58 protein-coding genes and 1 other RNA gene (2 of these 59 running past the window's edge) are annotated in these 57,671 nt (G+C 39.9%); 28 read left to right on the top strand and 31 right to left on the bottom strand.

Annotated features, from left to right (window positions below; all coding sequences use genetic code 11):
- Window positions 1–46: the 5' end (the start) of an aldose epimerase family protein gene (locus J1G40_RS06705; RefSeq protein ID WP_265241837.1), read on the bottom strand. 863 nt of this gene lie to the left of the window's left edge; the window shows 46 of its 909 coding nt (coding positions 1–46); its start codon is at window positions 44–46; its stop codon lies beyond the left edge, outside the window.
- A gap of 108 nt (window positions 47–154) precedes the next feature.
- Between J1G40_RS06705 and J1G40_RS06700 the strand changes: the two genes are divergently transcribed.
- The 3 genes from J1G40_RS06700 to J1G40_RS06690 are packed head-to-tail and all read left to right on the top strand — an operon-like array spanning window position 155 to window position 2,745.
- The gene (locus J1G40_RS06700; protein ID WP_265241836.1) at window positions 155–697 is read left to right on the top strand and encodes an RNA polymerase sigma factor; all 543 of its coding nucleotides are present in this window, start codon (window positions 155–157) and stop codon (window positions 695–697) included.
- Window positions 681–1,265 (top strand): hypothetical protein, encoded by a 585-nt coding sequence (locus J1G40_RS06695; protein ID WP_265241835.1) that lies wholly within the window; start codon window positions 681–683, stop codon window positions 1,263–1,265. Before J1G40_RS06700 ends, J1G40_RS06695 begins: the two co-directional genes overlap by 17 nt.
- Complete coding sequence (locus J1G40_RS06690; protein WP_265241834.1) at window positions 1,237–2,745, top strand: trichohyalin-plectin-homology domain domain-containing protein; 1,509 nt, start codon at window positions 1,237–1,239, stop codon at window positions 2,743–2,745. The genes J1G40_RS06695 and J1G40_RS06690 overlap by 29 nt, the downstream gene beginning before the upstream one ends.
- Here the strand turns inward: J1G40_RS06690 and J1G40_RS06685 are convergent, their stop codons facing one another.
- The 6 genes from J1G40_RS06685 to J1G40_RS06660 form a co-directional block, all read right to left on the bottom strand.
- A complete protein-coding gene (locus J1G40_RS06685) occupies window positions 2,746–3,480 on the bottom strand; it encodes a CBM9 family sugar-binding protein (protein WP_265241833.1) in 735 nt (244 codons plus the stop codon).
- Window positions 3,481–3,509: 29 nt separating this feature from the next.
- Window positions 3,510–4,697, bottom strand: a complete 1,188-nt coding sequence (locus J1G40_RS06680; protein WP_265241832.1) for a Gfo/Idh/MocA family protein — start codon at window positions 4,695–4,697, stop codon at window positions 3,510–3,512.
- Window positions 4,698–4,709: 12 nt separating this feature from the next.
- Complete coding sequence (locus J1G40_RS06675; protein WP_265241831.1) at window positions 4,710–6,038, bottom strand: Gfo/Idh/MocA family protein; 1,329 nt, start codon at window positions 6,036–6,038, stop codon at window positions 4,710–4,712.
- Window positions 6,039–6,263: 225 nt separating this feature from the next.
- On the bottom strand, window positions 6,264–6,932 hold the full coding sequence (msrA, locus tag J1G40_RS06670; RefSeq protein WP_265241830.1) for a peptide-methionine (S)-S-oxide reductase MsrA: 669 nt from the start codon (window positions 6,930–6,932) through the stop codon (window positions 6,264–6,266).
- Window positions 6,933–7,013: 81 nt separating this feature from the next.
- Window positions 7,014–7,703: a malectin gene (locus J1G40_RS06665; protein WP_265241829.1), complete on the bottom strand. Its 690-nt coding sequence runs from the start codon at window positions 7,701–7,703 to the stop codon at window positions 7,014–7,016.
- A gap of 186 nt (window positions 7,704–7,889) precedes the next feature.
- Entirely contained in the window at window positions 7,890–8,540 is a 651-nt protein-coding gene (locus J1G40_RS06660; RefSeq protein ID WP_265241828.1) for a malectin, read from the bottom strand.
- 316 nt (window positions 8,541–8,856) lie between these two features.
- Between J1G40_RS06660 and J1G40_RS06655 the strand changes: the two genes are divergently transcribed.
- Both J1G40_RS06655 and J1G40_RS06650 read left to right on the top strand, forming a co-directional pair.
- Window positions 8,857–9,537 (top strand): peptidoglycan DD-metalloendopeptidase family protein, encoded by a 681-nt coding sequence (locus tag J1G40_RS06655; protein WP_265241827.1) that lies wholly within the window; start codon window positions 8,857–8,859, stop codon window positions 9,535–9,537.
- Between the two features lie 188 nt (window positions 9,538–9,725).
- The gene (locus J1G40_RS06650; RefSeq protein WP_265241826.1) at window positions 9,726–9,959 is read left to right on the top strand and encodes a hypothetical protein; all 234 of its coding nucleotides are present in this window, start codon (window positions 9,726–9,728) and stop codon (window positions 9,957–9,959) included.
- A gap of 81 nt (window positions 9,960–10,040) precedes the next feature.
- Here J1G40_RS06650 and J1G40_RS06645 read toward each other — a convergent pair whose 3' ends face one another.
- On the bottom strand, window positions 10,041–10,757 hold the full coding sequence (locus tag J1G40_RS06645) for an arylesterase (protein WP_265241825.1): 717 nt from the start codon (window positions 10,755–10,757) through the stop codon (window positions 10,041–10,043).
- A 47-nt stretch (window positions 10,758–10,804) separates the two neighbouring features.
- Between J1G40_RS06645 and J1G40_RS06640 the strand changes: the two genes are divergently transcribed.
- Window positions 10,805–11,491 carry an ABC transporter ATP-binding protein gene (locus tag J1G40_RS06640; RefSeq protein WP_265241824.1) on the top strand — a complete coding sequence of 229 codons (687 nt, stop codon included), beginning with the start codon at window positions 10,805–10,807 and terminating at the stop codon, window positions 11,489–11,491.
- Complete coding sequence (locus J1G40_RS06635) at window positions 11,491–14,040, top strand: ABC transporter permease (RefSeq protein ID WP_265241823.1); 2,550 nt, start codon at window positions 11,491–11,493, stop codon at window positions 14,038–14,040. Before J1G40_RS06640 ends, J1G40_RS06635 begins: the two co-directional genes overlap by 1 nt.
- A 14-nt stretch (window positions 14,041–14,054) precedes the next feature.
- Here J1G40_RS06635 and J1G40_RS06630 read toward each other — a convergent pair whose 3' ends face one another.
- Complete coding sequence (locus J1G40_RS06630; protein ID WP_265241822.1) at window positions 14,055–15,425, bottom strand: M24 family metallopeptidase; 1,371 nt, start codon at window positions 15,423–15,425, stop codon at window positions 14,055–14,057.
- A gap of 240 nt (window positions 15,426–15,665) precedes the next feature.
- On the opposite strand from J1G40_RS06630, the gene J1G40_RS06625 reads away from it, so the two are divergent.
- The 9 genes from J1G40_RS06625 (at window position 15,666) to J1G40_RS06585 (ending at window position 23,080) form a co-directional block, all read left to right on the top strand.
- A complete protein-coding gene (locus tag J1G40_RS06625; protein ID WP_265241821.1) occupies window positions 15,666–16,751 on the top strand; it encodes a CotH kinase family protein in 1,086 nt (361 codons plus the stop codon).
- A gap of 83 nt (window positions 16,752–16,834) precedes the next feature.
- Window positions 16,835–17,389, top strand: a complete 555-nt coding sequence (locus J1G40_RS06620; protein ID WP_265241820.1) for a TetR/AcrR family transcriptional regulator — start codon at window positions 16,835–16,837, stop codon at window positions 17,387–17,389.
- 83 nt (window positions 17,390–17,472) lie between these two features.
- On the top strand, window positions 17,473–17,889 hold the full coding sequence (locus J1G40_RS06615) for a nuclear transport factor 2 family protein (protein ID WP_265241819.1): 417 nt from the start codon (window positions 17,473–17,475) through the stop codon (window positions 17,887–17,889).
- Window positions 17,890–17,995: 106 nt separating this feature from the next.
- Window positions 17,996–18,985, top strand: a complete 990-nt coding sequence (locus J1G40_RS06610; RefSeq protein ID WP_265241818.1) for an alpha/beta fold hydrolase — start codon at window positions 17,996–17,998, stop codon at window positions 18,983–18,985.
- Window positions 18,986–19,148: 163 nt separating this feature from the next.
- Window positions 19,149–19,571 (top strand): hypothetical protein, encoded by a 423-nt coding sequence (locus J1G40_RS06605; RefSeq protein ID WP_265241817.1) that lies wholly within the window; start codon window positions 19,149–19,151, stop codon window positions 19,569–19,571.
- A gap of 220 nt (window positions 19,572–19,791) precedes the next feature.
- Complete coding sequence (locus tag J1G40_RS06600) at window positions 19,792–20,412, top strand: pyridoxamine 5'-phosphate oxidase family protein (protein WP_265241816.1); 621 nt, start codon at window positions 19,792–19,794, stop codon at window positions 20,410–20,412.
- Window positions 20,413–20,471: 59 nt separating this feature from the next.
- Window positions 20,472–21,530 carry a serine hydrolase domain-containing protein gene (locus J1G40_RS06595; protein ID WP_265241815.1) on the top strand — a complete coding sequence of 353 codons (1,059 nt, stop codon included), beginning with the start codon at window positions 20,472–20,474 and terminating at the stop codon, window positions 21,528–21,530.
- 26 nt (window positions 21,531–21,556) lie between these two features.
- On the top strand, window positions 21,557–22,546 hold the full coding sequence (gene gap / locus J1G40_RS06590; protein WP_265241814.1) for a type I glyceraldehyde-3-phosphate dehydrogenase: 990 nt from the start codon (window positions 21,557–21,559) through the stop codon (window positions 22,544–22,546).
- Window positions 22,547–22,822: 276 nt separating this feature from the next.
- A complete protein-coding gene (locus tag J1G40_RS06585) occupies window positions 22,823–23,080 on the top strand; it encodes a hypothetical protein (RefSeq protein WP_265241813.1) in 258 nt (85 codons plus the stop codon).
- 289 nt (window positions 23,081–23,369) lie between these two features.
- Here the strand turns inward: J1G40_RS06585 and J1G40_RS06580 are convergent, their stop codons facing one another.
- The 10 genes from J1G40_RS06580 to J1G40_RS06535 all read right to left on the bottom strand — a co-directional run bounded on the left by J1G40_RS06580 (window position 23,370) and on the right by J1G40_RS06535 (window position 37,491).
- Window positions 23,370–24,932 (bottom strand): amidohydrolase family protein, encoded by a 1,563-nt coding sequence (locus J1G40_RS06580; RefSeq protein WP_265241812.1) that lies wholly within the window; start codon window positions 24,930–24,932, stop codon window positions 23,370–23,372.
- Window positions 24,933–24,976: 44 nt separating this feature from the next.
- On the bottom strand, window positions 24,977–27,493 hold the full coding sequence (locus J1G40_RS06575) for a M14 metallopeptidase family protein (protein WP_265241811.1): 2,517 nt from the start codon (window positions 27,491–27,493) through the stop codon (window positions 24,977–24,979).
- Window positions 27,494–27,594: 101 nt separating this feature from the next.
- Window positions 27,595–28,812 (bottom strand): sensor histidine kinase, encoded by a 1,218-nt coding sequence (locus tag J1G40_RS06570; protein WP_265241810.1) that lies wholly within the window; start codon window positions 28,810–28,812, stop codon window positions 27,595–27,597.
- A 317-nt stretch (window positions 28,813–29,129) separates the two neighbouring features.
- The gene (gene secA, locus J1G40_RS06565) at window positions 29,130–32,492 is read right to left on the bottom strand and encodes a preprotein translocase subunit SecA (protein ID WP_265241809.1); all 3,363 of its coding nucleotides are present in this window, start codon (window positions 32,490–32,492) and stop codon (window positions 29,130–29,132) included.
- A gap of 246 nt (window positions 32,493–32,738) precedes the next feature.
- Window positions 32,739–32,963, bottom strand: coding sequence for a DUF2795 domain-containing protein (locus J1G40_RS06560; RefSeq protein ID WP_013551418.1), 225 nt, complete (start codon window positions 32,961–32,963; stop codon window positions 32,739–32,741).
- A 135-nt stretch (window positions 32,964–33,098) separates the two neighbouring features.
- Entirely contained in the window at window positions 33,099–33,674 is a 576-nt protein-coding gene (locus J1G40_RS06555; RefSeq protein WP_265241808.1) for a cob(I)yrinic acid a,c-diamide adenosyltransferase, read from the bottom strand.
- A gap of 63 nt (window positions 33,675–33,737) precedes the next feature.
- The gene (locus J1G40_RS06550; RefSeq protein WP_265241807.1) at window positions 33,738–33,884 is read right to left on the bottom strand and encodes a hypothetical protein; all 147 of its coding nucleotides are present in this window, start codon (window positions 33,882–33,884) and stop codon (window positions 33,738–33,740) included.
- Between the two features lie 32 nt (window positions 33,885–33,916).
- Window positions 33,917–34,405: a hypothetical protein gene (locus tag J1G40_RS06545; protein WP_265241806.1), complete on the bottom strand. Its 489-nt coding sequence runs from the start codon at window positions 34,403–34,405 to the stop codon at window positions 33,917–33,919.
- A 15-nt stretch (window positions 34,406–34,420) separates the two neighbouring features.
- Window positions 34,421–36,304 carry an ABC-F family ATP-binding cassette domain-containing protein gene (locus J1G40_RS06540; protein WP_265241805.1) on the bottom strand — a complete coding sequence of 628 codons (1,884 nt, stop codon included), beginning with the start codon at window positions 36,302–36,304 and terminating at the stop codon, window positions 34,421–34,423.
- Window positions 36,301–37,491 (bottom strand): DUF4105 domain-containing protein, encoded by a 1,191-nt coding sequence (locus tag J1G40_RS06535; protein ID WP_265241804.1) that lies wholly within the window; start codon window positions 37,489–37,491, stop codon window positions 36,301–36,303. Before J1G40_RS06535 ends, J1G40_RS06540 begins: the two co-directional genes overlap by 4 nt.
- A 110-nt stretch (window positions 37,492–37,601) precedes the next feature.
- Here J1G40_RS06535 and J1G40_RS06530 point away from each other — a divergent pair, with 110 nt between their 5' ends.
- On the top strand, window positions 37,602–38,363 hold the full coding sequence (locus J1G40_RS06530) for a CDP-alcohol phosphatidyltransferase family protein (protein ID WP_265241803.1): 762 nt from the start codon (window positions 37,602–37,604) through the stop codon (window positions 38,361–38,363).
- Between the two features lie 49 nt (window positions 38,364–38,412).
- Here the strand turns inward: J1G40_RS06530 and lptB are convergent, their stop codons facing one another.
- The 3 genes from lptB to J1G40_RS06515 form a co-directional block, all read right to left on the bottom strand.
- Window positions 38,413–39,153, bottom strand: a complete 741-nt coding sequence (gene lptB, locus J1G40_RS06525) for an LPS export ABC transporter ATP-binding protein (RefSeq protein WP_265241802.1) — start codon at window positions 39,151–39,153, stop codon at window positions 38,413–38,415.
- 63 nt (window positions 39,154–39,216) lie between these two features.
- Window positions 39,217–40,056 (bottom strand): twin-arginine translocase subunit TatC, encoded by an 840-nt coding sequence (gene tatC, locus J1G40_RS06520; RefSeq protein ID WP_265241801.1) that lies wholly within the window; start codon window positions 40,054–40,056, stop codon window positions 39,217–39,219.
- A complete protein-coding gene (locus J1G40_RS06515; RefSeq protein WP_265241800.1) occupies window positions 40,056–41,021 on the bottom strand; it encodes a KpsF/GutQ family sugar-phosphate isomerase in 966 nt (321 codons plus the stop codon). The genes tatC and J1G40_RS06515 overlap by 1 nt, the downstream gene beginning before the upstream one ends.
- A gap of 234 nt (window positions 41,022–41,255) precedes the next feature.
- Between J1G40_RS06515 and recQ the strand changes: the two genes are divergently transcribed.
- A complete protein-coding gene (gene recQ, locus J1G40_RS06510; RefSeq protein ID WP_265241799.1) occupies window positions 41,256–43,457 on the top strand; it encodes a DNA helicase RecQ in 2,202 nt (733 codons plus the stop codon).
- Here recQ and J1G40_RS06505 read toward each other — a convergent pair.
- Genes J1G40_RS06505 through J1G40_RS06490 form a run of 4 tightly spaced genes read right to left on the bottom strand, consistent with a single transcriptional unit; the run spans window position 43,454 to window position 44,741 of the window.
- On the bottom strand, window positions 43,454–43,900 hold the full coding sequence (locus J1G40_RS06505; protein WP_265241798.1) for a DUF2752 domain-containing protein: 447 nt from the start codon (window positions 43,898–43,900) through the stop codon (window positions 43,454–43,456). The genes recQ and J1G40_RS06505 overlap by 4 nt on opposite strands.
- Window positions 43,851–44,138, bottom strand: a complete 288-nt coding sequence (locus J1G40_RS06500; protein WP_265241797.1) for a CD225/dispanin family protein — start codon at window positions 44,136–44,138, stop codon at window positions 43,851–43,853. The genes J1G40_RS06505 and J1G40_RS06500 overlap by 50 nt, the downstream gene beginning before the upstream one ends.
- 28 nt (window positions 44,139–44,166) lie before the next feature.
- Window positions 44,167–44,499, bottom strand: coding sequence for a CCC motif membrane protein (locus tag J1G40_RS06495; RefSeq protein WP_265241796.1), 333 nt, complete (start codon window positions 44,497–44,499; stop codon window positions 44,167–44,169).
- 14 nt (window positions 44,500–44,513) lie between these two features.
- Entirely contained in the window at window positions 44,514–44,741 is a 228-nt protein-coding gene (locus tag J1G40_RS06490) for a DUF2752 domain-containing protein (RefSeq protein WP_265241964.1), read from the bottom strand.
- Window positions 44,742–44,862: 121 nt separating this feature from the next.
- Here J1G40_RS06490 and J1G40_RS06485 point away from each other — a divergent pair, with 121 nt between their 5' ends.
- On the top strand, window positions 44,863–45,027 hold the full coding sequence (locus J1G40_RS06485; RefSeq protein ID WP_265241795.1) for a hypothetical protein: 165 nt from the start codon (window positions 44,863–44,865) through the stop codon (window positions 45,025–45,027).
- A 96-nt stretch (window positions 45,028–45,123) separates the two neighbouring features.
- Window positions 45,124–45,660, top strand: a complete 537-nt coding sequence (locus J1G40_RS06480) for a Smr/MutS family protein (protein WP_265241963.1) — start codon at window positions 45,124–45,126, stop codon at window positions 45,658–45,660.
- A 4-nt stretch (window positions 45,661–45,664) separates the two neighbouring features.
- Here the strand turns inward: J1G40_RS06480 and J1G40_RS06475 are convergent, their stop codons facing one another.
- On the bottom strand, window positions 45,665–46,171 hold the full coding sequence (locus tag J1G40_RS06475; RefSeq protein WP_265241794.1) for a hypothetical protein: 507 nt from the start codon (window positions 46,169–46,171) through the stop codon (window positions 45,665–45,667).
- 111 nt (window positions 46,172–46,282) lie between these two features.
- Here J1G40_RS06475 and J1G40_RS06470 point away from each other — a divergent pair, with 111 nt between their 5' ends.
- Complete coding sequence (locus J1G40_RS06470) at window positions 46,283–47,431, top strand: cysteine desulfurase family protein (RefSeq protein WP_265241793.1); 1,149 nt, start codon at window positions 46,283–46,285, stop codon at window positions 47,429–47,431.
- Here J1G40_RS06470 and J1G40_RS06465 read toward each other — a convergent pair.
- The 3 genes from J1G40_RS06465 to J1G40_RS06455 form a co-directional block, all read right to left on the bottom strand.
- Complete coding sequence (locus J1G40_RS06465) at window positions 47,424–48,080, bottom strand: hypothetical protein (RefSeq protein WP_265241792.1); 657 nt, start codon at window positions 48,078–48,080, stop codon at window positions 47,424–47,426. The two genes, J1G40_RS06470 and J1G40_RS06465, sit on opposite strands and share 8 nt — an antisense overlap.
- Window positions 48,081–48,090: 10 nt before the next feature.
- On the bottom strand, window positions 48,091–50,559 hold the full coding sequence (locus J1G40_RS06460; RefSeq protein WP_265241791.1) for a TonB-dependent receptor: 2,469 nt from the start codon (window positions 50,557–50,559) through the stop codon (window positions 48,091–48,093).
- Window positions 50,560–50,721: 162 nt separating this feature from the next.
- The gene (locus tag J1G40_RS06455; protein WP_265241790.1) at window positions 50,722–52,413 is read right to left on the bottom strand and encodes a M23 family metallopeptidase; all 1,692 of its coding nucleotides are present in this window, start codon (window positions 52,411–52,413) and stop codon (window positions 50,722–50,724) included.
- A 237-nt stretch (window positions 52,414–52,650) separates the two neighbouring features.
- Between J1G40_RS06455 and J1G40_RS06450 the strand changes: the two genes are divergently transcribed.
- The 5 genes from J1G40_RS06450 (at window position 52,651) to J1G40_RS06430 (ending at window position 56,528) form a co-directional block, all read left to right on the top strand.
- Window positions 52,651–52,941 (top strand): hypothetical protein, encoded by a 291-nt coding sequence (locus J1G40_RS06450; RefSeq protein ID WP_265241789.1) that lies wholly within the window; start codon window positions 52,651–52,653, stop codon window positions 52,939–52,941.
- A 14-nt stretch (window positions 52,942–52,955) separates the two neighbouring features.
- On the top strand, window positions 52,956–53,252 hold the full coding sequence (locus J1G40_RS06445; protein ID WP_265241788.1) for a cell division protein ZapA: 297 nt from the start codon (window positions 52,956–52,958) through the stop codon (window positions 53,250–53,252).
- A gap of 55 nt (window positions 53,253–53,307) precedes the next feature.
- A non-coding RNA gene (ssrS, locus tag J1G40_RS06440) (6S RNA) lies at window positions 53,308–53,415 on the top strand.
- Window positions 53,416–53,560: 145 nt separating this feature from the next.
- The gene (rny, locus tag J1G40_RS06435; protein ID WP_265241787.1) at window positions 53,561–55,129 is read left to right on the top strand and encodes a ribonuclease Y; all 1,569 of its coding nucleotides are present in this window, start codon (window positions 53,561–53,563) and stop codon (window positions 55,127–55,129) included.
- 166 nt (window positions 55,130–55,295) lie between these two features.
- The gene (locus J1G40_RS06430) at window positions 55,296–56,528 is read left to right on the top strand and encodes a DEAD/DEAH box helicase (protein WP_265241786.1); all 1,233 of its coding nucleotides are present in this window, start codon (window positions 55,296–55,298) and stop codon (window positions 56,526–56,528) included.
- 196 nt (window positions 56,529–56,724) lie between these two features.
- On the opposite strand, the gene J1G40_RS06425 is transcribed toward J1G40_RS06430, so the two are convergent.
- Window positions 56,725–56,907 (bottom strand): hypothetical protein, encoded by a 183-nt coding sequence (locus tag J1G40_RS06425; protein ID WP_265241785.1) that lies wholly within the window; start codon window positions 56,905–56,907, stop codon window positions 56,725–56,727.
- 159 nt (window positions 56,908–57,066) lie between these two features.
- On the opposite strand from J1G40_RS06425, the gene J1G40_RS06420 reads away from it, so the two are divergent.
- On the top strand, window positions 57,067–57,363 hold the full coding sequence (locus J1G40_RS06420) for a zinc ribbon domain-containing protein (protein WP_265241784.1): 297 nt from the start codon (window positions 57,067–57,069) through the stop codon (window positions 57,361–57,363).
- Window positions 57,360–57,671, top strand: partial view of a hypothetical protein gene (locus J1G40_RS06415; RefSeq protein WP_265241783.1) — the 5' end (the start) only. 405 nt of this gene lie beyond the right edge of the window; the window shows 312 of its 717 coding nt (coding positions 1–312); the start codon lies at window positions 57,360–57,362; its stop codon lies beyond the right edge, outside the window. The genes J1G40_RS06420 and J1G40_RS06415 overlap by 4 nt, the downstream gene beginning before the upstream one ends.

Raw genomic sequence — 57,671 nt, 5'->3', positions numbered from 1 at the left:
GGACTGTCAGTGAGATACAATCATTTTTAATTGTAACTTGTTTCAAGGGGATACATTTAAAATTCTCTTAAAATTACAATTTTTTGCAACACGGAAATTCTTCTATCGTCTTTATAGATAACAACAACAGAAACCCAACTTGGAAACTGGCCAGATGTTTCAGATTGATCTAATTGAACGCTGCAAAGCGAATGATCGCAGAGCGCAATTAAAACTGTATAAGCAATACTGCGATGGTATGTATTGTGTAGCAATGCGATTCTTGAAAAACGAGGATGATGCTGAAGATGTATTGCAGGAATCATTTATCAAAGCGTTTCAAAAGATTGAACAGTTCAAGGGAGAAGTTACATTTGGCGCCTGGTTGAAAAGAATAGTTATTAATAAAAGTCTGGATCATATAAAATCTAAAAAGGAAAAGTATCTGGAACTTCAGGAAAGCACCCTTCATATTGTTGAAGATGACGATTGGCAGGTGGAGGAGAGCATATCTGTAGAAGTGGTTAAAAAGGCAATGGAGGAATTACCCGATAAGTATCGCTTTGTTGTTCAGTTATTTCTGGTTGAAGGATATGATCACAGTGAGATATCTGAAATATTGAAGTTAGAGCAGACTACTTGTAGAACAAGATTACTCCGTGGGAAAGCACAATTGAAAGAATTACTTAAAAGTAAAAGTTATGGCACAGGATCTTAGAGAGTTATTTAAAAAGGACAAGGAGAAGCAGTACATGATGAAAGAGGGCCATGAGAAACGGTTCGAGGAGTTGCTAAACAGCTCATTTCCGAAGAAGCGACGTTTTTCTTCAACTTTTCTGAGGATTGCAGCCTCCGTGGTAATCGTAGTGAGTATAGGGTTTTTTACCTATCGCCAGCTTGGCAACGGAGAAGAAATTAAAACTACCGTGGTTGATAAAGACAATGGGCCAGAGCAGCAAGAGGGGATTTCTCTTGGAGATCTTTCACCAGATTTAAAAGTGGTAGAGAATTATTATGTGGCAAACATCAATCTTGAACTTTCACAATTAGAAATTTCAGATGCTAATAAAGACCTGGTAGACCAATTTATGGAGCGTCTTGCAGAATTAAATGCAGAGTATAAAAGACTTAATAAAGAATTGAACGAAATAGGACCTAATGATCAGACGATCAATGCATTGATCAAAAATTTACAGTTGAGATTACAAATGTTGCAGAAATTAAAAAACAGATTAAACGAATTAAAATCATCAAAAAATGAACAAGTTACAGCAAATAGTGTTTAAAGTAAGCGGTGCCCTTTTTTGCCTTATGGCGATAACGGCATACGGGCAGAAGGAATCTAAAACGTTTAAAGAATCCTTTAAAGTAGATAAAGATGCGGTTATCGATATCAATACAAGTTATGCGGATATAGAATTCGAAACTTGGGATAAGAATGAAGTGGTCATAGAGGCTGAAATTGAGTTAGAAGGTGCCAGCAAAGAAGAAGCCGAAGATTATTTTAAGAATGGTGGGATTAAAATTCTTGGAAACAGTAAAACCATTGAGATTAGTACTCAGGCGGAAAGCATATTTTCTTTCGCAAACGGGTTTAACAATATTCAGGTAAACGATTTTATTATTGAAATCCCGGAATTTCCGGAGTTAGAAACCTTGTTCCTGGACCTCGAAATTCCTGACCTGCCAGATTTCCCGGAAATTATGGATATGCCACCAATGCCCCCCTTTGAAGTACAGAATTTTGATTACGAAAAGTATCAAAAAGAAGGGGAGAAGTATATGAAGAAATGGAAAAAAGAGTTTGACGAAAATTTTGACGACGAATACAAAGAGCGCATGGCCGAATGGGCAGACAGAATTGCCGAGAGAACAGAAGCCTGGAAAGAGCGTCAGCAAGAAAGACAAGAACTGCAGAAGGAACGTTTAAAAGAGCGGCAATTGCAGCTTGATGAGCGGAAAGAACAGCTGAAAGAAAGGCAATTGGTAAGGGAAGAAGTTCAAAAGGAGCGGGCTGAGGCAATGAGGCAGCGAGAAAAGGCCATTCGCTTAGCGAGAAAAGCAGTAGATTCTACCCGATTTCTTTTCATCGATAAAGATAGTCTTGATAGTCGTTCCAGTTTTTTCTTTAACTATTCTCAGGGAGGGAAGAAGAAGTATAAGGTGAAGAAAACAATAAAGATAAAAATGCCAAAATCTGCCAAATTAAAAATGAATGTGCGGCATGGAGAAGTTAAACTGGCCGAAAATACAACTAATTTGAAAGCAACCTTGTCTTACGCAAGGTTGCAGGCCACCAATATTGATGGAGAAAGGACCAATATTGTAGCTTCTTATTCTCCTGTGAGTGTACAGACCTGGGGAAATGGAAGTCTTAACACCAATTATTCAGATAAAATTGCCCTGAAAGATGTTAAATTCCTCAATCTGAGTGCTAACTCTTCTGAAGTTACCATTGAGCGTCTTATTAATAGTGCCAGTATAAAAAATAATCTTGGAGCTTTACGCATTAATGGCTTGGCCAAAAATTTTAAAGATCTGGACATATCAATGCAGCATGGGGAATTAAATTGTGATTTACCCACTACACCATATAAAATTTACGTAAATGGTACTTCATCTAAATTGAGTAGCCCTACCTATTTGGTTTGGGATAAATCTACCGAACGTGGCAAAACCACTCAAAAAAGTTATCATTTGAACAAAAATGCCGAGGGGTCAATTACAATTAATTCTGTTTACAGCGATGTTGTTTTGGAAAAATAATTACTCCTTTAATATTAAAGTCCCAAAAATATCTGCATTGATCCATCCCTGATTTTTATCCTCCCCGGGAACAAATACAGACCCAATAAAGTTCTCTCTTTCCTTGCTGCCGTCATTATCACAATAAGCCAGGGCAAAACCAATTTTTTTATCTTCCGACAGTTTTACCGGTACATTACTAGCGTTGTCCAAAAAAGTATCAGGATATAATTTTAAAGCTATTTCCCAGATGCTCTTGTTCCCTTCAGTCACCCGAACAGAAGTTGCATGATCATTGAAAAGCCTTGGTTCTCTATCGGGCGCCAGATCCACTACATTGCCATCCAGTGCTATATGATAAGCAAAAGCATTGTGGCTGTACTGATGCAACCCTCCGGAGTTATCCTCATCCAGAAAAACTTCAACACAATCATCATCCCACCAGAATTTAAAAGGATCCTTATGACCGTCATAGAGCATATCATCGGTAACTTCTACCAGAAGATATAATGCTTCTTTGTCCCAACATAATTTGTACCTGCCATTAAAATCCTCGAAAGTATAGGAGTTACCTATCCAATTCTGGTCTAGTGGGTGCCAGGTGGCCTTATTCCAGGAATTTTCAGTGATTTTGCCATCAAGTGTAGGAGGATGGTCTGTTTTAAGTACCTCAATGATATGATGGTCTTCTTTTTTAATCGATTTATGGCACGAAAATAAGGCCATAACAAAGCATAATGCTATTGCACGTTTCATAGTTCATAGTTTTGGGGTTCCTATGTATTTTAAATATTTAAATCCTCATTCCAACGCACCACCTTATCCTGGTGCATGGCATCCAATCCCATCTGTACACAAGCCGCGGCTTTAGACCCGCTTGTGATATTAGATTCCGGGATGGTATTGTTCAAAATATTGTTTTTAAAATCTTCTAAAGCCTGGGTACTTGGATCGGTATGGGCCAACTTGAGCGGAATACCTTTTCCTTCTTCCCATTTTACGGTTGCGCCTGCCACACCGTCAACATTGCCCATCTCTTTTTTATATTTTCCTTCGGGATAAAACCACGCCTCAGCAAAGCTCAGTACGATGGTGCCTTTATCTCCCATGATTTTTGTTTGATAACCATCCATGGCGTTGCTAGTCAGACTGGTGTAATTGGCTTTGATTCCGGAAGGATAGGTGTAGATCAGATGAACATTGTCGTAAGTTTCTCTACCATCTTTCCAATAGTCTATGCCTCCACTACCTACGACTTTTTCCGGGACCTCATTTAAAATCCAGTTCACCACATCTATTTGATGTGAGCATAACTCCGCTACTAAACCTCCGGAGTACTCACGGTACATTCTCCAGTTAATGGCTCTTTCCAAATCCGGACTTGGAACCGGACGTCTCCAGTTTCCATTTCGGTTCCAACTGCAATCGAACGAAGTTATCCTGCCAATTTTCCCTTCCCTGATAAGTGCTACAGCATGTCTGTACAATCTGGAACTGTGATATTGGTGGCCGGTTTGAAATATCTTGTCAGAATTTCTAACCTTATCTACCAGGTTTTGTATTCCGGAATACCCCATGGCCATGGTTTTCTCGCAGTAAACATGTTTTTCTGCGTCTATAGCATCAGATGCAATGGCAGAGTGGGTACTGAAAGGAGTGGCAATTAAGACTGCATCAATATCCTTATCCTCTAATAATTTTCTATAATCCTCATATTTTTTTGCCTTCCCTGAGGTTTTGGTAATGGCATCTCTTAGTCTGAATGGAATAAGATCACAGCAAGCTGCTACATTCAGCCCCTCAATATCATTGATCTTTGGTATAAGACCACCACCGCGATTTCCCGTACCAATAATTCCGATATTAATAGTGTCATTTAAAGTTGTGCTGCCAGGCATACCTAATAAGGAAGCCGAACTTCCCAATGCAGCCGATGCCAAACCGCCTTTAATTATAAAGTCTCTCCTATCCATCTTTAATCTAAACTATAGTTTTGGTTCCCATCCATCTGCATATTCTCTTTTCCAGTGGGCCATAATTTTATCGTTGTTCAATATTTTTCCTGTCAAGGGGTCTACCATTAATGTTTCTCCTGCATCCTGGGCCATATTTCCCAGGTGGCATATCATGGTACTGATAGCGGCATCTGCAATAGGTGCATGTTGTGTAACATCTTCCCTTATTGCAGCAAAAAAGTTCCCAACATGATCAATATCAAGACTACCTTCCCCTCTGGTATTGGTAGTGGCACTTTGAGCCGCTTCTTTCACTTCCTTAATCAGCGATCCGTCAAGGGCGTAGAGTTTATATGCATTTCTACTTAAAGTGATAGCTCCTTTGCTTCCGTAAATTGTGGCGCCTCTACCAGGACGTTCCGGTTTCATAATACCCCGGCTATGGCCAGTCCAGGTAATAAATTTATTGTCCTTAAAACTATAAGTTACCTGTTGGTTGTCTACAAATTCCCAATCGTCATTAAAGGTATGTTTGCCTCCAAATGAGCTTACAGACTCTGGAAGATCAACCCCCAGTGCCCATCTGCAAATATCAATTTCATGTGTCCCGTTGTTGTGAACCTCCCCGGTTCCCCAATTCCGAAACCAGTGCCAATTATATGGATGAATATTATCTCTGTAATCTTCCCTTGGTGCAGGTCCCTGCCAAAGTTCCCAATCCAGGGTAGAGGGAACATCAATTACATTCCCTTTTCCAATAGAGCCTCTGTTGTTAGAATAGTAGGCTTCTCCCTTATAAACATCTCCAATGATACCCTCTCTGATCTCCTTTATTGCGAGGATGGAGGACTTAGCCGATCGCTGTTGATTCCCCATTTGAACTTTCTTGCCGTATTTCTTTTGAGCAGCTACCAGCAAATCGTTTTCATGCGGGTTATGACTGCAAGGCTTTTCAACATATACATGTTTCCCGGCCTGCAGGGCCATGATTGCCATAGGGGCATGCCAATGCTCTGGAGTAGCAATAAATACGGCATCCACATCTTTGTCCTCCAGAATTTTTCTAAAATCCTTTTCTACTTTAGGAATATAGCCAATGTTGTCCTCACACCAGGTATTGTGCTCCTCTATTATGTTGTCGTCAACATCACAGTTATACAGAATTCTGGCATTTTTATCATTGTGTATGGCTTTTACATGGGCTTTTGCCCTGCTTCTTACCCCAATTACTGCAGTATTAATTTTATCATTAGCACCTAAAACCTGGGCGTAACTCTTACTTGGAAGTACAAGACCACCCAGACTAATTGCCGCGCCACCTATTGCTGTTTTTTTTATAAATACTCGTCTATTATTCATGGTATGGATGGGTTATTTGTTCAGGCACATTAGTTTAGGAAACTTTTGTCTTGCTAATATTATGATATTCTTCCTAAGTACGACCTATTAAATATTACTAATTTTTTACCAAAAACGAGGTAATTATTATACCTATGGCTGTGTTTCTAAAGATAAAAGGTAAAACCGAGATATAAAAAAAGCGACCTTAAAAAGTCGCTTCTGTTTTATAGTTCAAAAACCCTTTTAATGAGATGCCTCTTTCAGGAATTCCTGGAAGTTACTCTTAAATCTGTTTAACCTCGGAATAGATACATTTCTGATGTATGAATTGTTAGGGTTTTTTCGTTCATAATCCTGATGGTAGTCCTCTGCTTTATAAAATGTCTTGAACTCAGTAACCTCCGTAACAATGGGTCTGTCATAGACCTTGCTATCTTCAAGGGCCGATTTATAACTTTCAATAATTTTCTTCTCTTCTTCATTTTGGTAAAAGGCGATAGATCGGTATTGTGCACCTCTATCTGGCCCCTGGCGGTTAAAACTGGTCGGGTCATGTGACCCATAAAACACTTGTACCAATTGAAAAAATGAGATTACTTTTGGATCGTAATAGACTTCAACTGCCTCGGCATGGGTTGTTTTTCCATAAGCTACCTGCTCATAGGTTGGGTTTTCTTCAGTTCCTCCTGAGTAGCCTGATATTACCTCTTTTACGCCTTTAACGCTTTCATAAATAGCCTCTACGCACCAAAAACAGCCGCTGGCAAAATATGCTCTCTCATATTGCTGTAAATCCTGTGTAGCAGGTTTAACGGCTTCGGCCACCACAACTGGCTTGGTTTTATCTGTTTTTGTTCCCGATTGGCAGGCACCTGATAGTACTAGTGCCATAATTATAAAAGTCAATTTCATATTTAGCAATTTTTTCATTTTAGTTGTAAATAGGAGCATTTCCTTACTAATCTTACTTCTAAGATACGAAGTGGGTGTATACTACCCCCCTGAATTTATAATTTGCCCATCGCCAAGTACTTCTATGGCAGCAAGCGCCGGGCGACCTACACTGGCACTTGTACTGATGATGAGTTCCTCATCTTCGATGGTTACTTCAAATTCTTTAATTAGAGCAGTTAGGGCGCCGGCCTCAATAAAGATGTCTAAATCATCGAGCAAAACTGCCCCTTCAACTTCAACATCAAAAACTCTGGCATTCCCCGTTCCTATTCCTCCTGTAGGTGCACCATAGAAAATTTCTGCGAAATGAAGCTTAACTATATAAGTGCCATTGGTAATTGGAATGGAATAGGTAAAGCCACCCAATTCATCAATGGCTGTACGTTGTTTAATATATATACCGTCCATTTCAGTGTTTAGGACTTCCGTTACGGCCGCATTTTCAAAATCCATGGTATCCCCGCCAAAAAAATTATCTTCTGTAAAAACAGTATCTCCATAGCCTATTTCATCGCCGCCACAGTTTAATCTTAAAATAGGGTTTTCACTGATACCCGTGGTTTCCTCTGTTTCTTCGGTTTCAGCTTCTTCGGTATTCTCCATTGGTTCTTCATCCATAGGCATACCGCCTATGGGTTCAAGGTTAGTATCTGAACAACTGCTGATACCGATCAATAAAATTATGCTTACTATACGCACATATACTGTGCAGATGAATGGGGTTTTCATAGGGTGTTCTTTTAATCTTTGGGGATTAAGCCTCTAAGGCTTTTCAAATATACTAAAAAAGCAAATCTTCCACTTTAGGGCAAGTAGTCTGGTAGTAGGTATTTAGTAATATAAATGATAAAAAAACCCCATCTGCGGACTGCGCGGACGGGGATATTTTTGCTATGGTGTTGACTAAGCAGAATGCTAGTCGTTCACGATTTCACCATCTCCAAATATTTCAAGTGCAGATAACTTGGGTCTATCCTCACTTGCTTCGAAGGAAATTGTGATTTCACCGTCTGTTACTTCAATGTCGTACATTCTAACTGTGGCTGTCATTGCGCCAACCTCCTTATAAATGTCCAAATTGTTTATCTGGTTCTCTCCTTCTACATCTACATCAAAAATTCGCTTGCCTTCTTCTCCGGGAGCATTTTGCTCGCTAGGGGCACCCCAGAATATTTCCGCAAAATAAAATTTAATCGTATAAGTACCATTGGTAACCGGGATGGCATATCCAAAAGATCCCTTATTTGCTATAGAGATTCTTTCGGAAACATATAAATCATCTCTTTCGGTTTCCGCAATTTCGGTAACCATATCATTTACAAATGGTTCTCCGTCGCCTGTAAAATACTTATCGGCTTCAAAAACATCCGCATCAAAGGTAAGTTCCCCACCGCCACTGTTTATTTTTAAGATAGAAGGGCCTACAGGGACTTCCGATTCCGGAACAGGGTCTGGTTCTGGCTCTGGTTCTGGTTCTGGTTCAGGTTCTGGTTGTGGTTGCTCGGTTCCCTCTCCGTCAACAGGTTCTGTATCATCACTAGAACAGCTTAAGACTAAAACTGACATTAGTAAAATTAGGGGTAGTGTTAAAAAATTTGTCCTTTTCATAATGTGTATGATATTAGTTAGTGTAAGGATTTACTCCAATTTTTATGGTGAATTTATCCAAATAGCAGTCTTCAACCAATAATATTTCTAAATATTCGATGAAATGATTTGGGTTTTGAAGGTTAAAATGCCATTATGGTTATGTATTTCAGAGTAGATCAAAACATATTCTATCCTTTTCTTGTAACGAAATTATATGAAATCCAATGAAAATGAGAGGTATAAGGAATTTGTTTTTAACAAAATCGTCAAAGAATTCCTGTAGTTTTATCACATGACCAAGGTTGAAAAGGTAATTTATTCTATTAGTAATTCCAGCATCCGCATATTGGATAATAGCATTCCCTTATCGGAGTATACCCCTATAGATCTTTCGGTTTTCAATGTGGAAGTTGAGGGCCTAGATATCTCGCAGCCAGATATTTGCCAGCTTTATATTGATAAAATATTAAAAAAAAGATCTGCTAAAGTAGCCTATGGTGGTTATTTGGAGCAGCGCAGTTTATACAAGACCTATGACAGTTTCCGAATGCAGGACCAGGCTCCCAGGAATATCCATTTGGGGACAGACTTTTGGGCAAAGGCCGGAACCAAAGTTCATAGTCCGCTAAGAGGTCAGGTACATAGCTTTGGCAATAACAGTGCGAAAGGAGATTACGGCCCTACTATTGTTTTGGAGCATATTGCATTTCATCGAAGATTTTATACACTTTATGGACATCTCTCTATTTCTTCTATTCAAGATCTTTACCCAGGAAAGCCTTTTGAAGCAGGAGAAGTGCTTGGAATACTCGGAAAAACTGAAATTAATGTCAATTATGCCCCTCATTTACACTTTCAGTTAATATGTGATATTGGTGAATACAATGGGGACTATCCTGGTGTTTGTAGTGCAAAGGAACTGGATTATTATAAAAATAATTGCCCTGACCCCAATTTACTACTGAAATTATAAGTCCTTTATATCGATAAACTACACATAAGAATCGGTTAAGTGTTTTAGGGGTAGGTTACACTCATCGGGAAAATTTTGCACTTTATCCGATAAGTTGTCAGATACCGAAAAATAAGGGTTTTTCGACGAAATGGAACCGGTCAGGATACACCACATGGCGTTTTATATATATATAAAACGCACAAGTGATGAAAGCCATTATAACTTTAATTTTTATTCTTTTTATCGGATTCGCAGCTCAGGCTCAGGATGCTAAAGTAGTTACTAAGATTGCTACTATAGAAATGGGAATTGTAACTGATACAAATGAAGAAGTTAAAGAAACTACTACTGAAGTTGCTCGTCTTTATAAGAGAAGTAACTCTAGAGTAAAGAAAGCGCTTTCTTTTACTACTAAAAGAAACAAAGCTAAATTGGCTTAAGCCCTTCAGGTATACTAATAGCAGTTCTATTTATAGGTGCTAGTGTAACTGCTTTCTAAAACGGCTCACACTCTAAAAGCATTAATCTATTACATCTTCGAGTATTTCCCATACATTGGCCGCGACAATTTTATGTCCTTCTACGGTTGGGTGAATGCCATCTTGTTGATTCAGGTTAGGATTCCCTGCAACACCATCTAACAAGAACGGTATCAGATGTAAATCCTGCTCTTTAGCAAGTTCGGGGAAAATACTCCTGAATTCAGTAGTGTATTCCTTTCCCATGTTAGGCGGAATTTGCATTCCGGCAATTATAATTTCAGTTTCCGGATTTCTTTCTCTAACCGCATTTACAATAGTTTCAAGATTATTTCTGGTTTCAGCCAGGGGAATTCCTCTTAAACCGTCATTAGCCCCAAGTTCCAGGACAAAAACATCTGTCTTCTGATTTAGAACCCAACTCAGCCGGTTTCTTCCACCTGAAGTGGTTTCCCCACTCAGCCCGGCGTTAACGACGGTATAGTCTAACTCCAGTGAATCTATTTGTGCCTGAATCAATGCTGGAAAAGCTTCTTCCGGTTCCAGGCCGTAACCTGCTGTAAGGCTGTCTCCAAAGAACAATATCACCTTAGATTTACCTTCGGGAACCACGTCACTAACGGTAGATTCAGCTTCCGTTGTAGATTTTTCTTCTTTTTTTGATGAGTTTTCACCGCAAGAGATAAAAAGAGATAGAATCAAAAAATAACTAAACTTTAAGATGTTGTGCATTACTGAGGGGCTAAAAATCAATTTCATTTCATTATTTTGCTGACTTTCTAAAAAAAAGTGATCAAAAGAGTCTTATGGCAAATATATTAAACGTTCATCAGCTAAAGAAAACATATAGCAGCGGTTCCAAGTCCATTACCGTACTCGAAGATATTTCCTTCGATATTGATAAGGGTGATACATTTGCCATTGTTGGCCCGTCTGGTAGTGGTAAAACCACTCTATTGGGCTTATGTGCAGGTCTGGATCAGTCAGATTCAGGCACGGTCACACTTTGTGGTAGGGAATTGTCTGCGCTTAATGAGGATGAGCGCGCTTTGCTGAGGAATAAGGAAGTGGGATTTATTTTTCAGGATTTTCAATTGTTATCTACCCTGACGGCTCTGGAGAATGTAAGTGTTCCCTTAGAATTACAGGGCGTAAAGAATGCCAGAACATCTGCTTTGTCTCTTTTAGAAAAAGTGGGTTTGGCAGATCGTCAACATCACTATCCTTCCCAATTATCAGGTGGAGAACAACAACGGGTAGCACTGGCCAGGGCATTTATCAATAATCCTTCCATCCTTTTTGCAGATGAGCCCACGGGAAATCTTGATGAAGAGACAGGGGAGAAGGTGGTAGAGTTGCTTTTTGAACTTAATAAAGAGGCAGGTACCACTCTGGTTATTGTAACTCATGATCTTGATCTGGCCAAACGAACCCAGCACATTCTAAGACTTAAAGGGGGTAGAATAATAGAGAACCAAAGCGCTGTGGTATAATGAACAACCTTCCTGAAAAATCCAATGCAGGGATTAAATGGCTTCTAAAGATGGCCTGGCGTGACGGCAAAGCCAGTGGCAGCAGGCTGCTGCTTTTTATGGCCTCTATTATCCTCGGAATTGCTGCTTTAGTTTCAATACAGTCTTTTAGTGATAATCTTCAGAATAACATTGTGCTGCAGTCCAAAGCGCTAATGGGAGCGGATTATATCATAGACAGTAATCATTTACCTAACGAAAAGGTACAGACAATAATAGACTCCCTGGGCCCATTGGGCAGGGAAGTGAGTTTTGTTTCAATGACGAGCTTTCCCGGAAAAAGCGGGACAAAACTATCTCAGATCAGGGGAATTGAAGGTAATTTCCCAATTTATGGTGAGCTGGAAACTACCCCCGTAGCTGCTGCATCTGAGTATCAGGAAAACTCTGGCGCCCTTGCAGATGCCACCATAATGATACAATTTGGATTAAAAGTAGGGGATAGCATCAAGATTGGACAACTCACCTTTCCCATAGTGGGAATTCTAAATTCTGCTCCTGGTAGTACGGCCCTGACAAGTTCCGTAGCACCAGTAGTAATAATACCTTACCGCTATGTGGAGGCAACAGAATTGTTGCAAATTGGAAGCAGGCAGGAATACAATTATTACTTTAAAGCATCAGCAGAGTTAGATCTTGATCTTTTCGACAAAGACCTGGATCCCATACTGGATGCCGAAGGCGCCGATCTTGATACGCATACTTCTACAAGTCAACGCCTGGGACGCAGGTATAGCAACGTTGGAAAATTCCTGAATCTTGTTGCTTTTATTGCTTTGTTACTGGGATGTGTCGGAATAGCGAGTTCTGTCAATATATATATCAAAGAAAAGCTGAGAGCAGTAGCTGTACTTAAATGCCTGGGAGCATCACGGAAACAAAGTTTTATGATATATCTATTGCAGATTGCCGGGATGGGTATTTTAGGCGGTCTCATTGGAACTATTGCCGGATTGGTATTACAACTTCTTTTTCCGGCTATACTCGCTGATTTTTTGCCGTTTGATGTAGAAATCACCATCAGTGCCAAACCTGTAATTATGGGGTTATTACTTGGACTGTTCCTCTCGGTATTATTTGCTTTATTGCCTTTAATGACTACTTGGTTTGTGAGCCCTTTAGAGGTTTTGCGTATTCAGGAAAAGCCAGTGAAAAGATCAAGAAAGGCTAAATTATTAGTTTTTGGCAGCATATTGCTTTTTATTTTCCTTTTTGCATTTTGGTTGTTGGAACGTTGGCAGCTTGCGCTGTCATTTGTCATCGTTATTCTTATAACTTTTGGAATCCTTGCAGGAATAGCCACTTTATTTATGCGTGGAATTAAAAAATATTTCCCTCACTCATGGGGTTTTACCACCAGACAAAGCCTTTTGAGCCTTTACAGGCCCAACAACCAGACCATGACATTGATGTTGGCCATTGGGGTGGGGGCATTCTTAATTAGCACCTTATACTTTACTAAAGATATACTGCTTTCGAGGGCTAAATTGGAGAATAGTGTAGAAAGCCCCAATTTACTTCTGCTTGATGTGCAAACGGGACAAAGGGATGCAGTAATCAACACTATTACGCCCAGAGGTTTGCCTCTTATTGACAATATCCCTATTGTCACCATGCGTATTCAGAGTATAAAAGGCCGGCCTGTGAATGAAATCAGGGAAGATACTACGTCCACAATAAATCAGTGGATCCTGAATCATGAATTCAGGGTAACTTATAGAGATTCCCTAATAGCTTCTGAAGTGCTTACCTCGGGAGAATTTACGCCTGAAATGCCAGATGAAGGTATAGTACCCATTTCAATTGCAGATAATATAGCATATGACGCAGGTTTGGTAATAGGAGACACCCTTGCATTTAATGTACAAGGTGTTCTGATGGAAACGGTGGTTGGCAGTATTCGGGCAGTAGACTGGGGACGGATGCAGCTTAATTTTTCAATGGTATTCCCCACCGGCGTTCTTGAAAATGCCCCTCAGTTTCATGTATTGAGTACCAAAACCAAGGATGCGAAGGCATCTGCAAGTATTCAACGAGAGTTGGTCAAGGCCTTCCCAAATGTTTCTGTCATTGATCTGAGACAGGTTTTGGCGTTGATAGAAGGTATTCTTGACAAGATTTCATGGGTAATCAACTTCATGGCATTTTTTAGCATATTAACGGGGATAATAGTGCTTATTGGAGCCGTACGTACCAGTAAATATAGACGGATAAAAGAAAGTGTGTTACTGCGGACCCTGGGTGCTAAAAATGTACAGATCCTTAAGATTACAGCACTGGAGTACCTGTATCTGGGTATGCTTGGAAGCCTATTTGGCATACTTTTATCGCTAATTAGTGCCTTTTTATTAGCAATTTTTGTTTTTGAAACTACATTTAATCCATCCTGGATGCCATTTCTTGTATTGTTACCGGGTATAACCCTACTAGTTCTGGCTATTGGAATTACAAACAGCAGGAGCGTCTTAAATAGTCCTCCGCTGGAGGTGTTGCGCAAAGATGCCAGGTAACGGCAGACCCGGGTTTAATAGTCATTATTGGTATGCATTAACCTTTCCAGGTCTTCAGGTGTTCTTGGAAGGTCCTTACTCAGAACCTCACAACCGTCTTCGGTAACTAAAACAACATCTTCCGTAAATACCGCTATCTCATCTTCATGATTGTAATACCAAGGTTCCACGGTGAAGATCATTCCTGCCTCCAAAGTGGCTTCGTCCAGACTGGGATCACCAACGGATAGTCCCAGGTGGTGACCAAAGAATAAATTTGCCTGCATATATGGTTTTGCTTCTTCAGGGATGATTTCATCTGTCAATTTGCGGAGATCAGAAAATGTAACACCTGGTTTAATGTAGGCTATTATGGCGTCGGATATTTCAACCTGCATGTTCAATAATTCGCTTTGCATCTCAGTAAATTTACCAGAAACAGGGAAAGTTCTGCCCACATCACTAACATAATTATTATACTCGCACCCTACATCCATTATCACAAGATCCCCATTTTCCAGGTTTCTGTTTCGCCTATTATAGTGGGTAGCCAATATACGCCAGGGCCAAAGTGAGTTGGGTCCGGATTTAATAATAGAACCGAATGCCAGGCGCTGTGCACCATTTTTCTTGTAACTTCCTTCCAGAACTCCTTCCAGGTAACGTTCATCAATACCTGCCCTAACGGCATTTGCAGCTTTTTTTATTCCCGCTATATTAATGGCCGTACTTTTGCGCATTAACGCAATCTCTGCCTCCGATTTTATCATTCTGATGCTTGCAACTTCGCTAAAGCAATTTCTATAGCTTAGTCCGGGATGTTTTTCCTCTAATGACCGCAGCAATATTTGTATCGGAGTAGGAGTACTAAAATAGTCTTGTGGCCAAGATGCCAGTTCTTTAGTATTGCCGCCATTGACAATTACTGTTGTCCCGTTCGAGGCGTATTGATCCATTAATACTGAGAATTCTTCAATGGCACGAAGCGAGAGACCAGATACCGTTTCAATACCTGGATCATTAATCAGAGCTCTTCCAGGGAAATCATTGGGTCTTGCTTTATTTTCAAATCTAAAATCTTCCTCCGGTCCATAAACCGCCCACCAGTTAGAGGTGATATCCAACACCAAAATGCTGTTTGGGAGCTCCAGGCCAGTGAAATAGTAGAAATCGTCGAGCTGCCTAAAGGTTTCATTGGTAGAGAATCCATCACGTGAAGGAATAAGGACCGATCCGGTTATTCCCCGGTCCTGTAAATTTTTAACCAGGGCAAGGCGTCTTTTCGACAATTCTTCTATGGAAAATGGCAGGGATGTCCAATCCAGGTAAGACTGCTTTGGGGTCTGGGCGCATAGTATTGCAGTGGCCCAGAATAAAGCCAGGAACAAACGAGTTTGTAAAACCATTTAAATTGAATTTAGCTATCAGGTTTTTAACCTTTTCCAATGTACTAAAATTTCTATAGTAAGCAATTTGGATTTATTAATCCTTAACATTTAGGAATCACAGCTGATTTAAAGTTACTAGCCCATGTACCATAGTTAGAGAAGAACAGAGGTGCAATACAAATATTTGATAATCAATATTTTATTAGTTTTGATCTAAGCAATATTGTATGCCAAATGTCCAAGGCTTAACTTTGCACAATGAAGTTTGACTCCATTTTGGAAATAAAGAAGAAAGTCGCAGCAATACTTCTTTTCTTCTTCTTTATGGGAGCAATTCCCTTCTGTAACGGGCAGGGGGTTAGTAAACGGAATACTCCACGGGAAACATCCGGTCTTTTTGACAGTAATGAAATATTGCCATTACGTCTTCGCTATTCCAATCAAAGGATAAGACTAGAAACAAACGACAGCACATATTTAAAAACGGCAATTTCTTATGTCGGGAAAGATGATATATGGAGCAAAATGGATGTCCGTATGAGAGCACGTGGAAAATTCCGCCTTGATAATTGCTATTTCTCCCCTATAAAGCTGAGAATTGATAAAGCGGATGCCGAGGGTACTTTGTTTGAGGGAAACAAAAAATTAAAACTGGTTTTACCGTGTTTAAATTATCGGTACATGAATGATAAGCTGCTCAGGGAGTATCTGGCGTACAAAATGTATGAGATTGTCACACCTTTTCATTTTAAAACGCGACTAGTAGATATTAAGTTCTCAGAGATTAATGGGGACGAGATTATAGAGCATGATTTGCTGGGCATTCTGGTAGAAGATATAAAAAAGGTGGCGAAGAGACATCACGGTCTGGTTATAGACGATCATCCCAACGGTCTTGCCCGGGATGCTCTGACGGCAGTCCGCAATAACTTTTTTCAATTCATGATTGGCAATACGGACTACTCCAACACCTATGAGCACAATCAGAAATTAATGATTGTCAGCAAAAATATGATAGCCGTACCTTATGATTTTGACATGAGTGGTCTGGTTAACCCGCAGTATAGTGTAGTAGCAGACACAATACAACTTGGTTTAGATATCAGTAATAGTATCGAAAGAAAGTACAAAGGAATAGAGGCACCACCAGAACTGTTAGACCAGGTGCGCCAGGAATTTATAGCAAAAAAAGACCGGATACTAGAAGAAGTGCGCCGCCACCGCCGCTTGTTCAGGAGTAGAAAAGAGTATGGTGCCGCCAAAGAGTACCTTCTTGGCTTTTACGATATTCTTGAGAGCGATCTTAGGTTTCAGGAGCGTATAATTTCAGTTGCCAATGAATAAGATAAAAGAGCCTAAATTGTTAAAATTATGTTAAATACATACAGACCTGTCTGTTTATAATTAATTTGATTTATGTTTGCATCATGAAAAAAGCAGGAGTTAAAGATCGTATCATAGCAACAGCTTCAGACTTGTTCTATCATAACGGTTATAACCAGACAGGGATTAACCAGATAATAGCGGAGGCCAATGTTGCCAAGGCTAGTATGTATGTACATTTCAGGTCTAAGGAGGATATCGCAGTAGCCTATCTGCAAAGACGCCATGGAGTTTGGATGGGGAATCTTGCTTCCTATGTGGCCGAACATACCGATCCCAAATCCAAGATACTTGGCAGTTTTGATTTTCTTGAGCATTGGCTCAATGAAGTTAACTTTCGTGGATGCGGATGGCAGAATATAGTTACTGATCTGCCAGAAGACCACAGTAAAATTAAGGATCAGGCCATTTTGCATAAAAGCCTGGTGAGAGAATGGATACATGGAGTACTTTCTGAGGCCTATTCGGACGAAGAGGCGGCCAATTTGGGAGATGAGATCCATGTGCTTTTAGAAGGGGCTATTATCCTCTCCCAGATCAACAAGGAGAGCTGGCCGATCCTAAAAGCTAAAAGTGCCTGTAAAAAACTGTTGGCTTAAGGGATAGCATGAAAAGTAAGCAAACGAAAAGATTTACGACAAATGAACAGACTTGTCTGTATGTTAATTAAATAATTTATATTATGAAGAGTTCAAAAACCATAGTACCCCCTTTTAATGCCGAAACAGCTGCCGCAAAGGTGCAGGCGGCTGAAAATGCCTGGAACAGTAAAGACCCTCAACAAGTGTCGAAAGCATATACAGTTGACTCTCAATGGCGCAACCGGGAACTGTTTTTTAGTGGTCGAGAGGCTATCGTAGAATTTCTGTCCGATAAATGGCAGAAAGAACTAAACTATAAACTAAGGAAATACCTCTGGGCCTTTACTGAGAACCGCATTTCTGTCCGCTTCGAATACGAATGGCAACATGCAGTGAGCGGTAAGTGGTATCGCACACATGGCAATGAGCATTGGGAATTTGATGCCGATGGACTAATGAGGGTAAGAGATATGAGCGCCAATGATGTAATGATACGTCCGGAGGAAAGAAAATTTTAACAATTAAAAATACCCTTGGTGAAGCACTAGCGGGGAACAAAATAAAGAGTAATAATCACATTTCATTTCACATTTAAAATTAACAACCTTTAAAACAATTAAAATCATGAAAGCAACAACAATTAGATCAGTATTAAGTATGACCTTCCTGGCAACGGTCATCATTTTTGGAAGTTTTTCTTTTGCCGAACCAACAGTAATTTTGGAAGATTCAGTAAAAACAGAAAAACCACAACCTACCCTCCACAAAACAGTTGAGGTAGACGGAATAAACATTTTTTACAGGGAAGCAGGAGATGTAAACAGACCGACGATATTATTATTACACGGCTACCCAACTTCTTCCCATATGTTTCGCAATTTAATAACAGACTTGTCTGTTCGTTACCATGTGCTTGCTCCGGATTATCCCGGTTTTGGACGTAGTGATCAGCCGGCGATGAATGACTTTGAGTACAGTTTTGAAAAGTTTGCCAAAATTATCGAAGGATTTCTGCAAGTGAAGCAAGTAGATAAGTTCAGCATTTATTTAATGGACTACGGCGCACCTGTTGGCTTTAGGATTGCGGCGGCCAATCCGGAAAGCATAGAAGCACTAATTATACAGAACGGTAATGCCTATGCAGAAGGACTAAAAGATTTTTGGATCCCTATCAAAAAATATTGGGGAGACTATACTGTAGAAAACGGCAAGGCATTGGAAGGATTTCATAGCCCCGCTGGTCTTAAATGGCAGTATACCCATGGCACCAAAGACAGTACAAGAATTAGCCCGGATAATTGGAATATAGACCTCATGCACCTTAGCCGGACAGAGAACAACGATATTCAACTGGCACTATTCTATGATTACAGAACCAATGTGCCCTTGTATCCGGAATGGCAAGACTATTTCAGGACCTATCAGCCACCTGCATTGATCGTCTGGGGTAAGAACGATTATATCTTCCCCGCGGATGGAGCTTATCCTTACAAAAGAGATCTGAAGAATCTGGAATTCCATATGCTGGATACAGGACATTTTGCCCTGGAGGAAAAAGGCGATGAAATAGCGGATTACATCCTCAACTTTTTAGAGAAGAATAATATCAATTAATAATTATAAGTGAACAATTAAAAATAGAAATCATGAAAATAAAAGTAACTGAAAACGGTAAAGAAAACCTGAGGGATACCAGAGGTAGCAGACACAGCTTTTGGAGACGCAGCAGAAGACATACAGTATTAACGCAAATTAGATTTGCATAGACCTGAGAATTATGGAAACAATTAACTGGAAAAATGCAATTTTGGCAGGACTTATTGGAACCGTCTTATTTGACCTCACTGGCCTGCTTATTTTAGGAACCTGGTGGGATATTCCAACAGTCCTGGGAGCTAAAACCGGGCTTGGATTGGCTTACGGCGTAGCCGGACACTACACAAATGGCGTATTACTGGCCGTTCTTTTTGCCGGTATCGCACCTTCTTTATGGGGACCAAAATGGTTCAGGCCCTTACTCTTTGTAGTAGCCGAAACTATAGCCCTGGTCTGGCTCTTTATGTTACCCCTGTTGGGAGCTGGAGTAGCCGGTATTGATGCTTCCCCGGTTATGCCGCTCATTACATTGGTAAGGCATCTGGTCTATGCACTGCCCCTGATTGTTCTGGTGCAGTACGATTTAAAATTTGCATTGAAATAGTAGCAAATTATTCGGGTAAAAGAAGATCAGAACTTCTTTTACCCGAATAAATAAAGTAATCATTAACAGACATAAAACAGCTCATTATGAAAAACAAGACGAACATAAGATATCATCTGATGTATTTTCCATTCTATCTGGCAAGGCTAATCGGCAGATACCCTTTACCGGATTCTCGGTCAGCATCCTATAGAAAATAATAAGCCCGAAGAATTTAATTATGGAAAACAATCAATCTCTTTATCCCAGTGATGTGGTTTTTACCCCTGCGGTAAAGAAAATTCAGCAGCAACAAGGATCTCGGAAAAGCTATGCAAGCATGGAAGAACGAGGGGGATGGCAAACTCAAATAGATACTGGCCTCCAGCAATTCCTTGCCAAAATAGATTCTTTTTATATGGGCACGGCAAATAATGAGGGCCAACCTTATATACAACACCGGGGAGGCCCTAAAGGATTTTTAAAAGTCCTGGATGAAAAAAGATTAGCGTTTGCAGACTTTAGGGGTAACCGCCAATATATCTCTGTCGGTAACCTGAGTGAAAATAATAAGGCGACTCTTTTTCTAATGGATTATCCTAACAGAACAAGGATAAAAATATGGGGCACAGCAGTTGTAGTTGATGATGATGAAGAGCTGCTGGAGTCTCTTTCAGATCCCGGTTATAGGGCAAAGGTAGAGAGAGCAATTGTATTTACAGTCACTGCATGGGATGTAAATTGTCCCCAGCATATAGCACCTCGTTTTACCAAAGAGCAACTAGAGCCAATTTTGGCCGCTTCTAAGGAGAGAATTATCCAATTAGAAACCATCCTTAAGTCAAATAATATCAAGTTCTAATGATCAGCACTAAGAAACACCACTTTATTCTAGAATACCGGACTCTCGGAATACTTTTGATGGCAATTTTAATAATACTAAAGAGTCATGGACAAAATTCTGAAAGTATTGATAGTTTGGTAAGAGAGTACGCTTCCAGAGGGTTTAATGGAAACATACTTTACTCTAAAAATGACAGCATTATTTATACTGGGAATTATGGGTATAGCAATTTTTCATCACAAAAACCACTCGATAACTCCACGGTATTTGAGTTGGCTTCCTGTTCAAAACAGTTTACTGCTTTGGGTATAGTGCAATTGGTTGAAAAGAACCTTATAGGATATGATACCTATGTTGACAAGATCCTTAGCAATTTCCCGTACTATAATATCACCATAGCAAATTTACTTAGGCACCAATCCGGGCTTCCTGATTACCAGAAAATACTCTATGACAGGAAACACTGGAATAGAAAGAATGTTGCGACAAATAGCGATGTGATCAGCTTGTTAGGTAAACTCAAATTAGATCTCAGGTTTCAACCAGGTACTAAATATGAATATAATAATACGGGCTATGCAGTTCTGGCTTCAATAATTGAGAATGTCTCTGGACAATCATATAAAAGTTATATTACGGAGAACATATTTAAGCCCTCAGGAATGAGTTCTTCAAGAGTCTTTGATGATTTTGACCAAACGGAGTTATTTCAGAATGTTGCCCGGGGTTACACATATAATCAGCAAACTGGAAAATATCAAGAGATAGAAAATGACAAGAATCATAAGCATATTCATTGGATGAATGGAGTAGTAGGTGATAGAGGAATATACTCCTCTATTCTCGATCTCGAAAAATGGAAAAAAGCTATAAAGTATAATTTGCTTATTAAAGATGGAAGTAAAGAAATTATGATGTCTGTCGATGAGATCTCCACGAAGTATGGTTATGGTTGGGCCATATACAACAGTTCAGGAAAGGGCAGATGGGTTTATCATAATGGTAGCTGGTCTGGTTATAAGACCATGATGCTATATTTACCTGACAGCAATGAATTTTTGGTAATACTTAGTAACAATAGATTTGAAGCGACCTATAAAAAATTTGAAGAAGACTTTTATAAATTAATACAGTAGACAAAAAAATCATTAAAAATGTACAAATGAAAAAAATAGCAATAAATGGCATGGGTCGCATTGGGAGAGCGGCATTAAAAGTCATTACAGACTCCCCGGAATTAGAATTGGTGGCTGTTAACGATATCGTATCCATAGAAAATATTGCCTACCTGTTGCAGTACGACTCGGTCTACGGGATCTACGAAAAGGAGGTTACCCATGATGCGGAGCATTTAATTATAAACGGGCAAAAAATTAAATACTTTTCTGAGCGAGATCCGGAGCAATTACCCTGGAAGCAAAACGATATTGAAGTGGTGATTGAAAGTACTGGATTCTTTACTGCCAGGGAAGATGCGGAAAAGCATATACGTGCCGGAGCAGCAACGGTAGTCATTTCAGCTCCAACAAAAAGTGCAGACACTCCTACTGTGGTCCATGGAGTGAATTCTGAAGACGGACATACCAGTATCTTTTCATGTGCCAGTTGTACAACGAATAATATAAGTCCGGTTGTAGAAGTGCTGGGCCGTAGAATTGGCATTAAAAAGGCCATAATGACGACAGTTCATGCGTATACCGCATCACAAAGTATGGTAGACGGGCCTTCGAAGAAGAATTTTAGAATGGGAAGGGCAGGAGCGGCCAATATGGTACCGACCACTACCGGGGCGGCCGTAGCCACCACCAAGGCATTGCCAGAATATGCTGGCAAATTTGATGGGGTTGCAATTCGCGTTCCCATTCCCGTTGGTTCACTTTCCGATATGACCTTTGTTACAGAAAGACCTGTAACAGCAGAGGAGATTAATGCTATTTTTGTAGAAGAGGCTGGTACTGCACGTTATCAAAATATCTTGGCTACTACCACAGCACCTATTGTTTCATCAGACATTGTTAAAAGTGCGTATGCTTCTACCGTTGATCTTGGGATGACAAGGGTGGTTGATGGCGACCTTTTAAAGGTGATGACCTGGTATGATAATGAATGGGGGTTTACAAATCAAATGATCAGACAAATTCTGGAACTTTAGCGATGATCTCATAATTCTACAAATTCCAAATAGTAAAAGCGGTCTGTACAAAAATACAGGCCGCTTTTTTTGTTTCAGGGCAGCCAGCACGAATGCTCCCCCCGATTAAAGGCATTATTTTACGGTAAGTTGAAACGGCATTCTAATCCGTTTACCGAAGCTTTTTTACACTTCATCCAAGTTTTGTTCAATGATCTAAAAAACCTGTCTTTCAGCGATTTAGGAGCTCCAGGAAACTGCTATGGCCGTTAAATTAGTGTAACCCAATCCAGGAACATGAAAGCTATAATAACCTTAATTCTTGTGCTACTTTTCGGAGCTGCCGCTATAGCACAAAATACAACTACGGATGTTAAAGTTGAAGTTTCTCAAATGGGTATTGTTTTGGATAGTAGCATTAATGCTCCTGTCTTTACTAGCGAAATTGCGCCAGCAAAAGAAAACACTGTTGCGCGTCTATACAGGTTCAAAAATTATAGAGTAAAGAAAGCCTTGTCTTTCAATACAAAAAAAAATAACCCCAAATTGGCATAGTAGGCCACCAATGAACACGACATTACCTTTGTGATGTCATAAAACCTAATGACTATGATTACAATTACATTAATTATCTCGGCAACAGTAGTTTTAAGCTATATGCTTACATTTCCGAAAACCAAGGGCATTTTACGCCCCGTCAAAGTTCCCGTAAAGCGGGAATATTAATAAGCTCAACCACGGTAATTTATAGTTACCCGGCCTTCCTCGCTAAGTCGTTTGTGAGGAAGGCTTTTTTTATTAGCAATTATCATTTATCAATTGTTTATTGCTCATTGATAATTGTTCATTGTTTTATGCCGGGTTGTCTGATGGTATAATTTAAACGCTTCTTTTCTGCCGCAACCATCTCCCTGACGTCTTTCAGCATTTCTTTAGCATCATAAATTATCCCGTCCTTGATAGTATACTTTACCCCTCCAACACGCACTACTTCATTTTCCGCTGTCAGTTTGATAGCTCCAGTCCCATAGAGTACTTTTAGATTTTCTAAAGGATTTTGGGCTACTACAACAAAATCTGCCAGTTTACCTACAGTTACCGTACCTATTTTATCATCCATCCCCAGGGCTTCGGCCCCATTTAGTGTCGCCGAACGAATAATCTCTAAGGGGTGAAAACCGGCTTCTCTCAGCAACTCTAACTCCCGGACATAGGCAAATCCATACAATTGAAAAATAAAACCTGAATCTGAACCTGCAGTTACTCTTCCGCCCCGATTTTTATATTCGTTTATGAAGGTCATCCACAGTTGGTAGTTTTCTTTCCAGGCTACTTCCTGCTCCGTACCCCAATAATGCCAATATGAGCCATGAGAAATTTTACTGGGTTGATAAAAATCCCAAAGAGAGGGCATGGTATACTCCTCGTGCCATTCTGCTCTTCTTGCCCTTTGCAGATCTCTGCTGGCCTCATAAATGTTCAGCGTCGGGTCTATGGTAAAGTCGAGCTCAATAAGCTCATTCATTACTGCATTCCAGTGATCGGAATAAGGTTTTGCAGCTTGTTTCCATAATTTACCGGCTTCTTCAAAGCGGTGTTGCTCGTTGTTATAGTTGTAATTCAGGGGGTAATTTTGTACAGTTTTATCCTCAAACAGTGCTTCTGGTAAACCGTACCAATGTTCCATTGAGGTGAGTCCGGCTCTTGCCGAGTGCAAAACATTCCATCGTGCCACATTGAGCTGGGCATGATGGCAGGCAGAACGTTTGCCTAGTTTCTTGTTTTCTTCCAGGGCAGCAGTCATAATTTCCGGAGGAGCCCCAAAAAACTTAATTCCGTCTGCTCCTTTTTTGGCGTTGTTTTGTACCCATGCTCTTGCCATTTCCGGAGTACTTATAGTAGCATCGGCACCTTGCCCAAATCCGGTATACGCAAAAATACGGGGTGCCACAATTTCGTTTCTGGCACTTTGGTTTTTTAAATCGAGGGTAAATTCTACACCCCTGCCACTAGGTTCCCGGACAGTAGTTATGCCGTGGGCCATCCATAACTTAAATACATAATCTGGTTCGGCCCCCTGAGACGTTCCGCCTATGTGCCCGTGCATATCAACAAACCCGGGTAACAGATACATTCCGCTGCAATCCAATTCCTTGCCACCTGCTTTTAATTTGGGTCTTTTAGACTCGTCTATTTTTACACCGGGGTACCCAACCACCTGAATTTTTTTAATAATGTTGTTTTCCACTACGATATCTACAGGCCCTTGTGGAGGTGCACCATTGCCGTTGATGAGGGTAACACCGCGGATGATGAGTTGATGGTAGGGACCATCTCCTTCAGTTTGTGCGGAAATATTTCCAAAAAGGAATGAAGCAAGAAACAATAATAGTATTGGTTTTTTCATAAATTGAAACTAAAGGTTTAACTCTTATTACTTACTGTTATATGTTATTCAGGAACCCTGATTTTATCTCCTAAAAACAAAGCATTCAGAAATAGCCTGTTGGTGCCATACCAGGACCCGCGGAAATTTGGGTTGTCTGCAAACAGTATTACTCTACCACTACCCAATTTACTTACAATCAATGAAGCGGAAGGTTTTAGATTTTCTTCCATATTCTTTTTGGTTATAAAACCGTCTATTAGTGGGTTTTTGGAGTACCGGGCTACGGTGGCATAAGCATTTTTAGTGGGTTGAATCCATACGGTGTTATTTTTGTAAACCGGGATAGACGCATCTCGGTATCCAAAAGCCAGTGGGTGGGTTATATCTATATCTGCCCTTAGTATTATGCCGCCAACACTTTCTTTGCCAATATTTTCAGATGCATCAACATAAGGTTTATGATCTGTAGCTTCAGTTGAATCTTTTTCAACCTTGGTTAGCTTTTCTTTTACCAGTTTTTTATCAATTGCCCATTTGGTGGCGGTCCCTATGGTAATTAAAGTATTTCCTTTCTTGACCCAATCCGTTATTTTGGTTTGTTGTTTCTCTGTCAGCGAATACCTTCCGGAAACCATGACCATAGTATTGTACTTGTCAAATTTTGCGCGATTAAAATTTCGAAGTGGAATTTTGGTTATGGGCATATGTACCCTGGTGTCTAGCAAATGCCATACTTCACCAGCTTCATAAGATCTTACTCCGTCACCAACCAACATAACAGCTTTAGGTTTTTTCAAAGGGCTGAGATACCTGCTTCCCAGGTCCACGCCTGCCGCATTATAGCCCGTGTCTACAGAATAAACCGGTAGCTGAAATTTCTGCTGCGCTTGTTTTACCAAAGAAAATACTTCATCAACACTTTGTTTCTGCAGACTCACTGCAACCATTAAAGTACCGTAATTCATTGCTGCATTACCAGTATTGGTTTTTGCCGTAAACGGTTTGAAGGCAGAGGATACCACCAGGCCATTGGATTGTAAAAAATGAAGTGCCGCCGGGGCGTTATAATCGTCCCAATCTATAAGATAGGCATAATCCGATTTTTGAACTGCTGCAATATTTATCAACTCATCACCAGAAGTAATTCTTTCGCCCAGATCCGCTGAGTTAAGCGGACGGTATTTCATATTATAGAAATTTGCAACAGACCAGGCAGAGGCATCGTAATAAACACTGTCTCTGTATTTCGTATAGGTTTCAAACATGGTTTGCACCATCCGATACTGAGGTTGTCTGGTAGGTACTGTATAGCTATGCTCCCCCGCCTTATATACTTCAATCTTGTGTAATAAAAGTTTATCTATAAATGCTTTCGTTCTGTTCTGGTCATGGGCATCACCAAACCTATAGGCCTTTACCTTGCTTTTAGAAGCATTACTTAAGGCGCTTTTAAAGAAATCTTGTTGATATTTACGCATATGGCCCTTATTCTCAACTGCAGCCCTCACAGTGGTAATACTAGATGTATATTGGTTGCGGATAGTAAATGGAAAAGTGATCTCCCCAAAGGCTGTAGTTTGTTTATGTCCACGAGAGCTGGCCTGCTCAAATAACAAACCTAACCCCCCTTGTAAATCGGGGTAGGAGGAACCGTAGCCCGGATAGGTGCCATCAAAAACTTCTTTACTAAAATAGAAGGAACCTATGCTGTCTAGTGCCCTGGCAAAATAGTTTCCAAAAATATTATTAAGATCCACATAATTTTCTTTAGGCATGATCGGGTTCAGAGAACCATTGGCTTTCATGGGTTCAAAGAAATAGGAACTTTGTGATCCCATCTCGTGAAAATCCGTTACAACATTGGGGTACCATTCATGGTACCAGCGAAGTTTCCCCTGACTCTCCGGGTTTATGCCCAATAACCAATCGCGGTTGAGATCGAACCAATAGTGATTGGTACGCCCCCCCGGCCAATACTCGTTATGTTCCGCATCCTGAGGATCTGCCACCATTGGTTTACCCTGATACATATTTGCCCATTGTGTATGCCGGTCTCTTCCATCCGGATTTATTGTAGGATCTATAAAAATCACAGCATTTTTGAGATATTTTTGGATCTCAGCACTATTGGAAGCGGCAAATGTGTAGGCAGCAAGTAATGCTGCTTCAGAACTCGAGGGCTCATTACCATGGACGTTATAAGCAAGGTTTATAAAAATTGGAACGTCCTCGAAATTAGTGACATTTTTTTCCGGATCTACAAATGCAAGGTGTTGCTGTTTTATGGTTTCAAGATTGTCTTTGTTTTCCTTGCTGGTGATCATGAGCATTACCAGCTTTCTTCCTTCATGTGTGTTCCCATAATGCAATAACTCGGCCCTGTCTGAAAGCTCCGCAAGTTTTGCCAGGTAACCAACTATTAAATCGTGCCTTGTATGATGTTCTCCTATTCCATAACCCAGGTATTGTTGGGGAGACGGAATGTTTTGATTAAAGGGATGGAATTTTTTAAGGAAGTAATCCTGGCCATAGCCTATAGCACTGCATAGGAGCAGCATCACTAATAATCTTTTCTGCATTGTTAGTATTTAAGGAATTAGTCTGCTTAAATATAATTATAAAATGAGTAACAGTGGCAAGATCAGACCAGGGGAAGCAAGCAGTGTCTGAAAATATTTAATTATGCTACTGAATCGAACTGCTGTTCGCTTACTTCCTTAAATTTCACGACATAATTGGTGCCTTTTTTTGAATCGTCTTTTTCGATTGTACCCTTGAGTTGCCTTGTGAGGTTATGGATCAGTTTTAACCCAAGAGACTTGGTGCTTTTATAATTCACTGCATCCGGGAAGCCCGTACCGTCGTCCCCAATTTCCAGTTCAAAAGCATTTTCCTTATCCTGTTTAAGGGCAATATGAATTTCACCTTTATCGTCTCCCTTGATTCCGTACTTAAGAGCGTTGGTCACCGTCTCGTTAATAAGGAGCCCCAGGGGAATTGCGGTATCTATCCCTAGTTGAATATCCGGGATATTAAGGTCTAACTTTATGTTGTTATTGGCCCCTTTGACCGAACGTACGAGGTATTCACCTAATTCCTGAACATAGGATTTAAATTCAATTTTCGAAAGATCATCTCGCATATAAAGCATTTCATGAACCATCGCCATTGAGATAACCCTGTTCTGACTGCTTTTGATTAAATTTTTCATTTTTTCATCTTCGATACTCCTGGATTGTAAGCTCAGGAGGCTGGAAACGGTTTGAAGATTATTCTTAACTCTGTGATGAACTTCTTTAAGCAGGGTTTCTTTTTCAGCAATTTGCTGTTCCACTTCCATCTTGGATTTATAGAGGTTTTGATGTGCTTTAAGGAGGTTTTTCCCCAATACCCCTCCTAGCAGGTATACCGAAAAAATTACACTTAAAAAACTAAACAGGTCCTGCGACTGTTCGGGGACTACATTTTGTGATATAGCATTGGAAGTAATTCCCTGAAGGTAAATAAGCACTACAATTAGTATACTGATATAAAAATAAATCTGACCATATCTGCGTGTTGTCACATAACCGGCGAAGACAACAATGGCCAGTACAAATATGAACGGACTGTTGATACCCCCTGTAAACATGGTAATTCCAATTGCAGCGGACAATCCCAGTATGGATATGATATTATATGTAATAGTAAGGTTCTTATGACTGCGATAGAGCACAGAATTCAGAAAATTAATACTACCAAAAGCGAAAAATATATGAGGAACTACCTCTTTTATATTGAGGTAGAAGAGACAAATAAAACCCAGGAAAAGAGAAAAGAAGGATGCAAAATAACTTACCTTCAGAGTTAATCTTGTTTTGTCTTTATAGCTGTTCTGATCCGGAAATGTATTTTTCATGACGCACTTTTTTAATTGGTAAGGCTATGACCTACGGCTAAAGAACAATGTAAATTTTAAATACGACTGTAAATCTATAATGTAAAGCTACTTATGTTTTATGGTTTTATCAAGCACTGCAGCTTATTATCCTTGGCCGGTTAGACAATATAACAATCAGGCCTTAATGATCTGGATATTAATATTTTTAAGGCTGGATGTAAATCCAGTTGCTTATTCCATACATGGTTTTGAAGCATCTAATTTAAATTGGGGTAGGAGGAAACAAAAAAGGCGATCCGATTGGATCGCCTTATAAATATAAAACCTGTATGATACTAATCTTCAATTAACACCCACTCTCCCTTATCTATAAGGGGCTCTGCCTGTTTGTATTTAACAGTTTTACTTTCGCCAGACATAACATTCTTTATAGTCACCCTGTCGTTCCTGCCAATTTTGGGTCTTTCACGAACTATGGTTTCCGTTACCTGTGGCCTGCCCCCCTGTGTCTGACCCGCAGCTCTGTTTTGTGCAGCCAGTTCATCACTATTTGGGATTTCTTCTTTAGTAGTCTGTAATTTCTCTTTTGGTCTTCTGACGTTTCTTGCTTCTTGTATTTCATTGGTATTGGCCGAAGGCAATTCTCCTTTAAACAAGAAGGAAACCACATCTTTATTAACACTGTCTATCATGCTTTTAAAGAGTTCAAAGGCCTCAAACTTGTAAATTAGCAGTGGATCTTTTTGCTCATGAACCGCCAATTGAACAGATTGCTTTAACTCGTCCATTTTTCTAAGATGCGTTTTCCAGGCATCATCTATTATGGCCAGGGTGATATTTTTCTCAAAATCTGTAACCAATTGCTTCCCATCACTGTCATAGGCATCTTTTAAATTGGTGACAACGTTAAGCGATTTTATGCCATCGGTAAAGGGTACTACAATACGTTCAAATTTATTTGCACTGTCCTCATATACTTTCTTAATCACCGGGAAAGCAGTTTCAGCACTACGCTGCATTTTGTCTTCATAATGCTTATAAGCCTCCTTGTAGATAATATTTGCAATTTCCTGGAAGCTTAATTTTCCAAAATCCTCTTCTGAAACCGGAGAAGTAATAGAGAAATATTTGATCAGTTCAAACTCAAAATTCTTATAATCGCTAGCGGCTTTATTAGTATCGGCTATTACCTCACAGGTATCATATACCATGTTGGCGATGTCCACTTTGAGTCGTTCTCCCTGTAATGCGTGCCTTCTTCTTTTATAGACTACTTCTCTTTGGGCATTCATTACATCGTCGTATTCCAGGAGTCGTTTTCTAATCCCAAAGTTGTTCTCTTCTACTTTTTTCTGAGCTCGCTCTATAGATTTTGTCATCATGGAATGCTGAATAACCTCACCTTCTTCCAAGCCCATGCGGTCCATCATTTTAGCTACCCTATCCGAACCAAATAAGCGCATCAGGTTATCTTCCAAAGAGACATAGAATTGCGAGCTTCCTGGGTCTCCCTGCCTACCAGACCTACCTCGTAACTGCCGGTCTACCCTTCTGGAATCATGGCGCTCTGTACCTACAATGGCCAATCCGCCAGCATCTTTTACCTCATTAGATAATTTAATATCTGTACCTCGACCTGCCATATTGGTGGCAATGGTAACTATTCCTGCATTACCTGCTTCGGCTACAATATCTGCCTCTTTCTTATGTAATTTCGCATTCAGCACATTATGAGGAACTTTTCTAATGGTCAACATACGCGATAATAACTCCGAGATTTCCACTGAAGTAGTTCCAATCAGAACTGGTCTTCCTGAAGCAGACAACTTAGTTACCTCGTCTATGATGGCGTTGTATTTTTCTCTTTTGGTTTTATATATCAAATCGTTCCGGTCATCTCTGGCAATAGGACGGTTGGTTGGAATTTCCATAACATCCAACTTGTATATTTCCCAGAATTCACCTGCTTCGGTAACAGCAGTACCTGTCATCCCGGCAAGTTTTTTATACATTCTGAAATAATTTTGAAGGGTTACCGTCGCAAAGGTCTGGGTAAGTGCTTCAATCTTCACATTTTCCTTTGCTTCAATGGCCTGGTGCAATCCATCAGAATAGCGCCTTCCGTCCATGATCCGACCAGTTTGTTCATCAACGATCATGACCTTATTATCCATTACAACATATTCTACATCTTTTTCAAAAAGGGTATATGCTTTTAATAGCTGGCTCATGGTATGGACCCGTTCACTTTTTATAGTGAAATCCTTAAATAGATCTTCCTTGAGTTCTGCTTCCTTTTCAATATCGAGGTTCTGATTTTCAATTTTTGCAATTTCCCCTCCTATATCGGGCATAACAAAGAAGTCTTTCTCGCCATCCCCTGAAAGGTGATCTATGCCCTTATCTGTAAGTTCTATCTGGTTATTCTTTTCATCTATTACAAACAATAAATCAGCATCTACCTTAGGCATTTCTCTATTATTGTCCTGCATATAGAAGTTCTCTGTCTTTTGCAAGAGTTGTTTAATGCCTTCCTCACTTAAGAATTTAATAAGTGCTTTGTTCTTCGGAAGGCCACGGTGTACCCTTAGTAATAAAAAACCACCTTCTTTGGTATCTCCTTCAGCAATTAACTTTTTGGCTTCTGCCAATACTCCGGTCAGAAATTGCCTTTGCTTCTGAACTATCTCACCTACTTTTGGTTTTAGTTCATTGAATTCGTGTCTGTCGCCCTCAGGAACAGGACCTGAAATTATTAAAGGGGTTCTGGCATCGTCAACCAGAACAGAATCTACCTCATCTACAATGGCATAATGATGAGGGCGCTGAACAAGATCACCAGGAGTATGCGCCATATTATCCCTGAGGTAATCGAAACCAAATTCGTTATTGGTTCCATAGGTAATATCCGCATTATAGGCCGCTCTTCTTCCTTCAGAATTGGGCTGATGTTTGTCTATACAGTCTACCGTCATCCCATGGAATTCAAATATCGGTGCCATCCACGCACTATCCCGTTTGGCCAGATAGTCGTTTACCGTCACCAAATGCGCCCCTTTGCCAGCCAGCGCATTCAAATACATAGGTAGTGTGGCTACCAGGGTCTTACCTTCCCCGGTCTGCATTTCTGCAATTTTTCCCTGATGCAGTGCAATACCTCCAATGAGCTGTACATCATAATGTACCATATCCCAGGTAATTGGTTTCCCTGCAGCATCCCATGAATTTTGCCATATAGCATTATCTCCCTGCAGATTCACATAATCCTTAGAACCTGAAAGCAGCCGATCATTTTCCGAAGCTGTAACAGTTATCGTTTCGTTGTTAACAAAGCGTTTGGCAGTTTCTTTAACCACAGCAAAAGCCTCTGGCAGTATATTGTTTAATGTCTTTTCCGTAATCTCGTAAACCTCATCCTGCAGCTTGTCTATACTGGCATAAATCTCCTCATTCTGATCTATATCTGTGGATTGTTGTACCTCTTCCTGTAATTCCTGAATTTGTTTATTCAGATCTTCGCAGTCCTCGGCAATTTTGGCTTTAAAATCAATGGTCTTTTGGCGCAGCTCATCATGACTTAAAGCTTCCAAATTCCCTTCAAAGGATTTTATCTGGTCTACTAAAGGCTGAAGTTCCTTTACATCTTTTTTTGATTTGTCTCCGACAAATGCCTTTATGACCGAATTTAATAAACTCATAATATGTATGTTGTTTTTCAGGAAAATTCAATGGTATTGATGTGTAGTTTCCCGAAATATTTTTTGTGATGCCGGTTAGTGCAATGCCCGTTATAAAGCAAAAGGTATTCCAGATTGCATTTTTGGGCTAATTTCCTTTCTGTGCTGCCAAAATTACAGAGAACCTGCCCCAGGTAAAAGAAAAATTAAAAATAAGTTCAAAAAAAAAGCCTCCAAAGAGACTTTTTTATAAATAAGTTATGATTATTAATATTCATCCTCGTTCCAGAGGTAATCTTCTTCAGTAGGATAATCTGGCCATATTTCCTCTATTGATTCATAAATTTCACCACCTTCTTCCTCCATAGATTGCAGGTTTTCCACCACTTCTAACGGAGCGCCTGTTCTGATAGCGTAATCTATTAGTTCGTCTTTAGTTGCTGGCCAGGGGGCATCACTTAAATAGGATGCCAATTCTAATGTCCAATACATTGTAATAATTTGAATTTAAATTTTTTGCAAAAATAATTTTTAAACCCAGATTTTCAAGAAAAATCATGTTTATTTCACTTTTTTCATCAAAAAAAACGGATTTAATAAATTGATAACGAAGAATTAAGTGATTTATTAGTCCTTTTTGTCCGGAATCCACTTCTGTTCCTCAGCACCTAATTCCGCAGATAATTTCCTTGATAACACAAATAAGTAGTCAGAAAGCCTGTTTACATAAGACATAACACTTGGATCTACAGGTTCATTAAAATGGAGTAAGGAAATCATCCGTTCTGCCCTCCGACAGACTGTTCTGGCAATATGACAGTATGACACGGCCTGGTGTCCACCAGGTAGTACAAAATGCGTCATAGGAGGCAATTCTTCATTCATTGCATCCATTTCTGTTTCTAACAATTCAATATCTGAAATATTGAGTCTGGGTATGTTTAGCCGTTCTTTTCCACTTTTTAATACTGCTTTTTCAGGTGCTGTGGCAAGAATAGCTCCAAGTGTGAAGAGATTTTTCTGAGTTTGTTCCAAAATCTTTTTGGAATTTGCATTGATCTTCTGATCCTTTAAGAGCCCTAACCAGGAATTAAGTTCGTCTATGGTACCATAACTTTCTATTCTAATATGGTGCTTTGGTACCCTGGTACCTCCAAATAGTGAAGTGGTGCCTGAATCGCCTGTTTTGGTATAAATCTTCATTTAAAGTGATTTAGTGAATAGCTGATCTGGTAAAAAGGTGAATTGTAAATTTAAAATCAATCACTAATCATCTTCTTTCTTGTCTTTACGCTCGTAACCTTCCATAAAACCTCTTGATTTTCGACGTTTGGCGTTTCTCCGGTTTTTCATGGAGAAGAGCACATAAATTATGGCCAGGCCACCCAATATGTAATAGATGGTGTAATCCATTTTTATCAGATTGTGATATTAAATTTAAGTTTTTATATCCGAACCTTAAAATGTTGCTTCCTTTGTTCTTCCCTTATGAACAAGACCCCGCAATGAAACATGTCTATACTTACATTAAATTGGGGTTGCGCACTCCATGTTTCCCATTTTATTTTTGTTTCCCGGTTGTGATAAATACCATATAATATAATGGCGGTATTGTTATGAATTTTATCTGCATTGCGCTGATAAAACTCCTGCCACTGCTGTATGTTCAAATAAATAAGGTCATAGGGTGGATTTTCATGACGTAAATCGGGATATAGGTCCCTGACTAGTTTGCTTGCCTGCTCTGTTCCTAAATAACAAGTATTTACGTTAAAGTAAGAAATGCTTTTTAAGAGGACCTCATGTTCCTTTTTTGCAGCTGGTTTCTTATATATACCTTGTGTAAGGTAGTTAAATACAAAAGGAGAATGCACCCCATGCTGATTAGTGGAGCACCATAAAAACCTGAGTTTTGAAGCTAGACGAAAGAACATCTTATAAGCATTGTATTATTCCCCTTCGATGATTGCGGAGAGTTCAAACCACCTATCCGTCTTGGCAGAAATTTCATCTGTCAGTTCTCTGAGTTCAATAGAAAGTGCGTCTATTTCCACTCCATCTAGTGCATCATCCGAAAACCGTCCCTCCAGTATTTTCTTCTTTTCCTCTAATTTTTCAATACTCTTTTCGAGTTTACCGTATTCTTTTTGTTCGGCATAAGAAAGTTTTTTTGATCCGGAGTTGTCTCTCCATTTCCCCTTATTTAAATCGGTTTTTACCTCCTTCTGTCGCTCTGTCCTTTTGGCTATTTCCGCACTGTCTTCGTATGCTCTGTAATCCGAATAATTGCCAGGGAAATCCTCTATAACACCTTCGCCTCTAAACACCAATAGGTGGTCTACAATCTTGTCCATAAAATAGCGGTCGTGAGACACTACAATTAAACAGCCCGGGAAATCCAATAAAAAACTTTCAAGGACATTAAGGGTAACAATATCCAGATCGTTAGTAGGTTCATCAAGGATAAGAAAATTAGGGTTTTGTATCAGTACTGTGCACAAATAAAGGCGTTTGCGCTCACCCCCACTTAATTTTTCAACAAAATCGTATTGTTTTTTTCTGTCGAAAAGAAATCTTTCTAACAACTGCTGTGCTGAGATTTGCCGGCCTTTTTTTAAGGGGATATAATCTCCAAATTCCCTTATGACCTCAATCACCTTTTGTCCTTCTTTTATAACAATGCCTGCCTGGTTGTAATAGCCAAACTTAATTGTTTCTCCTATTACCACCTTTCCACCATCTGGTTTTTGAACCCCTGTCAATATATTTAAAAAGGTGGTTTTACCCGTACCATTTTTTCCAATAATGCCAACTCTTTCTCCTTTTACAAAACTGTAGTCAAATTTGTCCAATATGGTTTTGCCAGGGTAAGATTTTACCACCTTGTGCATTTCCAGGATCTTACTTCCCAGGCGTTCCATGTTTAATTCAAGTTGAATTTCATGGCTAATTCTTCGCTGATGTGCCCTTTCTTTAATTTGATGGAAATCGTCTATTCTGGACTTGGATTTAGTGGTTCGGGCTTTTGGTTGTCTTCGCATCCAATCGAGCTCTTTTTTAAAAAGGATTTTAGATTTATGCTGCTCTACTGCTTCCCGTTCCAGTCTGGCTTCTTTCTTTTCCAGGTAATAGGAGTAATTGCCTTTATAGGAATAGAGTTGACCATTATCCAATTCAATTATTTCGTTGCATACCCGCTCCAGAAAAAACCGGTCATGGGTTACCATAAACAAAGTGAGATTTTCCTTTTTAAAATACGCTTCTAACCATTCTATCATTTCCAGATCGAGGTGGTTGGTTGGTTCATCCAGAATAAGAAGATCGGGCCTGTTTATTAAAGCGTTAGCCAAAGCTAGTCTTTTCTTTTGTCCACCTGATAGCGTGGCAACCCTGGCCTTAAGATCGTCTAGTTTGAGTTTGAAAAGGATTTGCTTGTATTGGGTTTCAAAATCCCAGGCCCCGTAGCGCTCCATGTCTTCAAATGCTTTTTGATATGCTTCTTCTTCCTCGGGATTTTGAAGTGCCTTTTCATAAGTGGCAATAACTTTTAAAACTTCATTATCTGAGGTGAAAATGGTTTCTTCAACGGATAGGTTAGGGTTGAGCTGGGGTTCCTGATCTAAAATTGAGATTCTTATTCCTTTTCTGGAATTCACCTGACCCTTATCTGGCTGGTCTTTGCCAGACAGGATATTAAGGATAGAGGTTTTTCCGCTACCGTTTTTTGCGATAAGTGCTATTTTCTGATCCTGGTTTATTCCAAATGAAATGTCTGAAAACAGCACCAATTCTCCATAAGACTTCGCTATGTGCTCTACGGTTAACAGGTTCATATGGAGGAGCGCTGTAATTTTCTGAAATGGTAGTATAGAAAGAAGTACCTAATAGCTAAAGTGGTCATAATTATACTAATTATGGGCGAGAAGCTTTGTACGCCAATTATCCAAAGCAGTAGGGCCAACACCAATAATATTATGAGCCCAAGAAGAAATTTGTCGAACCACAGCGGCAGTTGATTGCACTTTTTAACAAGGTAAAAGCAACCGACTAGATTTAAGGGAAATGCCCATAGTATATTTAAATTGACAGCAGTAGCACTGTGATCTGTTAAAAACCATAGGAAGAATATGAGCAGACCCGTAATTCCGGTAATAAAGAAAAGGAAGAAGTCTAGCAATCTGCTTCTGACCTTATTGGTTATATCAATATAACTAATGGCCACAGTAAATACCATTAAGAGGGCAAACCAAAATAAAGGTGATGTGGTAAAATAAAATCCACCTCTTTTGGTGGTCGCTTCCAAAATGGTTCTTTCTCTCTTTAATAGAGGTTTATTAGAGAGTTGGGCCGTCGCAATTTGATCGCGAACCTTGAAGGGAATAAACATCTCTTCACGGCGTTTAATTTTTCTGTCGATAACCGCTCCCAGTGCCAGGTCTATACCAAAGCTAGACCAGGAGTTAGATTGTAAATTTTCCCGAATCAGATCCCTGAAAGAACTATTTGTAAGCAGATCTCCGTCCTCAAAAATTAATTGCTGGCCAAGTACTTCCTTTAATACATCGGGTATTTTAGTAGAGCAGTTGTCATACAGGTAATCGTATTTGTAATCCCTGTTTTCAGGTCGTTTGTTGCGCTCTAAGAATGTAAACAAGGCATTCTTCTCTTCATCATTAAGCACTAGAAGCTGTTCTTTAACCCAGCGGTTTTCCAATTGATAGGAATAAAGAAAATCTGAGAATTTCGATACACTTAGTGAGAATATTGGTCTTCCTATTGCAAAGTTGTAATAGAAATTTGGAGCATTAAAATTAAAGGTGCCATAGTTGTATACCCGGTCTATTCCCTGTGCAGGATCCTGGATTCTAAAAGCGCTGTGTCCGAATGAAGCATATAAATCCTGTCCCGGACCGCAAGTAATAACGCTAACCTGGGCATTTGAATTTAGTTTATCTGGTTGTCCAAGTGCAACTGTGGAAATCCAAAGGAAAAATAAGAGAATACAATTTTTTAGTTGCATTTTAAAAAGAGGTGTAATACTGTTTTGACTTTCCCGGCAAATATCTGAATAAAAACCGGACCCGGGAGAATAGAATAAAAATTATGTTATTTTTACTAAAACAACCACCAATGAAGCAACATATCCCAAACGCCATTACAATGCTTAATGTATTCAGCGGATGTGTAGCTACCGTTTTTGCGGTTCTTAACCAATTGGAGCTGGCTGCCTTATTTGTTTTTATAGGAATTATATTTGATTTTCTGGATGGGCTGGCGGCTCGGTTACTAAACGTCCATAGCGATTTAGGGGTGCAATTAGATTCGTTGGCTGATATGATTACCAGTGGTCTGGTCCCAGGGATTGTAATGTTTCAATTGCTCGGGATGTCACAAACAGGCGGGTGGAACATGGGTTTGGCTTCTGGTGTTACTGAGACAATGCGTTGGTCTGCTGCTAAAATACCTACTCTTCTTCCATTTTTTGGATTTTTGATTACTATGGCTTCGGGCTACAGATTGGCGAAGTTCAATATTGATGAGAACCAGGCTACTTCCTTTATTGGGCTACCTACACCTGCAAATGCGCTTTTGATACTTTCACTGCCCTTAATTTTATTCTTCCACCATAACGATTATATGAACAGTATCATCCTTAATCCTTGGTTTTTGGTTGGCCTTACTTTATTGAGCAGTTTTCTGCTCAATTCGAAAATTGAGTTGTTTGCCCTTAAATTCAAGAACTGGAGTTTTAAAGACAATGCCCTTCGCTATATTTTTATTATTGTCAGCCTGGCATTATTGTTGACCCTTAAATTTCTGGCAGTACCAGCTATAATAGTGTTTTATGTACTCAGCTCAATAGTCACAAAGGCTAGTGATAAGACCCTATAAAGCAATACATTAAGTGCTGTGAAAGGAAGAAGTTATTTCCGGTAGCTGATTATAAATCTAGCTTTTTCTTTCTCAATTCAAAGTTCTGGCCAAGATATACTTTTCGCACCATCTCGTCTTCGGCGAGTATTTCCGGCACCCCCGATTTTAATATACCTCCTTCGAACATCAGGTAAGACCGCTCTGTAATCGCCAGGGTTTCCTGTACATTATGGTCTGTAATCAGAATGCCAATGTTTTTATTTTTGAGTTGTGCGACAATGCGCTGAATATCCTCTACCGCTACGGGATCTACCCCTGCAAAAGGTTCATCGAGTAGAATAAATTTAGGATCTGTGGCCAGAGCTCTGGCAATTTCAGTACGCCTTCTTTCGCCCCCGGAGAGCAGGTCGCCCCGGTTCTTTCTGATATGTCCCAGCCCAAACTCTTCAATCAACGATTCCATTCTCAGGTGTTGTTCTTTTTTACTCAGAGAAGTAAGCTGTAATACACTCAAAATATTTTTTTCCACACTGAGTTTTCTGAAAACCGAAGCTTCCTGGGCAAGATACCCTATACCATTCTGGGCTCTTTTGTACATAGGAAATTTGGTAATTTCCATATCATCCAGATAGATAGCCCCACCATTAGGTTTAATGAGCCCCACAATCATATAGAAAGAGGTGGTTTTGCCAGCACCATTGGGACCTAATAGTCCAACAATTTCGCCTTGGTTAACCTCAAGGGAGATACCTTTTACCACCTGGCGGCCCCTGTAAGCTTTCATGATATTTTCTGCTCTGAGTTTCATAATCTGGCGGTAAAACTAATGATATAATTCTATTGCGTTAAAACAATTAACGCAACATTATAGTTACCCGGTTTTGACTTTATTTTTTTCTCTTTTTTCCTGCCTTTTTATCACCATCTTGGAGATATATATACTTACCTGATACAAAATCAGTACGGGTACGGCTACAATGATCTGACTGGCAACATCAGGCGGCGTAATTACCGCAGATAGTATAAGGACAATTACCAGGGCAATCTTTCTGTATTTTTTCATGATTTCCGGGGTAACCAATCCTACTTTAGTTAAAAAGTAGATGAGTATAGGTAATTCGAATAGAATACCACAGGCAATCACTGAGGCCCTTACCGTTGATATATAGGAGCCCAGATCAAACTCATTAAGAACAGATGCGCTTACCTGATAAGTTCCTAAAAAGTTAATAGACAATGGCGCTACCACATAATATCCAAATAAAACCCCCATAAAAAATAAAAGTGAAGCAATAAGGATAAAACCTCTGGAATGCTTTCTTTCGTTTTCATGAAGCCCCGGGCTTATAAATTTCCATAGTTCGTATAACACATATGGGAAACCCACTATAAAACCTGCCCAGATTGAGGTCCAGATGTGCGCTGAAAACTGTCCGGACATTAACCTGCTCTGTATGGTAAAAGGCAATTTGTCTGCGCAAAAAGCAGAATCTATACCAAAAGAAGTAGCGATATTACAAAAAAGCCGATAGGTGGGGAAACTCATTTGGGTAGGGCCCAATAGCACCACATCAAAAATGAAAGTTTTCATTAAGAAGGCCACACATCCAATAATAACCACCGCCAGCGTAGACCGGATCAAATGCCATCGGAGTACTTCCAGATGGTCCAGAAAATGCATTTCATTGGGATCTTTCTTCACTTTTGCCATTACAAAATTCCCTCATTAATTAAATTGTGCAGATGCACAACACCAATATATTTATCGTCCTCAACAGCGAGTAACTGCGAAATACCCTTATCCTGCATTACTTCCAAAGCTTTAATCGCCAGGACATCCGCACCTATGGTTTTTGGATCGGAAGTCATTATATCTTTTGCTCTCAGTCCGTTAATATTGTCATATTTATTAAGCATGCGTCTTATATCTCCATCGGTAACTATTCCAACTATTTTATTGCCCTCCATCACAGCAGTTACCCCCAGCATTTTCTCGGAGATTTCAACGATAACTTTTTTGATTTCAGCATTTATATCCACCTCAGGAACCATATTGCCGGCTGCAATATCCGAAACACGGAGATATAGGCGTTTGCCCAAGGTACCTCCGGGATGGTATTTGGCAAAGTCCTTGCTGCTAAACCCCCGTAGCTCCAGCAGACATATGGCCAGGGCATCCCCAATGACCAATTGTGCGGTGGTACTTGTAGTTGGGGCAAGATTATTAGGACAGGCTTCTTTGGCAACATAGGTATTCAACACGTAATCTGCTTGCTCTCCAAGATAAGAATCTGCCTTTCCCGTCATTCCAATGAGTTTGTTTTTTCCCTGCTTAATGAGGGGAACCAACATTTTAATCTCAGGAGTATTGCCACTCTTGGATATGCAGATGACCACATCATCTTTTAGAATGGTCCCCAGATCTCCATGGATGGCGTCCGCAGCATGCATAAAAATTGCAGGAGTTCCTGTAGAGTTAAGGGTGGCAACTATTTTAGAAGCAATAATTGCACTTTTTCCAATCCCGGATATAATAACTCTTCCGGCAGATTGAAGAATACAATCAACGGCATCAGCGAACTGTTGGTCCAGAAGGCTGGCAAGATGATGAATGGCATCACCTTCCGTTGTTATGGTCTTTTTTGCTATGGCTAATATAGCTTTGCTATCGCTCAATTTATAATAGAAATTATGGAATTCTTTGACTAGAATTTGTGCTAAAATTTCAGCACCATCTAAAAGAATGTATTATATTTAAGAAAACAAAATTACACAAACTTATTTTATAGCGGTTTCTTAGTGTAAAAGAAAATTAATTGTCTTCTCTACCCACCAAATGATTAAATTTTCATATCTTAAATGAATAAGATGCATTAATAAAACCAAGGGGCTGATCATAAATAACAAGGAATGGTTTTTAAGGATATCGATCTTCACACATCGCTAAAAAAGTACTTTGGTTTTTCCAAATTCAAAGGCCTTCAGGAAAGCGTAATAAAAAACATAGTTCAACAAAAAAACACTTTTGTAATAATGCCTACCGGAGGTGGTAAATCGCTTTGCTACCAATTACCGGCATTAATTACAGAAGGCACGGCAATTGTTGTCTCGCCTTTAATTGCTTTGATGAAAAATCAGGTTGACGCATTAAGAGGGGTGTCTTCAGAACACGGGGTGGCTCATGTGCTCAATTCATCTCTGACAAAGACAGAAGTTAAGCAGGTAAAACAAGATATTCTTGATGGGGTAACCAAATTGCTCTATGTTGCTCCGGAATCCCTGACCAAGGAAGAATATGTGAATTTCCTTCAATCTGTACCCCTGTCATTTGTTGCAGTTGATGAGGCGCATTGTATATCTGAATGGGGGCACGATTTTAGGCCGGAATACAGGAATTTGCGGAGTATCATCAACAGATTAGGAGATAATATTCCGATTACCGGATTTACAGCTACTGCTACACCCAAAGTTCAGGAAGATATTATTAAGAATCTTGGTATTTCGGATGCCAAGGTATTTAAGGCTTCTTTTAACAGGCCCAACCTTTTTTATGAAGTGCGTCCTAAAACCGCCAATGTGGATGCAGACATCATCCGATTCGTCAAAAAGAATAGTGGTAAATCGGGAATTATTTATTGCCTCAGCCGAAAAAAGGTAGAGGAACTTGCCCAGGTTTTACAAGTTAATGGTATAAGTGCTGTGCCATATCATGCAGGCTTTGATGGTAAAACCAGATCCAGGTACCAGGATATGTTTTTAATGGAAGAAGTGGATGTAGTTGTGGCTACCATTGCCTTTGGAATGGGTATAGATAAGCCAGACGTCCGATATGTAATTCACCACGATATACCAAAAAGTATAGAAAGCTATTATCAGGAAACCGGAAGGGCCGGCCGAGATGGGGGGGAAGGACACTGCCTTGCCTTTTATTCCTATAAAGATGTTGAGAAACTAGAAAAATTTATGTCGGGCAAACCTGTAGCAGAACAGGAAATTGGCAATGCACTACTGCAAGAGATTGTGGCTTACGCTGAAACTTCTATAAGTCGCAGAAAGTTTATCCTTCATTATTTCGGAGAGTCCTTTGATGAGCAGAATGGGGACGGGGCCGATATGGATGACAATGTAAGGAACCCGAAAGAAAAGGAAGAAGCCCGGGATAATGTGGTGAAATTGATCAAAGTAGTACAGGGAACAAAAGAGAAGTTCAAAGCCAGGGAAATCGTCAATGCTTTAACAGGCACGGTCAATGCACTGATCTCCTCCCATAAAACTAATGAGAAACCATTTTTTGGTATTGGCGATGATCGGGATAAAAGATATTGGATGGCTCTTATCCGGCAGGTATTGGTGGCTGGGTTGTTAAAGAAAGAAATTGAGCAATACGGGATATTACATCTTACCGATGCCGGAGAGGCTTTTTTAAAGGCCCCTGAATCCTTTATGATGACCAAGGACCATATTTACAATGCCGCTACCGATGATGCCATCATTACCGCTGCAAAAAGTGCAGGAGGCGTTGCTGACGAACGCTTGTTAAAACAATTAAAAGATCTGAGACGGAAAGTAGCTCAGAAACTGGATGTACCACCATTTGTTGTTTTTCAGGACCCATCTTTAGACGATATGGCTCTGAAATACCCCATAACCATGGAAGAACTTGTGAATATACATGGAGTAGGGGAAGGCAAGGCCAGGAAATACGGGAAGCCATTTATTGAATTTATAGCGGCCTATGCAGAGGAGTACGATATTACCAGACCTGATGACCTGGTGGTAAAAAGTACAGGTGCCAATTCTGCATTAAAGCTCTATATAATTCAAAATGTGGACAGAAAACTTTCTTTAGATGATATAGCTTCGGCCAAAGGTCTGGAAATAAGTGAATTGGTTAAGGAAATGGAACAGATCGTATTCAGTGGCACAAAACTGAATATTGGCTATTGGATAGATGAGGTATTGGATGAAGATCAGCAAGAGGAAATTCATGAGTATTTCCTGGAGGCCGAATCTGACGACATAGAATCTGCCCTGACAGAATTTGATGGAGATTATGAGGATGAGGAATTAAGACTATACCGTCTAAAGTTTATGAGCGAAGTCGCCAACTAAGGTGCCAGCGTATTGAAGGGATAGATTTGGATATTCCTCAGTACTGTAAAAACTACCACCACTATAAAAACCACCCTGGGCGTTTTTGTATGATATACAAAACTGTGATAATCTGTGTTGTTAAGACGCCCTAATACCTTAGTGATAAAATGATATCCCAGTATAATTAAGGCCGGCAAAAACAGCAAATTGCTTTTCAAGACACTTAGGATGTCTAAATGAAGTAAGGCATGCAAGGCTCTTTGGCTACCGCATCCGGTACAATACAATCCTGTAAAATTAAAAAATGGACAAGTTGGAAATTTCCCGGGGACATTGGGATTATAAAGATAGTATAGGGGTAATATTGCGAGCAATACTACCCCTATACCGATGTATATCAGATCCGATTTTTTAAAACGAACTTCCACCTTCCAATAATCCTCCAACCATTGCAAAGCCAAAAATGGCAAAGTAAATTATATAGCCAATTGCGGCCAGGCCAATGCCTACAAATGCCCAAATTTTGGCATTGTTAGAGGCTTTTAATGCTACTTCATAATCACCCCTTGCATATGCCTCGTTTACTTTTGCGGCATAAATTATGCTCACAATACCCGCAGGCAGGCAGCAACAAACTGTGCAAATTATGGCAAGGACCAAATAATTGTTGGGTTTGGTCGGTACGTTTTGGTTTTCCATTTGGTTAATTTTTATTTTAGTGATTAGCTTACTCTTCTATTCCAAATTGTTCCATCATATCACGCGTTCTTTCCATATGCGCTTCCCATCCACCTGCTTGCTGAATTTGATAAATGGATAGAGCCAGGTAAAGAATACCGATGACAAGTACAACTATTGCAATGATCTTAGCTGTTTTTAACTGACTGTAATTGGAGTAGCCTTCAGGGTTTTCCTTGTACTTATTCTCGGCATTTTTTGCCAGGTATAAGGCAATTCCCCCTAGAATTATTGCCGGGATACCGCCAATACAACAACAGACAAATCCTAGTATAGAGAGTACAATTATTATAGTAACGTTGGGTAATTTTTGTTGTTCCATGGTTAATTATTTATTTAGAAAAATTTCAATATAAAATTGATTAGTATAAGTCCCACCGACGAGATCATCAGGAAAATAATGATTTTGTTGGCATATTTAATTTTGAAGAGGAAATCCAGAGATAAAAACCCAAAAAGTAACAGTATACTATAAATAGCCGGGTACATTTTAAATGCTGCTAGAAATTCGCCTTGAAAAAGAAAAACAACCGCCCTTTGAAGCCCGCAACCAGGGCAATCCATGCCAAGTAACTGCTTGCTCATGCAAGGAAGCAAATAGTCTTCAATTGCTAATAATAGGACGGCCAATTGCATTTTAGGTCGGGTAGATTATCTAACCGAAAAATACTATTATTTTTGAGGAATGAAAACAAAACGCAGCATTTATTTTCTGCTCATTGTAATCGGAGCGGCCATTATGGGAATCGGAGATTACTGGATTACAAAGGAGTATGCCCTTAGTATTGGGATAGTACTGCTGATGTTCGGAATATATAAAACATCACAGCTGTGGAATAAGGAAGAGTGAGCAGTAATCAATAAGCAGTAAACAATAAGCAATAAGCAATAATCAATAAGCTGTAAGTAGAAAGTAATTATTAATGGGGAATTGTGTAGAGATAATATGAAAGAAGGTGATACAGTAGAGACAATTGATGATATTGTTCGTGGTAGGGTAGTTAAAATAAGCGGTGATCTAGTGACTATTACCACTGAGGATGGTTTCCAATTGCAATTTCCTGCATCAGAATTGGTGAAAGTGTCAGATCAGCCCCAGATCAAGGTCACCAATGCTGAAGTGGCCGATGCAAAAACAGATAAAGAACAACCCAGGAAGAAAATTACTGTTGTAAAACCCAAGGAACGCAATGCGCCCAAAATGGAGGTAGATCTGCACATCCATCAATTGGTTCCTTCTGCCAAGCACATGACCAATCATGAAATGCTAAACATACAATTAGATACCGCAAAAAGACAACTGGAGTTCGCGATTCGCAAACGTATTCAGAAAGTTGTTTTCATTCATGGAGTAGGGGAAGGTGTGCTAAAGGAAGAACTAAAATACTTGTTCAGGAGGTATGAGAACATTAAATACTACGATGCCGATTATCAAAAATATGGAATGGGAGCTACAGAGATTTACATTTACCAAAACCCCTAGTGCATTACTCCGTGGTGCTAATTGTTCCAAAATTACTAATGGTCAGATCTGTAACACGTTCCCCATTATCCCTAACCAGCGAAATACCGCTTAGTTCTATGGTGTGATCATATTGAGTAGTATCTGTTTCATTCTGAATAGTGGTTATGAGAACCTCGCCGCCCTGAGCCAATATCTCTTCAACTACTGTAGGAGTGGTAGGCGGAATTGCATCACAGAAATAACCCTTGGCTACATTATCAGAAAACGTCCTGTAAGTAATCTGCGACTGGGAGGGAACGCTACTGGTTAGTGTCCCGTCCGACACTTCATTTTTCAACACCCCGCTTTGAAGGTCCAGTATAAGAGCTTCGGTAGCGTTCAGTTTAAAAAAAACTGTACTGCTTGTGGTTGTTTGTGTATCACAGAATTCCAGGCTGGCACTGTCAAAATCTATGGTCGCTATCTGAAGATCGCCATCATCGCAGGAAATGAGCAGCATAAGTACAACACAGGCAAATAGTATTCTCATGTTTCAAATTTAAATCATTCTACTCTGATTTTCCTAGAGCTTTGTACCAATTTTGGAAGAAATTAACTTTATTTCGATTATTTTTGCCGATGACTAAATCGATATAGCTAGATGCATAAAGTTTATCTGGATAACGCGGCAACAACCCCCATAAGGCAAGAGGTAATCGGGCAAATGCAGGATGCCCTCGCCAATTGTTTTGGCAACCCTTCTTCAACACATGCTTTTGGAAGAACGGCCAAGACCGGTATTGAACAAGCCAGAAAAACTGTGGCTAAGTATTTAAATGCGCATCCGTCGGAAATTATTTTCACCTCTGGTGGTACTGAGGCAGACAATATGATACTGAGATGTGCTGTGAGAGATCTTGGGGTAACAACCATTATTACTTCAAAAATAGAACATCATGCGGTGCTGCATACTGCAGAGGAGTTAGTCAAAGAATTTGGGATACAACTTGTTTTTGTTGACCTCGATACCTGTGGCAACCCTGATTTGTCGCATTTGGAAAAACTGCTGGAAGAGGGCGATAGTAAAAAGCTTGTGAGCCTGATGCATATTAATAACGAGATTGGTAACAAAATAGATATTGAGGCCATTTGCCATTTATGCAAGGAAAAAGGGGCATTGATACATTCGGATACGGTACAATCTATCGGTCATTATGCCTGGGACGTTCAGCAGGTTCCTATCGATTTTATGACAGCTGCAGCACATAAGTTTCATGGGCCCAAGGGTATTGGTTTTGCGTTTATCAGAAAGAATGCCGGACTTAAACCATTAATATTTGGCGGGTCTCAGGAGCGTGGTTTTAGGGCAGGGACAGAACCTTTTCACAATATTATTGGTTTGGAATCAGCTTTTAAGGCTGCTTATGATAATCTGGATGAAGAAACTACCTATGTCCGAGGACTCAAGGAGTACTTTATAAGTGAACTTTACAAGAATATCCCGGGAGTAGTATTCAATGGGTATTCCGGTGATTTAGAAAAAAGCACCTATACACTTGTAAATGTAAGATTGCCTTTTAGTAAAGACAAAGCATTAATGCTTCAATTTCATTTAGATCTTAAAGGGGTAGCATGCTCTAAAGGAAGTGCCTGCCAGTCTGGTAGCAATTCAGGATCTCATGTGCTTTCAACATTACTGAATAAAGAAGAACTGGAAAAACCTTCGGTGCGCTTTTCTTTTTCGAGGTACAATACCAAAGAAGAGTTAGATTATGTTATTGGAGTGTTGAAAGAATTTGCTACTACCTAGTCTTTTTCTTATTTCGCTGACGCTCTTTATCGTAAGGAAATTTTTTGGTGGCATTCTTCATCATCTTATCAATAAGGTCGTCTGTATTTTTACCTGATTTTTTATTGATCTTCTTTTCGTATTTCCAAAGTAACTTTCCGCTTTCCCCATCGCTGATTTTTATACCTATTCGCCCGTAATTGGCATCTCCCAGAATGTAATCTATAAAACTAAATTCAGCTGGGATTCCTTTAGAAAGCAAAATATTGAGGTCAAGATTTCCGCTTATTAGCCCATCTACTTTAAGGATTTTGCACAATTGCTTTATGGTATAGGTATCAATATTATCATAGTTAACATTGTTCTGCGCAAGAATGGCATTGGTGTTTTTGACATTCTGAAATTCAACAGAGAACTTCTTTCTTTTTTTGCCACGACCAAAAAAGGTTTCCAGGGCGTCCTGTACTGCATGCCCTTCTTTTTCCTCCAGCTTATCCAATTCTTTTCCTTCAAATTCCTCATCAAGATCCAGATAGGTAAAAAACGGAATAATGGCCAGGGTCTTATGGTTGGCACTTAGTTCATCAAATCTGCTACTTTCGTATACATTTTTCTGGGCGTTGCCAATAGTGAAAAGAAATAAAAAAGCCAGGAAAGTCAGCGTTCTCATAGTGCCTTATTTAAAATCGCATTCGCAGTTTTAGATTTAACACCCGGGTAGTCATGAAATTCGGAACAGCAAATTGTTGTTTGCTTTCTACATCGCGCACCCAGGTATTAGTAATTGAGTTTTGATTGTTGAACAAATTAAAAATTTCGAAACCAACGTTTAACTCTTCAAATTGATACAACCAATGGTTTTTCGGGTATTTTTTATTTGTGTCCACAAAAATATAAGAAATTCCCAAGTCTGCACGCCTATAATCTCTTAATCTATTCTGAAAAATATAAGGATCCGCATAATTGGGCGACCCACCAGGAACTCCCGTGTTGTATACCAGGTTAAGATACATACGTAAATTAGGGATGGTAGGGATGTAATCCTGAAAAAGAATTCCAACTTTTAATCGTTGATCCGTGGGCCTGGAAATATAACCACGCTCATTTATATTTTCTTCCGTTTTCAAATAACCTATACTCACCCATGAAGTAGTGCCTGGAACAAAAGCCCCATTCATTCTCAAATCTATTCCATAGGCGTAGGCCTTTGCATCGTTGTCTGCGGCATAGCGTATTCTGACATCCTCCAGAGTATAAGCGTTTACATTGTTCAATTTTTTATAATAGGCCTGACTAAAAAATGTAAATGGCCGGTTCCATAAGGTTAAACTGTATTCGTTTCCCAGCACAAAATGAACAGATTTTTGTGCCTTTACTTCGGGTCTGATATTCCCGTTAATGTCTCTTAACTCTCTGTAAAAGGGGGGTTGCTGGTAACTACCCACAGCAAATCTGAACAACATGTCCTTGTCCCAGTTGGGTTTAAGGGCAATCTGGCCTCTTGGACTAAAGATAGATTGTGTGTTTTTTTGATAGCCTTCTGCATTCACCGTCCATCGCTGGGCCCTCATTCCCAGGTTGTAATATATATCGTGGTTTTTCCATTTAAACTGATCACTGAACTGAACATATGCTGAAAAGCGATTGGTTTTGACAAAATTCCGTGCATTAATACCTTCAAAAGGAACAATGGGGGCATTAAAAGGATCCTGTGGTTGGTTATTTACGAATTCATCCAATGGCGGACGAACCAAAAAACCTACAGAATCTATAAATTCAGCTTCGCGAATCTGATCCCTGATATCTTCATGAGTGTATTTTATTCCCCATTCCAGGGACTTCTTGTTTTTACTGTACTTTGCCTTGTGTTCAATGTTCAGAATTAAGGCATCCAGATCGTTCCTGGCCCTGTTAAACTGTGTGCCTATTCCTCTGGTACCGATAGCTTCTCCAAGATTTTCACTTCCCAGATCGGTATCTACTGCGCCTAGCTCGTAGGCCGCAATTACATCTGAATATTCCTCTTCAGTAGTGTGATAAAGCGAAGCGATAAAATTTAATGCAGTATTTTCATTTACATAATAGTCTGCTTTTAAAGCCCCCAGACTAGTAGCGTATTTATTTTTTTCCTGCCCTTCATAAAATACAAGCAAGGCCATGGGATCACTTAGTGTTCCAAAGTTGGTTTGCCTGGTAAGGGGCTCGTTGCGGTAGTTATTAAGACTTATGTTTCCCAAAAAGTTAAGATGAAACTTCCTGTTGAACCTGTAGGTCAGATAACTTTGTAGATCAGCAAAAGCCGGATTGAAGTTGGTTTTGGTTTGCTGGCTGTTAACAAATAAACTGTTGTCTCTATAGCGGACGCCCATTATACCGCTAAAATTTTTATTCCTGGAGATGGTTTCAACCGTCCCATTTACTCCCAACAGGCTGCCTTCTATTTGCAGGCCGAATTGCGAAGGATTTTTGTAGGTGATGTCTAATACAGACGAGAGTTTATCTCCATAACGGGCCTGAAAACCTCCTGGAGAAAATGCCAGGCGCTGTACCATATTGCTATTGACAAAACTAAAACCCTCCTGTTGTCCAGACCTGATTAAGAAGGGCCGGTAAACTTCTATATCATTTATATACACCAGGTTTTCATCGTAATTACCTCCTCTTACGGCATATTGGGTGCTTAACTCATTATTTGAGGATACTCCGGGAAGTAATTTTAGAACATTTTCAACTCCTGCATTGGCACCAGGCATTTTCCTCACCACTTCGGGGGATATAGATACAATGCCGTCAACACTTTTTTCTCCTGTTGGGGTAACAACCACCCCGTCTACCTGCTGTACTTCAATTTTCATGACAGGGTTAAACTCGTAGGTCTCGTTGGTCGTGAGGATAAGCTTTTGTATTACGATATTTTTGTGACCCAGATGGGAGAAGGTGATAGTATTCTCTATATCTGCAATAACTTTCAGGATATAGAATCCGTTATTATCAGTAAAAGTACCGTTGGCCTTTGATGATATATTTACATTGCCCAGGGGCCTGTTGTCCTCATCTAGTACTACACCCGTAATAGTTGCGGTCTGTGCTCTCATTGCAAGAAAAGAGCACAGAAAGAATACCGTAAGAAATAATTTGGAAAATTTCATGAATTCCAAGCCTAAGCTACAATGAGTTGTTGGGCATTTTAATACAATTCTAACGTAACGAAACCAATTATGTTACCGTTTTACGGCAACTTTTATTTATAAAAATCAACTCTTTGCGGGGTGCCAGGCACGTATGCCGTATGTATTATGTGCTAATTACTGCTATTTTCTGTAAAAATTTCTGCTAAAAGTAGTGGTATTGCCCACATTGTCTTTGACTACTAATTTAAGTTCACATTGGGTCTTATCCAGGATTATGTCATCAAAATTATAGGTTAGTGTCTTTCTCTTTGGTTCGTATTCCATTAAGATCCATTCACCGTTGAGTGTTGCAGAATAAGAATCAATCCCACTAAGGTCATCGGCAATATAAATACTGAGATAGCGATAATTATTTAACCATTGTTTCTCCTTGAAATTTTTGGCCCTTACAATTGGTGCTATGGTGTCTTGCACCAGTGTATAGGTGCCTAAATTGCGAGTTCTGGTGGTAAATGTAGTCCCTCTTTTATAGGTTGAGGCGTAAGAAGGCCGTAATTTTTTATCCAATCTTGCAATCAAGAGTTGCTTCCTTTCTTTCTCGGAGTACCTGGAGACGTCAAAAGTGATTGTAAAATTCCTGTGTGCGGCCACCTGATTGTTGTGGATAGTGACGGTGTCATTACCTTTTTTTAGATCGATATAAAAGTCCTCATAAAAGGTATTTGGTGGAAAATAAACCGTGGCTGCACCCAGATCATAGTTATTTGGTTTTTTGGCCAGAACAAATTGATCGGTAATTAGTTTGTTTTTCTCTTCCAGTACCGTACCACGCCTTCCTTCTACCGGAATTACCAGCTTGGTAGTGTTATCTTCCAGATCGGTTATGAGGATTTCAACATTGTACGAGAGTCCTTCCCGAACAACTATTTTACCATTGTTATGGAGGGTCTTGTAAATGCTCAACGAATTTCCGGGCACCCTGAAGCATTTAATGATCCGAGACCTGAACTTGCCAAAATGATCGTAATCTATTAAGGTATTTATATATCGGGTTTCGGAAAAGGAGAAGCTTTCAAAATCCAATGCTGTATATACTTTTCCATTGACCAGTTGGCGAATTCCAAAAACGCCATTTTTGTTTGCTGCCAGATCCTGGCGATCATAAGTGTCTAAGCCAAAACCAATGGTGCCGGCAGCGTATACCTTATCGGCCAGAAAAGAGCCATCTTGTTGCTTTTTAAAGTTAATCTTGATTTTCTCCTCATTCTGATTCACCTGTGCATTTTCGGACAATGGATAGGCAAAAAGTTGCGATAGTATAGGGTTGGTAGCATCCCTGACTTCTAAGCCATACAACAAAGGGTTTGTAGGCTTTTCAGAAATACTGCTTCTGATTTCGAAATGCAAATGCGGTCCTGAAGAGCCACCAGTATTGCCGGAATATGCAATTATTTCACCTTTTTCTACTTTAATCTCACCGTAATCAGGGAAATCTTCTACCTCATAGGCCCTTTTTTGGTACTGCAGATTTTTAATATAAGCTTCAATTTTAGGAGAAAATTTTTGAAGGTGGCCATAGACAGAAGTATATCCATTGGGGTGCGCAACATAAAGCACCTTGCCGTAGCCCCATAGTGCCACTTTTATCCTGGTTACCGAACCATCCCCAATGGCGTAAATTGGTAAACCCTGACGTTGTTGTGTTTTAATATCGATCCCCGAATGAAAGTGATTTGATCTTAGTTCACCAAATGTCCCCGCCAGAATAATGGGAATGTCCAATGGTGATCTGAAGGCATCCCTCGGGTAATTGCCTTGCCCGTTCAGAGCGGCAGACAGTAACATAAGAAAACCAATAAAAGCTATTTTCATAGTAGATAAGTTAACACGAAATTAGTCAATACCTTTGAAACTCAAAACCCGGAAAATTTCAATATTTTTAAAAATTGCCAGGGAGCTGTATTGGTTATGGCCTTCAAAAAGTTTGCCAGACCCTAAGTCTCAAAGGTTTCAACAGTATTAAAGTATTACTTGAAGAATAAATGCTAAAACTATTGCGAAGTCGTCGGATGTGTGTTAACTTTGTTATAATCGCATTGATATTTGCACATGAGCGAATTGGTTGAAATCGTTGATTCTCTTGAGAATAAAATTAGTAAGCTACTGCACAAGTTAGAGTTGCTTAATCAGACTAATAAAAAACTGGAAGAGGAATTGGTCAGCTTAAAAAATGACCACGATATTACCCTAAATTCGGTCTTGGAATGGGAGGATAAATATAAATCCCTGAAGCTTGCGAATTCGATGCTGGGCAGTGATACGAATAAAACAGAAGCGAAGCTCAAAATAAATTCACTTGTAAGAGAACTGGACTATTGTATTGCACAGTTATCTGAATAGTGCAGAATAGAAATATGGCAGAAAAGCTAAAAATAAAGCTTTCTATTGCAGACCGCGTATATCCGTTGACGATTGATCCAAGTCAGGAAGAAGGATTGCGTAAAGCTGCTAAGAACATAGAACAGCTTGCCAAAAAATTTGAGCAGAATTATGCTGTCAGGGATAAACAGGACGTTTTAGCCATGTGTGCCCTGCAATTTGCCTCTAAAATAGAGCAGAAGGGTATAGACAGCATGGAAGATACAAAAGAGGTTACAGAGCGTTTAAAAGCTTTGGATCTGTTGGTAAATTCCAAGCTTAGTATAAAATAAGTTCATTTGAAATAATATAAAGTTACTGCCCACATTGGTATTTAATTTTTGACGAACTCAACACTAATTTGTTTGAAAAGGGTGAGTTTAGGTTGTAAAAGCAAGCCTTCTTGTAAAGGATCCTTGATCAATCTGTTAGCCCTAAACCTGTTTACTGGAGTTTGTACAGAACTTCATCAATGTGGGTTTTTTTGTACCATAACTTTAAATTAGAAAATCATTGCCCTGTACCAGGAGTGGATGCTGCCACTCAATATCAAGTGCTTCCTTATTCGTATTGAAAGGGAAGAAAATTATAAATCAAGACCATGGATGTCACAACAATTATTATAGGCGCACTTGCAGGGATAGTATTAGGTTTTATTATCGCCAAATTGTTAGAAAAAGGAAAAGCTTCAAGGACCATTGGGAATGCTAAAAAGGAGGCCTCTTCTATTCTAAAAAATGCCAGGGCCGAAGGTGAAAACATCAAGAAAGACAAGATCTTTCAAGCCAAGGAAAAGTTTCTGGAACTTAAAGCGGAGCACGAAAAGGTTATCATCAATAAGGACAAGAAAATCTCGGAAGCCGAAAAACGTACACGAGATAAGGAATCTCAGATCAGTGGGGAACTGTCCAAAAACAAAAACCTTAACAATCAACTCAGTAATAAACTCAAAGAAGTAGAACATCGGCGCGAGTTCTATGAAAAGAAACAATCTGAACTCGAAAAATTACATAAAAGTCAGGTACAACAACTTGAGGTAATTTCCGGGCTTTCTGCGGAAGATGCCAAAAGTCAGTTATTAGAATCCCTAAAAGAGACTGCAAAGACAGATGCCATGGCCTATATGCAGACCACCCTCGAAGAAGCAAAGCTTACCGCACAACAAGAAGCCAGGAAAATTGTGATCAACACCATCCAGCGTATTGGGACAGAAGAGGCTGTAGAGAATTGTGTTTCAGTTTTCAACCTTGAATCTGACGACGTTAAAGGAAGAATCATTGGTCGGGAAGGAAGAAATATTCGCGCCCTGGAATCTGCCACCGGAGTGGAAATCATTGTAGATGATACTCCTGAGGCCATTATCTTGTCTTGTTTTGATTCTGTCAGGAGAGAAGTGGCCCGGTTGTCATTGCACAAACTCGTAACGGATGGGCGGATACATCCCGCACGTATAGAAGAAATAGTGCGTAAAACCGAGAAGCAAATAGAACAGGAGATTGTAGAAGTTGGCAAACGCACTGTAATAGATCTGGGCATCCACGGGTTGCATCCAGAACTGATTAAGGCCGTTGGCCGAATGAAATACCGTTCTTCTTACGGACAAAATCTTTTGCAGCACTCAAGAGAAGTTGCCAAACTCTGTGGGGTTATGGCGGCCGAACTTGGTTTGAACACAAAACTGGCCAAACGGGCCGGACTGCTGCATGATATTGGAAAGGTGCCTAACACGGAAGCTGAGGTAGAGACACCCCATGCTATTCTCGGGATGCAATGGGCAGAGAAACATGGTGAAAAACCAGATGTTTGTAACGCTATTGGTGCCCACCATGACGAAATAGAGATGAAAACACTGATTGCCCCGGTTGTCCAGGTTTGCGATGCTATTAGCGGCGCACGCCCCGGAGCAAGAAGGCAGGTATTGGATTCCTATATTCAACGCCTTAAGGATTTAGAGGATATAGCCTTTGGCTTTGGCGGGGTGCAGAAAGCTTATGCCATCCAGGCCGGGAGAGAATTGAGGGTAATTGTCGAAAGCGAAAAAGTCAGTGACGACAAAGCGGCCCAATTGTCTTTTGAGATCTCCCAAAAGATCCAGACAGATATGACGTATCCAGGGCAGGTAAAGGTGACCGTAATCAGGGAGACCAGATCGGTGAATGTGGCCAAGTAACTACGATTGTTGGGGGTCTAACTTTAATTACTCCAATACTATAGCAAAGAGCGAAATATTGCTCTACTTTTCAACTTCTTGTAATTGTAGTTAAAATTCGGTGTACCTTCGCCGCTTCGCTAATGCATGGCACTTTATATAAATTGTCATTGATTAAACAATTTATATGACTTTTAAGTCCCTTGGCTTATCCGAAGCCTTATTACGAGCTATAGATAAAAAAGGATATACTGAACCCTCTCCCATTCAGGAAAAGGCAATCCCAATTATTTTAGAAAGAAGAGATGTGTTGGGTGCTGCCCAAACCGGTACGGGTAAAACAGCCGGATTTACCTTACCATTACTTCAGATACTGAATAAAGGTCAGCGGCTGCGTAAACGCCCTGTCAGAGCCCTTATCTTAACTCCCACCAGAGAACTTGCTGCACAGGTACACGCCAATGTTAAAGAATACGGAGAGTTTGTAGACCTCAGGGCCACTGTTATTTTTGGTGGTGTAAATGCCAAGCCACAGATTTCAGCTTTGAGAAATGGAATTGATATATTAGTGGCCACTCCTGGTAGATTATTAGATCTGCATAATCAGCGAGTTTTTTCACTTGCCAGTGTAGAGATCCTTGTACTGGATGAGGCAGATCGCATGTTAGATATGGGCTTTGCGAGAGACCTTAAAAAGATACTGAGCCTGATGCCTGCAAGGAGACAGAATTTATTGTTTTCAGCTACATTTTCAAAGGAAATTAAAAAGTTGGCGAATGCTTTCTTACGCCACCCTGAATTGGTTGAGGCAACTCCGGAGAACAGCACTGCTGAAAAGGTGAACCAAAAAGTGTACCTGATAGACAAGGCCAGAAAAACAGAATTTTTAATAAAACTGATTAACGAAGGGGATTGGAAACAGGTCCTGATCTTCACCAGGACCAAACACGGCGCCAATAGATTGGCCGAAAAGCTGAACAAAAAGGCTATTACAGCCGCCGCCATACACGGTAATAAGAGTCAGGGTGCCAGAACTAAAGCCCTTGGAGGATTTAAGAAGGGAGAAGTGCGTGTGCTTGTAGCTACAGATATTGCTGCCCGTGGCCTTGATATTCCACTGCTGCCACATGTTATCAATTTTGAACTCCCTAATGTGCCCGAAGATTATGTGCACAGAATTGGCCGGACCGGAAGGGCAGGGGCTAGCGGAGAAGCACTTTCTTTGGTCAGTGGAGAAGAAAAAGAGTATATCCGAGGTATAGAAAAGTTATTAGCGGAAAAATTACCCAGGGAAATAGTAGCGGGGTTTGAACCAGGACCGGTATCTCAACAAACTGAACGAGCCGTGCAAAAAGGCAATTTTAGAAAGCACAAGCCAAAAAACAAATATCGCGGAAACAGAAGGAATAAAAGGAGGTAAACTAAAAGCAGGTGGTGCTAACTGTTAGCAGAGAGACCAGATACATGAAGGTGGCCAAGTAATCTTTCTTAAAGATTTATTGCTCAATTTAATAAAGTTCAAAGCTGATTTAGCTCAGGTGTGTTGGTCATGGTAATAACCACATTTCGGGTTTTTTACCCAACATCTACATTTTACAACAAAATCCGATTAGTCTTTACTCCCCTCCTTTTACATTGGAAATTATAGGGGCAATTACCAGGCCCAGGCCCAATCCAATTAATACAGCGGCCGCCATTACCAGTGGTGCGGTCTGCACATAAATAAGACCCACACCTACACCTACAATTGTCATCCCGCCGATAGCCCAGCTGCTTTTATCATCCTTTTTAGTAGTCATAACAATGAAAATTAGTTTATGTGCTGGAAAGTAGCCGATTCTAACAACCTGGCCTATGACAAATGTCATTTGCCATTGAGTCTGATAATGTGACTATTATCATTTTTTAGAACTGGGGGGAGTACTAACTTTTATGCTTGAAAAAAAGAGATACTAATTATGGAAACTGCTAAAAGGAACATTTGTGAAAGTTGTGGGATGCCAATTCGCCATTTATCCCAATTCGGCACTCATATAGACGGGAGTGTAAATACAGAGTACTGCCAATACTGTTATAAGCACGGGGCATTTACCGACCCCGGCATTACTATGGAAGAAAAAATTAAAAAGAACATTGCCATTGCACGCAAAATGGGGATATCTCTGGAAGAAGCAGAGATCAGAGCATTTTCTACCATTCCCAGATTAAAGCGGTGGAAAAAACATATGGAATCTGTACTTAATCAGGCATCATGAGTACATCAAGGCCTGCTTTTACTTTTATGCAAATCCTTGAAGGTATAGAAGGAGTATTTGTTATCCTCTTATGTTATCTCACCTTTTTTTTAAAAGATCTCCGAAGCAGATGGGGCATGAGTAAGCTGGAAGCAGCGCAATCTTTTCCTGTGGATGAAATTGTTCCCAATCCCAAATCTGCTTTTACGCATGGGGTCATCATCCAGGCGCCTGCAAGTGATGTATGGCCATGGATTGCTCAGATTGGCCAGGGAAAGGGAGGCTTTTACAGCTATGAGGCCCTTGAGAATATCAGTGGATTAAATATC

The organism is Muriicola sp. Z0-33 (genome assembly GCF_026126425.1).
Lineage (GTDB): Bacteria > Bacteroidota > Bacteroidia > Flavobacteriales > Flavobacteriaceae > JAFMPW01.
Note: the sequence above shows the minus strand (reverse complement) of the source record. Positions and strands in the feature narration are given on the sequence as shown.

Coding starts and splice junctions, on each gene's coding strand:
- J1G40_RS06700 (WP_265241836.1), top strand. CDS start 155: ATGTTTCAGATTGATCTAATTGAACGCTGCAAAGCGAATGATCGCAGA.
- J1G40_RS06695 (WP_265241835.1), top strand. CDS start 681: ATGGCACAGGATCTTAGAGAGTTATTTAAAAAGGACAAGGAGAAGCAG.
- J1G40_RS06690 (WP_265241834.1), top strand. CDS start 1,237: ATGAACAAGTTACAGCAAATAGTGTTTAAAGTAAGCGGTGCCCTTTTT.
- J1G40_RS06685 (WP_265241833.1), bottom strand. CDS start 3,480: ATGAAACGTGCAATAGCATTATGCTTTGTTATGGCCTTATTTTCGTGC.
- J1G40_RS06680 (WP_265241832.1), bottom strand. CDS start 4,697: ATGGATAGGAGAGACTTTATAATTAAAGGCGGTTTGGCATCGGCTGCA.
- J1G40_RS06675 (WP_265241831.1), bottom strand. CDS start 6,038: ATGAATAATAGACGAGTATTTATAAAAAAAACAGCAATAGGTGGCGCG.
- msrA (WP_265241830.1), bottom strand. CDS start 6,932: ATGAAATTGACTTTTATAATTATGGCACTAGTACTATCAGGTGCCTGC.
- J1G40_RS06665 (WP_265241829.1), bottom strand. CDS start 7,703: ATGAAAACCCCATTCATCTGCACAGTATATGTGCGTATAGTAAGCATA.
- J1G40_RS06660 (WP_265241828.1), bottom strand. CDS start 8,540: ATGTCAGTTTTAGTCTTAAGCTGTTCTAGTGATGATACAGAACCTGTT.
- J1G40_RS06655 (WP_265241827.1), top strand. CDS start 8,857: ATGACCAAGGTTGAAAAGGTAATTTATTCTATTAGTAATTCCAGCATC.
- J1G40_RS06650 (WP_265241826.1), top strand. CDS start 9,726: ATGAAAGCCATTATAACTTTAATTTTTATTCTTTTTATCGGATTCGCA.
- J1G40_RS06645 (WP_265241825.1), bottom strand. CDS start 10,757: ATGAAATTGATTTTTAGCCCCTCAGTAATGCACAACATCTTAAAGTTT.
- J1G40_RS06640 (WP_265241824.1), top strand. CDS start 10,805: ATGGCAAATATATTAAACGTTCATCAGCTAAAGAAAACATATAGCAGC.
- J1G40_RS06635 (WP_265241823.1), top strand. CDS start 11,491: ATGAACAACCTTCCTGAAAAATCCAATGCAGGGATTAAATGGCTTCTA.
- J1G40_RS06630 (WP_265241822.1), bottom strand. CDS start 15,425: ATGGTTTTACAAACTCGTTTGTTCCTGGCTTTATTCTGGGCCACTGCA.
- J1G40_RS06625 (WP_265241821.1), top strand. CDS start 15,666: ATGAAGTTTGACTCCATTTTGGAAATAAAGAAGAAAGTCGCAGCAATA.
- J1G40_RS06620 (WP_265241820.1), top strand. CDS start 16,835: ATGAAAAAAGCAGGAGTTAAAGATCGTATCATAGCAACAGCTTCAGAC.
- J1G40_RS06615 (WP_265241819.1), top strand. CDS start 17,473: ATGAAGAGTTCAAAAACCATAGTACCCCCTTTTAATGCCGAAACAGCT.
- J1G40_RS06610 (WP_265241818.1), top strand. CDS start 17,996: ATGAAAGCAACAACAATTAGATCAGTATTAAGTATGACCTTCCTGGCA.
- J1G40_RS06605 (WP_265241817.1), top strand. CDS start 19,149: ATGGAAACAATTAACTGGAAAAATGCAATTTTGGCAGGACTTATTGGA.
- J1G40_RS06600 (WP_265241816.1), top strand. CDS start 19,792: ATGGAAAACAATCAATCTCTTTATCCCAGTGATGTGGTTTTTACCCCT.
- J1G40_RS06595 (WP_265241815.1), top strand. CDS start 20,472: ATGGCAATTTTAATAATACTAAAGAGTCATGGACAAAATTCTGAAAGT.
- gap (WP_265241814.1), top strand. CDS start 21,557: ATGAAAAAAATAGCAATAAATGGCATGGGTCGCATTGGGAGAGCGGCA.
- J1G40_RS06585 (WP_265241813.1), top strand. CDS start 22,823: ATGAAAGCTATAATAACCTTAATTCTTGTGCTACTTTTCGGAGCTGCC.
- J1G40_RS06580 (WP_265241812.1), bottom strand. CDS start 24,932: ATGAAAAAACCAATACTATTATTGTTTCTTGCTTCATTCCTTTTTGGA.
- J1G40_RS06575 (WP_265241811.1), bottom strand. CDS start 27,493: ATGCAGAAAAGATTATTAGTGATGCTGCTCCTATGCAGTGCTATAGGC.
- J1G40_RS06570 (WP_265241810.1), bottom strand. CDS start 28,812: ATGAAAAATACATTTCCGGATCAGAACAGCTATAAAGACAAAACAAGA.
- secA (WP_265241809.1), bottom strand. CDS start 32,492: ATGAGTTTATTAAATTCGGTCATAAAGGCATTTGTCGGAGACAAATCA.
- J1G40_RS06560 (WP_013551418.1), bottom strand. CDS start 32,963: ATGTATTGGACATTAGAATTGGCATCCTATTTAAGTGATGCCCCCTGG.
- J1G40_RS06555 (WP_265241808.1), bottom strand. CDS start 33,674: ATGAAGATTTATACCAAAACAGGCGATTCAGGCACCACTTCACTATTT.
- J1G40_RS06550 (WP_265241807.1), bottom strand. CDS start 33,884: ATGGATTACACCATCTATTACATATTGGGTGGCCTGGCCATAATTTAT.
- J1G40_RS06545 (WP_265241806.1), bottom strand. CDS start 34,405: ATGTTCTTTCGTCTAGCTTCAAAACTCAGGTTTTTATGGTGCTCCACT.
- J1G40_RS06540 (WP_265241805.1), bottom strand. CDS start 36,304: ATGAACCTGTTAACCGTAGAGCACATAGCGAAGTCTTATGGAGAATTG.
- J1G40_RS06535 (WP_265241804.1), bottom strand. CDS start 37,491: ATGCAACTAAAAAATTGTATTCTCTTATTTTTCCTTTGGATTTCCACA.
- J1G40_RS06530 (WP_265241803.1), top strand. CDS start 37,602: ATGAAGCAACATATCCCAAACGCCATTACAATGCTTAATGTATTCAGC.
- lptB (WP_265241802.1), bottom strand. CDS start 39,153: ATGAAACTCAGAGCAGAAAATATCATGAAAGCTTACAGGGGCCGCCAG.
- tatC (WP_265241801.1), bottom strand. CDS start 40,056: ATGGCAAAAGTGAAGAAAGATCCCAATGAAATGCATTTTCTGGACCAT.
- recQ (WP_265241799.1), top strand. CDS start 41,256: ATGGTTTTTAAGGATATCGATCTTCACACATCGCTAAAAAAGTACTTT.
- J1G40_RS06500 (WP_265241797.1), bottom strand. CDS start 44,138: ATGGAAAACCAAAACGTACCGACCAAACCCAACAATTATTTGGTCCTT.
- J1G40_RS06495 (WP_265241796.1), bottom strand. CDS start 44,499: ATGGAACAACAAAAATTACCCAACGTTACTATAATAATTGTACTCTCT.
- J1G40_RS06490 (WP_265241964.1), bottom strand. CDS start 44,741: ATGGATTGCCCTGGTTGCGGGCTTCAAAGGGCGGTTGTTTTTCTTTTT.
- J1G40_RS06485 (WP_265241795.1), top strand. CDS start 44,863: ATGAAAACAAAACGCAGCATTTATTTTCTGCTCATTGTAATCGGAGCG.
- J1G40_RS06480 (WP_265241963.1), top strand. CDS start 45,124: ATGAAAGAAGGTGATACAGTAGAGACAATTGATGATATTGTTCGTGGT.
- J1G40_RS06475 (WP_265241794.1), bottom strand. CDS start 46,171: ATGAGAATACTATTTGCCTGTGTTGTACTTATGCTGCTCATTTCCTGC.
- J1G40_RS06470 (WP_265241793.1), top strand. CDS start 46,283: ATGCATAAAGTTTATCTGGATAACGCGGCAACAACCCCCATAAGGCAA.
- J1G40_RS06465 (WP_265241792.1), bottom strand. CDS start 48,080: ATGAGAACGCTGACTTTCCTGGCTTTTTTATTTCTTTTCACTATTGGC.
- J1G40_RS06460 (WP_265241791.1), bottom strand. CDS start 50,559: ATGAAATTTTCCAAATTATTTCTTACGGTATTCTTTCTGTGCTCTTTT.
- J1G40_RS06455 (WP_265241790.1), bottom strand. CDS start 52,413: ATGAAAATAGCTTTTATTGGTTTTCTTATGTTACTGTCTGCCGCTCTG.
- J1G40_RS06450 (WP_265241789.1), top strand. CDS start 52,651: ATGAGCGAATTGGTTGAAATCGTTGATTCTCTTGAGAATAAAATTAGT.
- J1G40_RS06445 (WP_265241788.1), top strand. CDS start 52,956: ATGGCAGAAAAGCTAAAAATAAAGCTTTCTATTGCAGACCGCGTATAT.
- rny (WP_265241787.1), top strand. CDS start 53,561: ATGGATGTCACAACAATTATTATAGGCGCACTTGCAGGGATAGTATTA.
- J1G40_RS06430 (WP_265241786.1), top strand. CDS start 55,296: ATGACTTTTAAGTCCCTTGGCTTATCCGAAGCCTTATTACGAGCTATA.
- J1G40_RS06425 (WP_265241785.1), bottom strand. CDS start 56,907: ATGACTACTAAAAAGGATGATAAAAGCAGCTGGGCTATCGGCGGGATG.
- J1G40_RS06420 (WP_265241784.1), top strand. CDS start 57,067: ATGGAAACTGCTAAAAGGAACATTTGTGAAAGTTGTGGGATGCCAATT.